Below are 57,219 nucleotides of genomic sequence, written 5' to 3' on the forward strand. Positions count from 1 at the left end.
GAAATCGTTGAACGTGTTGGTGCGCTTGGCCAGTTTGCCATCCAGATACCATTGGTAACCCAAATCGTCGCCGCCGCGGATCTGGGCGACGGCATAGGCCATGCCGCGATCCAGCAGGCTCAGCCGGTTGGCCGAAAAGCCCGGCATGGTCGGGATGCCATAGGCGCCATAGGCATAAAGATGCAGCTTGCCGGTGCCGTCCGGCTTGAAGCCCTTCTTGTAGACAATCGCGACCGGCACCTTCACACCGTCCCGCGCCGTCACGAAGAAGCGCTGGCTTTCATATTGGCTGGCGTCATAACCCGATGGCACTTTCTGCACCTTTCGGGTCACGAGTGCGCCGGCCTTCACGTCATAATCATAGACCGTAGCCGGCGTGACCATCGAGGCATAGTTGACGCGTAGCAGCGGGGCATCAGGCTCCAGATTGCTGCCGATAATGGCCGTGTAGGCGGCTTCGGCGAAGGGCAGCACGGTCTCAATACCATCGTCCTTGCGCAGCACGATGCGGTCCAGCCCGTCGCGGCGGCCCTGCACGGCCAGATAGGACGTGAAGGCGGCGATGCCAGTGATGTAGTCGCGATCCGAACCGGCGATCAGGGTCGTCCAGTCGCCCGGTGCCTTGGGGCTGGCAGTGGCGACGCGGAAATTCACATGATCATCGTTGGTGCGGATGAACAAGCGATCCCCCCGCACGTCCACCTCATAGCTCACCCCGGCCTGCCGGCGCTTGACCAGCAGCGGCGGCGCGGTGGGATTGGCGGCCGGCACCAGCCGCACTTCGCTCGTCACATGATCTGACGTGGTGATGATGATCCACTGGCCGTCCTGGCTCTTGCCGACGGAAACACCGAAGCCCTTGTCCTCGGTTTCCTCATACAGCACGCGGTCTTCACCGCTCTGGCCGAGCACGTGCAGCCGCGCCTTGATGCGCCGCCAATTGTCATTGACCTCGGTCCAAACGATGGCTTTGGAATCCGCGCTCCACTCGATGCCGCCAACGCTGACCTTGGTAACGGTCTCAATGTCGCTTCCACTGGCGATGTCCCGGATGCGGATCGTGAAACGCTCGCTGCCATCGGTATCAGTGGCATAGGCCAGCAGGCGGCCATCCGGGCTGACCGATTGCGCGCCAAGGCGGAAATAGTCCAACCCCTTGGCGAGGTCAGGTTCGGACAGCACCAACTGCTCCACGCCGCCTGAGCGGGGTCGCCGCACCCAGGTGCGATACTGGTCACCGGGCTTGAACTGCCACCAATATTCAAAGGCACCGTTGGGCACCGGCACCGAGGCATCGTCCTGCTGCACCCGGCCTTTCAGTTCTTCGTAGAACTTGTCCTTCAACCCCGCGATGGGCGCCATCTGGGCTTCGAACCAGGCGTTTTCGGCGTTCAGATAGGCCAGCACGTCCGCATCATCGACCGTGGGATAACCGGGATCCTTCAGCCAATTGTACGGGTCTTCCACGGTGATGCCGTGATGGGTGAAGCTGTGGGGGCGCTTGGCGGCAATAGGCGGGTTCATCTGGGCAGAGGCTCCGGCAGGAAAGGCAACGGCAATCAACGCGGCAACAAACAGACGCATCAAGATTTCCTGTGCTTGAGGCGCGGGGGCAGTGCGCCTATCTGGGTCGGCATTGATAGAGGGAAGATTGTCCGTGTCCACCATCGCCTCACGCCTTGCGGCATTGCGCACCGAGCTCGCCGCCCAAAATCTTGCCGGTTTCGTCGTGCCGCTGACCGATGAGCATATGAGCGAATATGTTGGCGAATATGCCCAGCGGCTGGCGTGGATCAGCGGTTTTGGCGGATCGGCCGGCAGTGCGGTTGTGATGCACGACAAGGCGGCGATGTTCACCGATGGCCGCTACACCGTGCAGGTGCGCCAGCAGGTGCCCGCCGATCTGTTCGCCTATGAGGACGTGCCGCAAACCAGCGCCGCGCAGTGGCTGGGTGAGATCGCCAGCGCGGGCCAGCGCATCGGCTATGATCCGTGGCTGCACACCAGCGCCTGGGCCAAGCAGGCCGCTGAGCAGCTCAAACCGCGTGGCGCCGAACTGGTGGCGGTGACAAGGAACCCGATCGATGCGGCGTGGACCGACCGCCCGGCGCCGAGCCTGGCGCCACTGGAAGTGCATGATGACCAGTTCGCCGGCCGTGCCCACAACGAAAAACGACGCGACGTAGCCGCATGGCTGGCCGGCAAGGGCGCCGATGCCGTGGTGATTGCCGCGCTCGATTCGATTGCGTGGCTGCTGAACATCCGCGGCAAGGATGTCTCGCGCACGCCGGTCGCTTTGGCCTTCGTGATCGCCCACAAGGATGGTTCGGTTGATCTGTTCACTGCACCCGAAAAGCTCACCCCGGCCGTGCGTGCGAATCTGGGCGATGCCGTGCGCTGCCAGCCGCGCGACCGTTTTGCCGAGGCGCTGAAGGCGATGACCGGGCAGACGGTGGTGGTCGATCCGCAATCATGCGTCGCCGCCATTTTCAACGCGCTGGAAGCCGGCGGTGCCCGCATCATCGAAGCGCGCGACCCGACCGTGCTGCCACGCGCGGTCAAGAACCCCACCGAAATCGCCGGCACCACCGCCGCGCATGTGCGCGACGGTGCGGCGCTGACACGCTTCCTGGCCTGGTTCGACAGCGAGGCGCCCAAGGGCGGGCTGGATGAACTCAGCGCCGCCGAGCGGCTGCGCCAGTTCCGCGCCGAGACCAACAGCCTGGAAGATCTGTCGTTCGACACCATTTCGGCCGCCGGCCCCAACGCCGCCCTGCCGCATTACCGGGTGAGCAACGAAACCAACCTGCCGATTGCCCACGACAGTATCTATCTCGTCGATTCGGGCGGCCAGTATCGCGATGGCACCACCGATGTGACGCGCACGCTGGTCGTGGGCACCCCCAGCCCGGAGATGCAGGACCGCTTCACCCGCGTGCTGAAGGGCCATATCGCGCTGGCCCGTGCCATCTTCCCGGCCGGCACCAAGGGCGTGCAGCTTGATGCGTTGGCCCGCCAGCATCTGTGGAGCGTGGGCCTGGATTACAACCACGGCACCGGCCACGGTGTGGGCAGCTATCTTTCCGTGCACGAAGGCCCGCAGCGCATCGCCGCGGCCTGGTCAGCCCAGCCGGGCGGCGACGAACCGCTGCAACCGGGCATGATCCTGTCCAACGAGCCGGGCTATTACAAGCAGGGCGCCTATGGCATCCGCATCGAGAATCTGGTGCTGGTCGAACGCCGCAGCGCGGAAGGCGCGGAGCGCGAGATCATGGGCTTCAAGGAGCTGACCTTGGCACCGATCGACAAGCGGCTGGTGGACGTGCGCCTGCTCACCGCCGAGGAGCGCGATTGGTGGAACGCTTATCACGCCCGCGTGGCCGCCGAAATCGGGCCGTTGCTCACTGATCCGGCGGAACAGCGCTGGCTGGAACAGGCCTGCGCACCGCTCTGAGCACCTGCGTCACCCTTCACCTTCGCGGTTTTGCGCAGCCGTGGTATCACCGCGTCAAATCACGTTTGGGAGCCGCCATCATGATCAAGCACATCGCCATCGCTGCCGCCGCGCTGACCGCACTTATTGCCGCCGCGCCCGCGCCGCAGAACCTGCACCAGTTCACGCTGAAGACCATCGACGGCAAGCCGATGCCGATGGCGCAGTACAAGGGCAAGGTGGTGCTGCTGGTCAACACCGCGTCGATGTGCGGCTACACCCCGCAATATGAAGGCCTGCAGGCGCTGCACGACAGCTACAAGGCCAAGGGCTTTACGGTGGTGGGCGTGCCGTCGGGCGATTTCGGCGGCCAGGAATATGGCAGCAATGCCGAAGTGAAGCAGTTCTGCGAGAGCAAGTTCGGCATCAAGTTCCCGATGGCCGAAAAGGCCGTGGTCAAGGGCCCCAAGGCCATCCCGCTGTACAAGTGGGCGGCGAACACGCTGGGTGAAGACAAGACCCCACAGTGGAACTTCCACAAATATCTGATCGGCAAGGATGGCCGCCTGATTGCCGCCTTCGGCACCAAGACCACGCCGACCTCGCCGGAAGTGACCGCGGCCGTGGCCAAGGCGCTGGCAACCGGGAACTAATCCGTCTTTTCAGCCTGGGAGGGGTGCTGGCTGCGTGCCGGGTCACCGGTATCGCCCAGCCCCTTCCTTTTGCGCAGATTCGCCCGCAGCGCCGCCGCCAGCCGTTCGGCGCGCGCCTGTGCCTGCTTTTCGGTTTCCTTGGTCATGGTTCGCCTCATAGCCCAAGTGTGCGGCGGCGTCAGTGCTTGACAGTGAGGGAGGGCTTGGCCATAGGGCCGCTTCCCGCTGCAACGCGGGCAGGTTCGGGTCGTGCTGCCGTAGCTCAGTGGTAGAGCGCATCCTTGGTAAGGCTGAGGTCGGGAGTTCAATCCTCCCCGGCAGCACCACCGCCCGAACCATTGGCGCCCGAACCCTTCCCAAACTTGGCTGACAAGCGCCGCAAGCTCGCCTACAGCCGTCTCCAGACAGGGAGACGGAAATGAAGGCGATCCTCACTGCATTGTTGCTGGCCACCAGCATGGCCGCCACGGCATCCGCCGCACAGGATTATCAGCGGCCGGGCGTGCCAAGTCTGCGCGACCGCGTGGCGGCGCACGACCGGCTGATAAAGGCGCGGCTCGATCAGGTCGTGCCCAAGGTCATGCGCGAAGTGGGCGTGGACATGTGGGTCCTCGTTTCCAGCGAGTATAATGAAGACCCTGTGGTGAAGACGATGCTGCCGGCCACCTGGGCTTCGGCGCGGCGCACCATGGTGCTGATCTTCTTCGATCGCGGACCGGAAAAGGGCGTCGAGCGGCTGGCCGTGTCGCGCTATCCGGTTGGCGATATCTTCCCGGCGGCTTGGGATCCGGAAGCGCAGCCCGAGCAATGGGGCCGGGTGGCGCAGCTGATCGCCGAGCGCAACCCCAGGCGCATCGCCATCAACATCAACCCGACGTTCGCGCTGGCCAACGGGCTTTCGGCGGGCGAGCATCGCCAACTGCTGACCGCCCTGGGCCCGGCGGCCGCCAAGCTGGAAAGCCATGAACGCATGGCGCTGGGCTATCTGGAAACCCGCACACCCGAAGACATGGACGTGTACAACGGCATCATGCGCGTGGCGCATTCGCTGATCCCGGAAGGCCTTTCGGAAAAGGTGATCACGCCGGGTGTGACCACCACGCAAGACGTTGTGTGGTGGTATCGCGAACGGCTGGCCGATCTGCGCCAGGATGCCTGGTGCCAACCTTCGGTAACGGTGCAGCGCGCGGGCGCCCCCGGCATCACGCCGGGCCGGCAGACCCTGCCGGAAAACCCGGTGATCATGCCCGGCGATCTGCTGCATGTCGATTTCTGCGCCGGCATGCTGGGCCTGAAGACCGACACGCAGCAACTGGCCTATGTGCTGCGCCCCGGCGAAACGGACGCACCGGCGGGCTTGAAGGCCGGCATGGCCGCGGCCAACAAGGTGCAGGATGCGCTGGTTGCCAGTTTCAAGACCGGCGCCACCGGCAACGAAGTGCTGATGGCCGCGCGCCAGAAGGCAATTGCCGCTGGCACCAACCCGATCATCTACACGCACAGCATTGGCCTGCACGGCCATGGTGCCGGACCATGGATCGGCAATTGGGAACATCAGAACCCGATCCCCGGCCGCGGCGACTACCGCATCTATGCCGATACGGCCTGGTCGATCGAACTGGCGGCGCTGGCCAAGGTGCCCGAATGGAGCAACGCCGAAATCCGCTTCCCGCTGGAAGTGGATGGCTTTTGGAACGGCAGTTCGTTCCGCTGGATCGATGGGCGGCAGACGCAGCTCCATCTGATTCCACGGGCCGCAAAGTGAACCGGGTCGGCCTTACTGGCCGACCGGAACACCCACCCACTGTTCACGAATGAGGCTGACCGGGATCATGCCGAAGCCGCCCAGCCGGTCATAAAAGCCCTTCACCGTGAAGGTGCCGCCGGGCAGACCGGCGCGTTCCTGCTCGGCGACTTCGGCGAACAACTGCTCGATCTGCGCCTTGCCGGTGATATAGCTGGGGCCGTAGCCCACCTGCCGCAGATAGAGCGACTGTTCAAAGCCGAGCAGCGGCAGATCGGGGCTCATCCAGCCGTTGGGGGTGCGCGCCACCTGCATCGCCATCGCGGCCTTGAGATCGATCTGGTTGGCCTGGGCATAGAGCGAGGCCAGCCCGCGCGCCGCGCGCTGGGCCTGCATGATCCAGACGACTTCGCGCGACCGCGGCTTGTTGTCGAAGAGGCCGGCATCCAGCATCATGGCTTCCATCGCCGTGGCATTGCCTTCGGACCGGCTGATCCAGATGTTGTACAGCAGCGGCCCGCGCCGGATCGGCGAAGGGTGCGGGCGCACCTGCATCTCGGCCAAATCCCACCAGTGATAGAAATGCGCAAACAGGCTGTTGGGCGCGCGGCCTTGCGCGATCTTGAAAAAATCCTGTTGCGCCGCCGGCACCCACTTGCCGGTGCGCTTGGCCAGTTCGGGCTTCATGTAGGGCTGGATGGTGGCCACGCCCGTCTTGTCCATGAAGCTGATGAAATGATCGATGTCGGCCAGGCTCTTCGCGTCCCATTCCGCCTGGCTGGCCGGGCTGGTGAGCGGCGGCAGCACCTTGTGGTGATTTTCCTCCAGCCGCAGGCCAGCGTGTGCTCGGGCCAGTTCGCGGGACAGGATCGCCACCTCCTGCTCCCAGCTGTAGGGCGAAAGCTGGACGTGCTTGAGATACCAGTTGTAGGCCTCCACCCCGACGCCGGACGGGCCTGACTTCTTCGGCGCTTCGGCCTTCACCCAGGCGATGAAATCGCGCGTGGCAGCCAGCGCCTCGGCCACGCGGCGTTCGAGCAGCTTGTGCCCCTTCACCTTGGCAGCAAGGCCCACCAGCCCCTCTTCTTGTTCGGCCAACGTGACCGGGCTGGCGTTCCACAGGTCGGCCGCGTTGCCGGTCAGGTTGCCGCGCGCCTGAGCGAGCAGCGGCGGGATATGCGCCAGTTCGCCGGCCAGCCGGTCGGCATCGGGCTTGGTGAGCGGGAATTTGTACCGCCACACATCGATCGGAGCTGTATGCACCGGCCCTTCATGCGCGGGCGTGTCGCTCTGCGCGTTCCACAGCGAAAGATACCAGGCCGGATCGCGGGCCCATGGCTTTGCAACTTCCAGATCAAACTTCAGGCCGTTCATTTCGGCCTGTACCAGCTGCCAATCCACCTTGTCGGCGGCGTTCCAGCCCTTGGTGTCGATCGCCGCCAGCCTGGCCTGAAAGCCCTTCAACGGCTCGGCACGCGCGGCAACGGCCGGCGGCGTGTAATCCGGAACGCCGCCTGGCCCAGCATGGAAGCGCCGCCAATCAGCAAATAGCGTGTGGAGATCAGCCGGCGTGCCGGCAAACGCCGGGGCAGCGAACAGCAGGAGCAGGGCGAGGAGGAGTTTCTTCATGGGCCACAGCTTGGCCCGGGCGGCTCAACGCTGCAAGCCGGTTTCCGTGGCCAGCCAGCGCGCCGCTTCGGCCGGGCTGCGCTTGCTGGTGGGGCGATCGGCCTGCCAGTTGGCGATGCGCATGGCATCCACCGAGATGCGGCCGTCATAGCGCGCCAGCCGCCGCGCCAGATCATCACGCCCCGGCGCCACCAGCAGCAGCGCATCATAGGCGGGCAGCGCGCCACGATCATCGGTGAGCAGCACGAAATCCGCCCCGGCCAGCGCGCCATCGCTGCTGTAGGCGGTGATCACATCGGCGGCGCCATCCTTAAGCGCCGCCACCATCAGCACCGGGGTGAAAGCGCGCATGCTGGCAAATTCGAGGCCATAGGCACTGCGCATCGCCATCCACTCGGCACGTGACAGGAATTCCAGATCGGTGGCCAGTTTCAGCTTGGCCGAAACCCGCGCCAGATCGGAAATGCTGCGTACGCCCAGCCGTTCGGCATCGGCCCGGCGCATGGCCAGCGCATAGGCATTTTCAAAGCCCAGCCGCGCCGCCACGGTGACACCATAGCGGGATTTCAACTGTTCCGTGAGGATACGCAGCATATCGGCACGCGGCACGACATCGCTGCGGCCCAGCGCCTGCGTCCACAAGGTGCCGGTGTAATCGATGGAAATATCGATGCCGCCGGCCGCCAGGCTTTGAAAGGCGATGCCCGATCCCAGGCCGGAACGCACGCCCGTGGGCTGGCCAGCGGCGCGCAGATCGGCCGCGATCAGTTCGGCCAGGATATATTGCTCGGAGAAGGTCTTGGTGCCGATCAGCACGGGCCGCACCTGGGTGGCCGGGCGGCTGTGCAGCCACCAGCCGGTGACGCCAACAGCCAGCAGGCCGAGCAGGACGAGGCCCTTGGCGGCCGGCGCCCAGCGCCGTTCGGCAATCCCCCGCTGGCACCAACCGAGTGCGCCATCAACGATGAGCGCCAGCGCGGCCGCCGCCACGCAGCCGAGCAGCACCTGTTGCCAGTCCTGCAACTGCAACCCGGCGAAGATCAGATCGCCAAGACTCTCCTGCCCCACCATCGTGGCCAATGTGGCGGCACCGATGGTCCACACTGCGGCCGTGCGCACGCCGCCCATCACCACAGGCGCGGCCAGCGAGAGTTCAACGTGGAAAAGGCGCTGGCTGGCGCTCATGCCAATGGCCCGCGCCGCATCGCGCACGCTGTCTGGCACGGCAGCCAACCCGCCGGCCCCACCGCGCAGCAGCGGCAGCAACGCATAAAGCGCCAGCGCCAGCAGCGACGGCAGCAGGCCCAGCGACGGCACCGGCAGCCCGGTGAGATTGCGCAGCAGCACCAGCAGCGGGAAGAACAGCGCCAGCAGCGCCAGCGCCGGCACCGTCTGCACCACGCTAGCCAGCCCCATCACCGTGCGCCGCAGCCAGGGCCGGCCCGGCATCAGCAGCACCAGGGGCGTCGCCACCAGCAGCGCCAATGCCAATGCTGCAGCGCTGATCGCCAGATGCGCCGCCAGTGCCGAGGGCAGGGTTTCCCAGCCGGCGATCATTTGCCCATCCCGGCCAGCGCCCGCGCTTGTGCCAATGGTGTTGCCACCAGATTCTGCACAGCCGGGTGCTGGTCCGCGGCCACTTCGGCAGGCGGCCCGCAGGCGACCACCCGCCCGCCATCCAGCACCACCATCAGGTCAGCCCGCAGCAGCGCATCGGCCAGATCATGAGTGACCATGATGGTCGTCAACCCCTGCGCCCGGTGCAGCGCCAGCAGGCGGTCGCCCAGTTCATCACGGGTCTCGGGATCAAGCGCGCCGAAGGGTTCATCAAGCAGCAGCAGCCGCGGGCTGACGGCCAGCGCCCGCGCCAGACCCACCCGGCTGGCCTGCCCGCCCGAAAGTTCGCCTGGGAAGCGCTGCGCCAGATGCGGCGGCAATTCCAGCATCGCCATCAATTCCGCCGCCCGTTCCATGCGCTTTGGCTTGGGCCATCCCAGCAGCCAGGGCACGGCGGCGATGTTATCGGCCACTGTCCAGTGCGGGAAAAGCCCGCCGCCCTGCACGGCATAGCCGATGCCGCGTCGAAGTTGCATCGCATCAAGGCCGGCCACATCGGCGCCGTGCACCGCGACTGTGCCGGCATCAGGTTCCAGCATGCGGTTGATCAGTCGGAGCAGGCTGGACTTGCCCGCCCCGGACGCGCCGACCAGCGCGACGAACTGGCCCTGGCGCACCACCAGATCGATGCCGGCCAGAACCGGGTGGCCACCCAGCGCCAGCGTAACGCCGGTCAACGCCAGAGCCAGCTCTGGCGGGGGCACGGATGCAGCAGTCGGAGCGGAAGCCATCGCCGCCTCTGTGGCACGGCGCCGCGCGGGCTGCCACTGCCGAATTGCGGCCGGCCTGTCATCAAAAGGCCACTGGCCTCCGGCGTGGCAGCCGGCTACCACCGGCGGCCATGCAGGGACCTCGCAATCTGATCGTCGCAGCTGTTGCCGGCGCCGCCACCGCTCTGGCCTTCGCGCCGCTCAACCTGTGGCCGTTGGGCCTGGTTGGCCTCGCACTGTTAGCCCATCTGGTCGTCACCGCCGACAGCGGCTGGGCGGCAGCAGGGCGTGGCTGGTTGTTCGGGACGGCGATGTTTGCCGTTTCGCTGAACTGGATCGCCACGTCCTTCACCTATCAGGCCAAGATGCCGGCCGCGCTGGGCTGGGTCGCGGTGATCGGCCTCGCCATGTATCTTGCGCTGTTCGTGGCGCTGCCGGCCGGACTGGCGGTGCGACTGGCGAAGAAGCCGGTGGCGCGTGCGCTGTGGTTGGTGGCGCTATGGCCGCTGGCCGAAACCTTGCGCGGCACATTGCTCACCGGCTTTGCTTGGAACCCGGCCGGGGCAATGTGGCTGGAAACGCCGGTGGCGCAGCTGGCATCGGTCGTAGGCAGTACCGGGCTTTCGATGCTGGCGCTGGCCTGTGGCGTGGCGCTGCTGTGGCTCGTCCGCAATCCTGGCCGGTGGCGGGGGGCGGGCATCGCCACGCTGGCGGTTACCTTCCTGCTGGCACTGCTGGGCGGCAGCATGATCACCGAGAATGACTTCATCGGCACGCCGCTGGTGATCGTGCAGCCCGGCATTGGCCAGGATGAACGCTATGACGCCGCCTCTGCCGAACGCCATCTTGCCACCTATATCAGGCTCACCCGGCAAGGGCTGAACCAGGCTGCGCAAGCCGGCCGACCGGTGCTGCAGAATGCCGAAGTGGCGCGTCGCGCGCTCACCGAAACCGAAGGCGTGGTCTCACCGGTGCCGCCCAGCGCCGACAAGGTAACGGGCGAGATGAAGAACAAGCTGGCGCCCGGCCTTGCCGCGCCCACGCCGGAACAGGCCGGCGGCGGCACTGCGCTGCTGGCGCGCAAGCCCACGCTGATCCTGTGGCCGGAAGGCGCCATCGACGCGCTGGTGGAGATCGATCCGTCGGCGCTGGCCCGCATTGCCGGCAGCATCGGCCGCGGCGATCTGCTGCTGGCCGGTGGCACCGGGGTGAGCCGCAACCGCGATGGCGCAGGCAATATGGGGGCGCGCTATGCCAACAGCTTGTTTGCCATCGCCGGGGATGGCCGCATCGTCGCCCGGTTCGACAAGGCGCATCTGGTGCCGCTGGGCGAATATGTGCCGTTGCGCGATTGGCTGGAGCCGCTGGGCATCGCCCGGCTCGTCCCCGGCGATTTCGATTTCGCTGCCGGCCCTGGCCCGCGCACGCTGATGCTGCCGGGCTTCACCAGCGTGTCGCCGATGATCTGTTACGAAATCGCCTTCCCGCAGGCCGTGGCCGATCGGGGCAACCGGCCAGGCTGGATCGCCAATGTTTCCAACGATGCCTGGTTCAGCGCCTGGGGGCCGCCGCAGCACCTGGCGCAATCGCGGCTGCGCGCCATCGAGGAACGGCTGCCGGTGGCCCGCGCCACCCCCACCGGCATCAGCGCGGTGGTCGATGGCTTTGGCCGGGTGCGCTCATCGCTGGCTCAGGGCGAGATCGGCACCATCGTGACCAGCCTGCCACCGCCGCAGCCCGAATCCCTGTTCGCTCGGTTGGGCCTGTATCCGGTGGCAGTGCTGGCGCTGCTGCTGGCACTGGCCGGGTGGCTGGTGGAACGGCACCGGCCACCGCCGCCGCCCCGGCCGATGCGCACCATCACGGCGTGATGCGAGACGATTAATGATATAAAGATGTCGTTATGCGACTTGCATGAGAGAGCTGCCGTGCGTATGACGACGCATCCCCTCATCGTGAGAAGTGTGTCATGACCCGCAGCAGCTTCATCTTCACCTCCGAATCCGTATCCGAAGGCCATCCCGACAAGGTGGCGGACCAGATTTCCGACGCCGTCGTCGATCTGTTCCTGGCCAAGGACCCGGAAGCGCGCGTTGCCTGCGAAACGCTGACCACCACCAACCGCGTCGTGCTGGCCGGTGAAGTGCGTGGCCGCGGCATGATCGATGTGGCCGGTAATTGGGAACCGGGCGCGCAGGAAGAAATCCAGCGCGCCGTGCGCGAGACGGTCAAGCGAATCGGTTATGAACAGTCGGGCTTCCACTGGCAGAATTTGACCTTTGAAAACCACCTGCACCCGCAGTCGTCGGACATCGCCCAGGGCGTCGATGCCAGCGGCAACAAGGACGAAGGCGCCGGCGACCAGGGCATCATGTTCGGTTACGCCACTGATGAAACCCCGGATCTGATGCCGGCGACGCTGTATTATTCGCACCGCATCCTCAAGCAGATGGCGGATGACCGTCACAGCGGCGTGGCGCCGTTCCTGGAGCCGGATGCCAAAAGCCAGGTGACCCTGCGCTACGAAAACGAAGTGCCGGTGGCCGCCATGGCCATCGTGGTTTCGACCCAGCACGCGCCGGATTATTGCAAGCCGTGGGAAAGGGATGGCGAAAAGGGCGGTGATGCCGCCAAGTTCGCCGAACTGGAAACCTATGTGAAGGGCGTGCTGGCCAACGTGCTGCCGGCCAGCTTCCTCAGCGCCGATACGGTCTTGCACCTCAACCCCACCGGCAAGTTCGAAATCGGCGGCCCCGATGGCGATGCCGGCGTGACTGGCCGCAAGATCATTGTGGACACCTATGGCGGTGCCGCACCGCACGGCGGCGGCGCCTTCAGCGGCAAGGACCCGACCAAGGTTGACCGTTCGGCCGCCTATGTGTGCCGCTACCTCGCCAAGAACATCGTCGCCGCTGGCCTCGCCAAGCGCTGCACCATCCAGCTCAGCTATGCCATCGGCGTCGCGGCGCCGCTGTCGATCCACGTCGATCTGCACGGCACCGGCACCGTATCGGAAACCGCCGTCGAAGCCGTGCTGGCTGATCCGGCCAAGCTGGGCTTTGCCCTCACCCCGCGCGGCATCCGCACGCAGTTGGGCCTTAACCGCCCGATCTACCAGCGTTCGGCCGCCTATGGCCACTTCGGCCGCACGCCGGACGCCGATGGCGGCTTCAGCTGGGAAAAGACCGACCTCGTCGCCGCGCTGAAGGCGGCGCTTTAAGACCGGTCAGGGGTGGCTCAGGCCACCCCATCCAGATATTCCCGAAGGGGTGGCCTCAAGCCACCCCGTCCAGATATTCAACCTCGGGCTTGCCAGCGAGGCAGGCACCGAGCCCTGGGCCGGCAGCCTTGAAATGGTCACTGGCGCCGTGGGCCTTCAGGGCATCGGCATCAGCATAGACTTCCAGCACCTTGTAGGTGGTCGGATCTGTCTTCGAGCGGGTGAGCTGATAGCAGAGATTGCCCGGTTCATTGGCGCGCACGGCCGCCGACAGGGTGCGGAACACCGCTTCGAAATCCTCTGCCTTGCCGTCCTGGATCTTCAGGGTTGCGATCACACCGATCATGCTTGGTCTCCGCTGGGGTTGTTGCCCGCAGGCTGGCCCAGCGCCGCGCCTGCGCCTAGCTGGCGAAAAGATGGACGCCGCGCCTGCCAAGGATTAGAATTGTCCGCGGTCATCGGGGGAGGAACCAGCATGGCGACACGGGCCACACCCACACAGGACTGGCTGGGCACGCAGGCGCGCATCACCGGCGTGATGGCGCTGATCTTTGCGGCGGCCTTTTCCATGCACCTGGCGATGGGTCGCTCCACCTTCGCCATGCCGGCCATCTGGCATATCCACGGCATCATCTTCTTTGGCTGGGTTGCCCTGTCGTTGCTGCAGGCCGGGCTGGCCGCCAGCGGCCGGCTGGAATGGCATCGCCGCCTGGGCTGGCTGGGGCTGATGTGGATCATCGCCATGGTCTTTGCCGGTGTGGCGATCACCATCGCGGTGGCGCAGGCCGGGCGCACCCCGTTCTTCTTCCGGCCGCAATATTTCATGATGCAGAACCCGCTCACGCTGGCGGCCTTTGCCGGGCTGGCGCTGAGCGCCATTGCCAAGCGCCGCGATACCGGCTGGCACCGCCGTCTGCACCTGTGTGCGCTGGCCACCATCATGGGCCCGGCATTCGGCCGGCTGATGCCGTCACCCTTCCTGATCCCGTGGGCGATGGAGATCACCTCCATCCCCGGCATGTTGTTCCCGATCTATCTGGCCCTGCGCGAATGGCGGGCCGGCGAAGGCTGGCATCCGGCCTGGACCATCGGGCTGGCGGCCGGGCCAATCGCGCTGGCGCTGGGCTTTGCCATCGCGGCGACGCCGCTGGGCGCTGATCTTTACACCAGCGTGGTGGCCGGAACGCCGGGCGCCGCGATCGACGGCAACGCCTTTGGCAGCCCACCGCCGGGCATGTGAAGGGAAGCATATGCGCCTGTTTTTCATGACGTTGGCGTTTGCCGGCGCCGCTGCCGCTCAGCCGGCGGAATTCCGCATTGTTCAGGCCAAAGCCGTGCAGTGGCAGCCGATACCGAACGGCCAGGGTGCGCAGAGCGCCCTGATCGCCGGCAACCCGTCGCAGCCCGGCACCTATGTGATCCGGGTGAAATTCCCGCCGCACGTGATGGACCGGCCGCACCATCACAGCCGTGATCGCCATGTGACGGTGCTGCAGGGCCGCTGGGTTGCTGGTACCGGGCCGGATTTCGCGCCCGACAAGGCGCAGGTGCTCACCGCCGGCAGTTACATGTTCCACCCGGCCGGCGGCGTGCACTGGGATGGCTCCAACAGCGACGAAACGGTGATCGTGCAGATCATCGGGGAAGGGCCGGTCACCTCGGCCGATGTCGATCCGGCATTGGCCAGTTGGGTGAAGCTGCCCGGTTAAAGCTTGTCCACCGGCAGAGGCAGCGGCAAGCTGGCGGCTTCATCTTCGATCTTCTTCAGGCCGCGCGCGAACAGCAGGCGATCGGCGCCCTTGAAGCCGAAGCGCCAGATGATCAGGCCATAGCTGCCCAAAATCGCGAAAAACCCGATCGACAGCTGAATGGGTTCCGGCGTGCGCAGCACCAGCAGGCCAACGCCAAAGGCCGGGATGCCCGCCAGCAGCAACGACGGCCGCCAGCCAGACACGGCATGACCCAGCCGCGCCTGCAACAGCCGGGATTTGGCCACCGATTGCAGCAACGCGGCAATGGCAAGCGCCAGCGCCGCCCCCACGCCGCCACCCAGTGGGCCCGCCATCGGCACCAGCAGCAGCGACAGCCCGGCCTGCACCGCCAGCCCGATGACAGACCACATCAGATTGGCATTACGCGCCACATAGATCAAAGCGCCTTCCGCCACCGCCGCCTGCGCCGCGAACAATTCCACCGTCAACAGCACGGCCAGCACCGTCACGCCGGCGGCAAAGGCCGGGCCAAACAGGCCCATAGCAGCCTGTCCGGGAATACCCAGCGCCAGCACCGCAGCGAGCTGCACCGCTGCCACCCAGAAACTGATCTGGCGCACATGGCCCGCTGCCTTGGCGAGATTGCCCGCCGCCAGATTGCGGGTGAGCACGGGGCCGAGGATCGGATCGAAGCTGGACTTCAACCGCTGCGGCAGCGAGGCGATCTGCTGCGCCACAAAATAGATGCCCACAATCTCCGCCGAGGCAAAACGGCCCAGGATGAAGATATCGAGCCGGCGCGCGCCCCATTCGGCGATATCGGCGCCGGCCAGTGGCACATTGGTTTTCACCAGTCGCCAGATGCGCCCGACATCCAGCCGCCAACCGCCCGGCCAGCCAAAGCGGCGCAGCGCCGGCGACAGTGCCGCGAAAAACGCCGCCACCATCGACAGCAGATAGGCGATCAGCATGCCGTCGCTTTTCAAGGCGGTGAAGGCCAGCGCCAGCGCGGCGATGGACAACACCCAGGGCTCGATGATCGAACGGGCCCGCACCTGCGCGCCAACATCATGGTGGAAGGCCAGCCCGGCCAACGCCAGATCGGCCAGCGCAATGAACGGGATAATCAATGCGAACCACCGATCAAGCGGCGCCAGCCGTGTGGCCGGAAACACGAGTTCGGGCAGCAGCACCAGCACCGCCGCCCCGGCCAGCGACGCGACCAGCGCCGCCAGCAACGCATCGATCAGTGCGGCGGCTTCTTCGTGTGGGCGCCGCGCCATGTCTTCGGCAAGGCCGCGTTTCAGGCCCAGCGTGGCAAGCATCGCCACCAGTTCAACCACCATGGTGGCATAGGCAAAGCGGCCCAGCGCTTCGGCGCCATACAAGCGCCCGGCAATGAACAGGAAGGGAAAGCGCGCCGCCAGCCGCAGCACATAACCGAAGAAACTGGTGCGCCCGCCCTTGGCCAAGGCAGCCGTTTCGGCTGCGTCCCGGTTTGGGTTCGAGGCCGACGGATCAGCCAACATGCACCCGGCGATAGCGGCCGTGCAGATAGAGGAGCGGCTCGCGGCCCTGATCCAGCGCCAGCCGCGTTACCCGGCCGACGATGATGCGGTGATCGCCGCCATCATGATCGGCATGCAGCGTGCAGGCAAAGGCAGCCTTGGCGCTGGCCAGCACCGGCACGCCATCCCAATCCTGCCAGTCATGTTCGGCAAAGCGGTCGATGCCCTTCTTGGTGAAGCGATCGGCAACGGCCTGGCCATCCAGATCAAGGATATTGATGGCAAAACGACCCGATTCGCGCAGCACCGGCAGTGCCGAAGCGCCATTGGCCGGGCAGAACAGCAACAGCGGCGGATCAAGGCTGAGCGAGGTGAAGCTGTTGGCGGTGAGCCCCACCCGTTCGCCCGACAATGATTGGCTGGTGATCACGGTGACGCCGGTGGCGAAGCAGCCAAAGGCATCGCGCAGCAGGCGGGGATCGAACGGGGCATCAGCGTTGGTCATCCGCCGTCCCCTATCGCGAATCCGCCGCCCGTCAATGTTGCGGATGCCACAGGCGGCGCTATCGTGGCGTAACTGTCACATAGGAAAGACATTGCATGATCGCTGCCGCCCTTGTCCTGCTGGCCGCAAGCGCCGCTTTGCCCACCAGCCTGCCAGTGGACGCTGCGACGCTGGCCAAGCTGCCGGCAGCGAGCGCGACCCTGACAGCGCACGGGCAGACCCACGCCTGCACCGGCGTCTGGTTGACCGATCTGGCCGTCGCTGCCGGCCTGCCCGCGGGCGAAGCGCTGCGCGGCCCGGCGTTGACGACGATAATCGTCGCCGAAGCTGCCGATGGCTATCGCGTTGCCTTCAGCTTGGCCGAACTTGATCCCAAGTTGGGCAACCACAAGGTGCTGGTGGCAAACGCCTGCGATGGCAAGGCGCTGAGCGCAGCCGACGGCCCGCTGCGGCTGGTGGTGCCCGGCGAAGTGCGTGCCGCCCGCTCCGTGCGGCAGTTGCGGGCGCTGCGGGTGGTAGCCCTGCCCTGATCGTTCAGAACTTCTGGCTGCGCAGCCATTCGCGCACGGCCGGGCCAACATCGTCGCGCTCAAGCGCCAGTGCGATGTTGGCCGTCACATGCCCGGCCTTGTCGCCGCAATCAAAGCGGGTGCCTGTGAAGGTGAGGGCGTGAAACGGCTGCTGGCCAATCATTTCGGCCATCGCATCGGTCAACTGGATCTCGTTGCCGGCCCCGCGCTTGCCGGCAGCAAGCACGTCGATCACCTCGGGCTGCAGGATATAGCGGCCGATGGCGGCCAGCCGTGACGGGGCGGTGCCCTGCTGGGGCTTTTCCACCAGGCCCTTCACCTCGGTGATCAGTCCATCGACTGCGCCGGGCGAGACGATGCCGTAGCGATGTGTATGTTCGTCCGGCACTTCCAGAACGGAAATGATATTGCCGCCCAACTGCAGATAAGCCTCGTGCATTTCCTTCAGCGCCGGGTTGGCGGGGTTCCACAGCAGTTCATCGGGCAGCAGCACGGCGAAGGCCTCTCGGCCTACCACGTGCCGGGCGCACCACACGGCATGACCAAGGCCTGCAGGTTCCTGCTGGCGCACGAAGACCATGCGGCCTGGCTCGATCTGGGTGGCTTCCAGCACGGCGAGTTCCGCGGTCTTGCCCTTGGCCTTCAGGCTGTCGACCAGCTCGCGGGCGACATCGAAATAATCCTCCAGCGCACCCTTGCCGCGGGCCGTCACGAACACCAGCCGCTCGATGCCGGCGGCCAGCGCTTCGTCCACCGCATATTGCAGCAGTGGCTTGTCGACGACGGGGAGCATTTCCTTGGGCATGGCCTTGGTGGCCGGCAGAAAGCGCGTGCCTTGGCCGCCCACCGGGAAAACGGCGGTCTTAACGGATTTGATCGACATATTGACCTCTATGTGTGGTAATCATCCATTGCCAACAGAGACGGCCGGTCAAGCGAAACTTCGATGAATGGCGTGTTGGATGCGCCGAGTCGCGGCCTTTTCAGCCACTTGTGCCGCCGCGCAGCAGCCGGCCGGGCAGCGCGCCGGTGGCTTCGCCATCGCGGTAGGTGATCTGGCCGGCGACCAGCGTTGCCCGGATCCCGCGGGCACGCTGCACCAGGCGGCGCCCCCCGGCGGGCAGATCATGCGCCACATCCGGCGGCAGCAGGGCGAGCCGATCAAGATCGATGAGGTTCACATCTGCCCGCAGGCCGGGGCGCAGCTGGCCGCGATCGGTCAGGCCCAGCGCCCGTGCCGTGTCGTGCGCCTGGCGCTTGATCAAGAATTCCAGCGGCAGCCGGCCATGGCTGCGATCGCGCGTCCAGTGGGTGATCAGGGTGGTGGGAAAACTGCCGTCGCATATCATGCCGACATGCGCGCCACCATCGGACAGGCCGGGGATGGTGTCCTTGTGAGCAAGCATGGCGCCAACGGCATCGAGATCGCCATCAGCGAAATTGAGGAACGGCACATAGATCATGCCCGCGCACAGCCATTCCGCCGCCACCACTTCATAGGCCACGCCGCGCCGCATCGCTTCGGCGGCCAGGCTGGTTTCGGGCAGCGGTTCATAATTGGGCGGATCACCAAGCTGATACATGTCGCCCCAGCGGTGCAGCAGCGCCGTGCCGAGCGCATTGCCGGCCAGCGGCGGGTTGGCGATCAGGCGGGCAACGAAGGCGGGATCGGCAAGCAGACGGCGCTGCTCGTCAAGGGTGGCGCTCTTGGGCCAATCCGGATGCAGGCTGAACGGATTGAGGGTGAGATCAAGGCCGAGCAGCACACCGACAGGCCGCGCCGCCACCTGCGCCTTCATCGGCAGCCCCGCGGCTGTGGCCTGTTCGAGCATGTCGAGCAATTTGCGCCAGCCCATAGGCGCGACCGGCGATTGGGCAAGGCTGAAGCTGAGCGGCCGGCCCGAGGCCTCGCACAGCCGGCGCATCATGGCGAATTCCGCCACCGGATCGGCGAAATCGGAGACGAACTGCAGCACACCCTTGCCGGCCCGGCCCAGCGCCAGCGCGATGCCCATCAATTCGTCCTCAGCCGCCGTCAGCGTTGGGGTCGGCTGGCCATCGGACGTGCGGTGATTGAGGGTGCGCGAAGTGGAAAAGCCCATCGCGCCGGCGTGCATCGCCGTTTCGGCCAGCGCCGCCATCTGCGCGATATCGTCCACGCTCGCCTGTTCGCGATTGGCGCCGCGTTCGCCCATCACGAACACACGCAGCGCGGCGTGTGGCAGTTGCAGGCCGATATCCATGTCGAACTGGCGGCTGGACAAGCTGTCGAGATACTCCGGGAAGCTCTGCCAATTCCACGGCAGGCCGTCCTTCAGCACCGGGAAGGGCAGATCCTCCACGCCTTCCATCAGCCGGATGAGCCGATCCTGATCTTCCACCCGACACGGCGCGAAGCCCACCCCGCAATTGCCGGCAATCACCGTGGTGACACCGTGCCACGACGACGGCTGCAGCCGCTGATCCCAGGTCGCCTGACCGTCATAATGGGTGTGCACATCGACGAAACCGGGGGTGACAAGCAGGCCCTTGGCGTCGATTTCCTCCGCCCCACGCCCGCTCACCTGGCCAACGGCGGCAATGCGGCCATCCTTGACCGCGACATCACCTTCGAATCCGGGGCGGCCGCTCCCATCGACGATGTGGCCATTGCGGATGACGAGATCGAAATCGCTGCTCATCAGGGGAGCGTCTCGCGAAGGTGGGACAACGTCAACCTACCGGAAAGCGCAACAGCCGTTCCCCGTCGACCACAAGCGCCGTTACCGGCCCAGCCAGCGCCGCCTGCAGCGCGGGATCGGCAATATCCAGACCGCCGGTGAAGGCACCATAGGCTGGCAGGATCAACTTTGTGGGGCTGTGAGCGAAGCAGCGCCGGGCTATGTGGCGGCCGCGGTGGCGGATCACCAGCTTGGGGTGAAAATGGCCGGACAGCTCGGGCGTCGGATCAGCCGGATCGGCTTCGTGGCGCAGCACCAGCGGGCCGATGCGGCCTTCCACCATGACGCGGCCGCCCAGCACGGCGGCGGCATCCTCATCGTGATTGCCGGTGATCCACCACCAATCGAGACTGCGCGTCATCGTCATCAGCGCGCGGCGGGCTTCATCTGACAGCCGTTCAGGCCCCGCTTCATCGTGGAATGAATCGCCCAGGCACACCAACCGCTGGGCTCCGGTGGATTCAACCGCAGCGATGAGATTGGCCACGGTATCGGCCGTGGCATGCGGCGGCAGCAGCCAGCCCTTCGCGGCGTAATGGCTGGCCTTTTCGAAGTGTAGATCGGCAACGAACAGCGTGCTCTCGCCCGGCCACCACAAGGCCCCGCAGGCCAGTGGCTGCAGCGATTCCCCTGCGAACGAAAAGGAAACAGACATGGTGCTGCGTTAGGCCCGCGCGGCCCTGCAGGTCAATCCACCCGCATCGCTTCGGCGATCAGCGCTTCGGCTTCGAGCAGCAGCGCCGAATCAGCACTGTCGCCCACCCGTTCGCGCCCGATGGTGAGCAGCGACGGCACTGCCAGCGGCGTCACATGCGCGGCCCTCACGTGGCTCAGCCCCGCATGCGCTTGCTCCAACAGCGCTGCCAGCCGGGCAATGTCCGTCAGCTTGCCGCGCGCATCTGTCCAGGCCGCGGTGAGCAGCAGGTGATCCGGTTCGTGGCGGCGCAGCACGTCGTAGATGAGGTCAGACGACACGCTCATTGCCTTACCGCTCTTGTGCACGCCGGGCTGCACCCGCTCGATCAGGCCGCCGATGATGGCGACCTCGCGAAAGGCGCGGCGCAGGAACGGCGAGGCGGCGAGCCATTGCGCCAGTTCATCCTCCAGCACGGTCGGGTCGAACAGCGGCCTGGGATCATCCACCGGCTCAAGGCTCCAGCAGGCCATGGCATAATCAGATGCGACAAAGCCCAGCGGATTGAGGCCCGCCCGCTCCATGCGCTGCGTGATCAACATGCCCAGAGTCTGGTGCGCCGGGTGGCCGGCAAAGCCATAGACGACCATGTACCAGCGATCATCGCGCTGAAAGGTTTCGACCAGCACATCATCTTCGCCCGGCAGCCGCGAAACGCGATCCTGGATCGCCAGCCATTCGCGCACATCCTCGGGCATTGCCGGCCAGCGTGCCCGATCGTTCATCAGGCCGCGCACCCGCGCCGCCAGCCGCGTCGTCATCGGCATGCGCCCGCCGGCATAAACCGGCACTTTCGGGCTGCCGCGGCCCATGCGGACATGGATATCGGCGCCGTCGAAACCGGTGACCTCAAGCGTCTGCCCGGCGAACATGAAACTGTCCCCCACGCGCAACTGGCCGGCGAAATACTCCTCGACCTGGCCCAGTTTGCGGCCGTGGCGGCTGGATTTGCCGCTGCCAAAGACAACGTTCATCGCAACGGCTTCGACGATGGTGCCGCTGTTCATCCGCCACTGCCGGGCCAGTGCCGCCGAGCGCAGCCGCAGCCGGCCACCGGGCTGGGTCACCAACCGCTGGTAGCGTTCGTAGGCTTTCAGCGCGTAACCGCCGGTCGCGGCATAGCCGAGCACAGCATCAAAGCTTTCACGTGTGACGCCGGCATAGGGCGCAGCGCTTTTCACTTCGTCGTACAGTTCATCGGGGAAGAACGGGCCGGCAGCGGCGCAACCGACGACATGCTGGGCCAGCACATCGAGCGCGCCAGGTCGAAAACCGTCCGGGTCCAGCTCGCCGGCCTGAACGGCATCGCGCGCGGCCAGCGCCTCCAGATATTCAAAGCGGTTGCCGGGCACGATCAGGCAGCGGCTGGCTTCATCCATGCGGTGATTGGCGCGCCCCGTGCGTTGCAGCAGGCGCGAGGCGCCCTTGGGCGCCCCCATCTGGATGACGAGATCCACGTCACCCCAATCCAGCCCGAGATCGAGGCTGGCGGTCGCCACGATGGCGCGCAATTTTCCGGCCGCCATCGCCGCCTCCACCTTGCGGCGGGCTTCGGGCGCCAGGCTGCCGTGGTGGATGCCGATCGGCAGCGATTGGTCATTTTCCGCCCACAGATCGCGGAACACCAGTTCGGCCACCGCGCGGGTGTTGACGAACACGATGGCCAGCCGTGCGCTTTCGATGCGGCGCATGACAGCGCGCGCCGCCCAGCGGCCATTGTGGCCACCCCAGGGGATGCGATCATCGATAACAAGGATATCAATGGCGGGATCGGCACCGCCTTGCGCCACCACGATCTCCACCTGCGTGGAGTCGGCATCGGGCGCCAGCCAGCCGGCCCAGCTTTCCGGATCGGCGATGGTGGCCGAAAGGCCGACACGCTGCAGGCTTGGCGCGAGTCGTTGCAGGCGGGCGAGACACAGCATCAGATGGTCGCCGCGCTTGGTGGTACCAAAGGCGTGAACTTCATCGATGATGACGCGCTTCACCCCGACCATCATCGCAGCGGCTTCAGGGTTGGAGAGGAGATTGGCGAGGCTTTCCGGCGTCGTCAGCAGGATGTGCGGGGGCACCTCCTTCTGCCGCGCCTTGCGCGCTGCCGGCGTGTCGCCAGTGCGGGTCTCCACTCTGATATTCAGGCCCATCTCGGCAATCGGCGTGATGAGGTTGCGCTGAACATCCACCGCCAGCGCCTTCAACGGCGAAATGTAGAGCGTGTGCAGGCCCTCGGCGGGATTGGTGGCCAGATCAGCCAGTGTCGGCAGAAACCCCGCCAGCGTCTTGCCCGCCCCGGTCGGCGCAGTGAGCAGCGCGTGGCGGCCCTTTGCTGCGGCATCAAGCATCGCCAGCTGGTGGGCGCGCACCTGCCAGCCGCGCGCAGCAAACCAGCTGCTGATGATGTTCGGCAGTTCCACAGCTGCGACCCATGGCAAGGGTGACAGGACAAACGCAAGCCGGCATCGTGGCCCGCATGGCACCTGACTGGATCACGCCCCGGCCTGAAGGGCTCTACCTGCCCGGCATCGACGCATGGGTGGACCCATCGCGCCCGCAAGCCCGCGCCATCATCACCCACGGCCACGCCGATCACGCCCGCGCCGGGCACGCCCATGTGCTGGCGACGGCGGAAACGCTGGCAATCATGCACCAGCGCTTTGGACCGCAGCCGGGTGGGCAGGCTTTGGCCTATGGCGAGCGGCTGGCGCTGGGGGATGGGTTGACGTGCATGCTGCTGCCGGCCGGCCATGTGCTGGGTTCGGCGCAGGTGGTGCTGGAAAAGGCCGGCAACCGAATCATCGTATCGGGCGATTACAAGCGCCGCGCCGATCCGACTTGCGTCGCGTTCGAACCGCTGGCCTGCGATATCTTCATCACCGAAGCCACCTTCGGCCTGCCGGTGTTCCGCCATCCCGACACGGCCGGCGAAGTGGCCAAGCTGCTGGCCGCGCTCGCCGCCAATCCGGATCGCTGCGTGGCGGTGGGCGCCTATGCGTTGGGCAAGGCGCAGCGGGTGATCGCCGAACTGCGCCGCGCCGGCCATGACGCGCCCATCTATCTGCACGGCGCGATGACGGCGCTGTGCGCGCTTTACGAAGCGCACGGCGTGGCGCTCGGTGATCTGCGCCCCGTGGGCACATTGAAAGGCGAGGCGCTGAAAGGCGCCATCATCGTCGCGCCGCCATCGGCCCTGCGCGACGTGTGGAGCCGCCGCCTGCCCGATCCGATCACCGCCATGGCATCCGGCTGGATGCGTGTGCGCCAGCGCGCGGTGCAGAGCGGCATCGAGCTGCCGTTGGTGATTTCCGATCACGCCGATTGGGACGAGCTGACCGCCACCATCACCGAGCTGAACCCGGCCGAAGTGTGGGTCACCCATGGCCGCGAGGAGGCATTGCTGCAATGGTGCGAGCTGCATCAGCGCCGGGCCCGGGCGCTGGACATGGTTGGGCGGGACGATGAGGGGGATTGAACCCCATCCGCCGCCCTGCCATGGCGATGACAAATGTTTGCCGCTCTCAAACCCCTGCTGTTCGCGCTTGATCCGGAAGCCGCGCACAATCTGACCCTGGCCGCGCTGAAGACGGGCCTGGTGCCGGCCGCGCCGGCCGATGATCCCATTCTTGCGACCACGATGGCCGGCCTGGCCCTGCCCAATCCGATTGGCCTTGCCGCCGGCTTCGACAAGGATGCCGAAGTGCCCGATGCGATGCTCAAGCTGGGCTTTGGCTTTGTCGAATGCGGCAGCGTCTGCCCGCGGCCACAGCCGGGCAATGCCAAGCCGCGGCTGTTCCGGCTGATGGAAGATGAGGCGGTGATCAACCGCTTCGGTTTCAATTCAAAGGGCGTGGAGTTCGCCCATGCCCGGCTGACGGCGCGCGCCGGCCGGCCCGGCATCGTTGGCATCAACCTCGGCGCCAACAAGGACAGCGAAGACCGTACCGATGATTATGTCGTCGCCCTGCGCGCGCTGGCACCGCTGGCGTCGTACGTGACGGTCAACATCTCTTCGCCGAACACGCCGGGCCTGAGGGCGTTGCAGGATGGCGCGGCGCTGGCCGATCTGATTGCGCGGGTGATGGCAGCACGCGGGGCCTTGGATATGCCCGTATTCGTGAAGGTCGCGCCTGATCAGGGTGAAGATGATTGGGCCACGATCGTGCGCGCCTGCATCGATGGCGGGGTGGACGGCCTGATCGTCTCCAACACCACCATCACGCGCCCGGCGCTGGCCAGCCGCCATGCCGGCGAAACGGGCGGCCTGTCGGGCAAGCCGCTGAAGCCGCTGGCGCTGACGGCCCTCAAGCGTTTCCGCGCCGAAACCGGCGGCGCGCTGCCGCTGATCGCGGTGGGCGGCATCGCCAGCGGGCAGGACGCCTATGACCGCATCCGTGCCGGGGCAAGCGCCGTGCAGCTTTATTCGGCGCTGGTCTACCACGGGCCGGGGCTGGTGGGCCGCATCAAAGCTGAACTGGCCGCGTTGCTGCGCCGCGACGGCTTTGCCAGCGTGGGCGCCGCAGTGGGCGCCCCACAAGTTTAGCCACTTTTCAGACGCGCAAATCAGCCTAAGGTGCCCGTCCCATGAAAACCACACTCTTTATCGCCGCTTCCTTCCTCGCCACTGCGGCCGTGGCCCAGCCCATCCCGAAGGATGCAGACAGCGGGCCCATACAGGCCGCCAGCAGTGCTGGCGCCGGCCCGTTCAAGGCTGTGGTGTCGGCCGCGCACCCGCTGGCCAGCGAAGCCGGGCTGAGCATCCTGAAGCGCGGTGGCAGCGCTGCCGATGCGGCCATTGCCACCATGCTGGCGCTTACCGTTGTGGAGCCGCAAAGCTCCGGCATCGGCGGCGGCGGCTTCATCGTCTATCAGCCGGCGAACGGCCCGGTGGGCAGCATCGATGGCCGCGAGAAGGCGCCCGGCGTGGCCAGCCCGGGCCAGTTCCTGGGGCCCGATGGCAAGCCGATGCCGTTCATGCAGGCCGCCACCGGCGGGCGCAGCGTGGGCGTGCCGGGCAACGTCGCGCTCGCTGCCGAAGCCCACAAGAAATGGGGCAAGCTGCCCTGGGCCACGCTCTTTGAACCCGCAATCAAGCTGGCCGAAGGCTTCACCATCTCGCCGACAATGGCGCGCTTCATCGCCTTTGGGCAGGACAGCCTGAAACAGGCCGGGCCGGAAGGCCGCGCGCTTTATTACGACAAGGACGGCGCCCCGCTGAAAGCCGGCACCACCTTCCGCAACGACAAGCTCGCCGCCACGCTCCGGCTGATCGCAGCCAAAGGCGCGGACGCGTTCTACAAGGGCCCGATTGCCGCCAGCATCATGAAGACGGTGAGTACCGCCGACGCCAATCCGACCGCGATGACCCTGGCGGATCTCGCTGCCTATAAGGCCGAAGTGCGCGATCCGGTGTGCGGAACCTACCGCCAATACAAGATCTGCGGCATGGGCCCGCCATCCTCCGGCGGCACCGGCGTGCTAGCCATGCTCAAGCAGCTGGAACGCTTCGACATGAAGGGGCTGGGCAAGGATAACCCGGTTTCCTGGCACCTGTTCGGCGAGAGCCAGCGCCTCGCCTATGCCGACCGCGAAAAATGGATTGGCGATCCGGGCTTCGTGGCGGTGCCGACCAAGGGCCTGGCCGATCCGGCTTATCTTGGCGCGCGTTCCGCCCTGATCAATGCGGGTGACCGCATGGCCAAGGCCGAAGCCGGGATGCCGGCCGGCGCGCCGACCGCGCGGGTGAACGCGGCCGACAATGAGGTGGCCGGTACCACCAATTTCGCCGTGGCCGACAGCGCCGGCAACATCACCACTTGGACGTCCACTGTGGAAAAGACGTTCGGTTCCGGCCTGGTGGCCGAAGGCTTCGTGCTCAACAACGAGCTGACCGATTTCAATTTCGCCCCGGAAGACCAGGGCAAGCTCACCGCCAACCATGTGCAGCCCGGCAAGCGGCCGCGCTCGGCGATGTCGCCCACCATCGTTTACGATGCGAGCGGGAAACCGATCCTGGCCATCGGTGCGGCCGGCGGCGTGACCATCATTGCGCAGGTGACCAAGGCCATCATCGGCGTGCTGGATTGGGGGCTGCCGGTAGAAGAGGCCATCGCGCTGCCACAGCTGATCGCCATCGGTGACCGCTTTGCGGTGGAGAAGGGCACCATGCTCGAAACCATGATTCCGGCCTTCACTGCCATGGGCCACAAGCCGGTGGCGACCGCGCTTCCGTTGAAGTTGAACGGGGTGCAACGCGTGGCGGGTGGCTGGCGCGGCGGTGCCGATGCCCGTGGCGAAGGCCGGCCGGCCGGTTATTGACGACAAGAACAGCGGGCGGCCAACGCCCCACAGACAAGTCTTTGGGAGAGGACGATGTTACCGAAATTGCCGCCGTTGCGGCCTGCCGCCATTGCCGCGCGCATCGATGCCGCGCCCAATCTGGTCACGCTGTTTCTTGATCGGGCCGATGAACAACCGGCCGCGCCCTTCCTGGTCGCCAAGGTTGGCGGCGAGTGGCGCACGATCAGTTGGGGCGAAGCCCGCGATATCGTCGCAAGCCTGTCGGCTGCACTGATCGCTGCCGGCATCAGCCGGGGTGACCGGGTGGTGCTGGTTTCGGAAAACCGCCCGGAATGGTGCCTGGCCGATCTCGCCGTGATGGCCGCTGGCGCCATCACCGTGCCGGCCTACATCACCAACACTGAAGCCGATCACACCCATATCCTGACCAACAGCGGCGCAAAAGCGGCGCTGGTATCGGGCCCGAAGCTGGCCAAGGCGCTGCTGCCTGCTGCCATGGCCACCGACAATTGCCGCACCATCATTGCGCTGGAACCGGTGCAGGACGTGCAGGGCTTGGCCATCCACGACTGGAGCAAACTGATCGCGGGCCGCGCGCCCATGCTGGACGAAGACCGCGCTGCCCTCAAGGCGCGCGCCACCATGAAGCGCGAGGATCTGGCCTGCATCATCTACACCAGCGGCACCGGCGGTCTGCCGCGCGGCGTGCGCCAGCATCATGGCGCGATCATGCGCAATATTGCCGGCGCCATCACGGTGGTCGAACAGGATTTCTTCCCCGGCGACGTGCCCGGCGAGTTGTTCCTGTCGTTCCTGCCGCTCAGCCACAGTTACGAACACACCGCCGGGCAGTATATGCCGATCGGGATGGGCGGCCAGATCGCCTATGCCGAAGGGCTGGAGAAGCTGGCGAGCAACATCGAGGAAGTGCGACCCACCTTCATGGTGGTGGTGCCGCGCCTGTTTGAAGTGCTGCGCATGCGCATCGCCAAGCAGATCGAGAAGCAGGGCGGGCTGGCGATCACCCTGCTCAATCAGGCGCTGGCGATCGCCCGAAAGGAAGCCCGTGGCGAAAGCCTGAACCTCGCCGAAAAGCTGATCGATCAAGCATTGGAACGCACCATCCGCAAATCCATCCGCGCCAAATTCGGTGGCCGGCTGCGGGCGATGGTGGCCGGCGGTGCCCCGCTGAATCCGGAAGTCGGCATCTTTTTCACCGCCATCGGCATCCCGATCCTGCAAGGCTATGGCCAGACCGAATCCGGCCCGGTCGTCAGCTGCAATCGCCCGCGCGCCAAGCTGAAGATGCACACGGTCGGCCCGCCGCTCGACCAGGTCGAGGTGAAGATCGCCAGCGATGGCGAGATCCTCGTGCGCGGCGAACTGGTGATGGACGGTTACTGGATGAACGACGCCGAGAGCCACAAGGCGCTGAAAGACGGCTGGCTCTACACTGGCGACATCGGCCATCTCGACAAGGATGGCCATCTGGTGATCACCGATCGCAAGAAGGATATCCTCGTCAACGACAAGGGCGACAACGTCGCTCCGCAGCGCGTCGAAGGCATGCTCACCCTGCAGGACGAGATCGCCCAGGCCATGGTCTATGGCGACCGCCGGCCCTATCTGGTGGGCGTGGTGGTGCCGGAAGCCGAATGGGCGCTGGCCTTTGCCCGCGACAAGGGGTTGCCGGCCGATCTGCACAAATTGAAGGACGAGCCGGAATATGTCCGCACCCTGCAGGCCGCGGTGGACCGGGTGAACCAGAAGTTGAGCGTGATCGAGAAGGTGCGCCGCGTGATCATCGCCGATGAGGCGTTCAGCACCGACAATCAGCAGCTGACCCCGTCACTCAAGATCCGCCGCCATGTGCTGAAACAGGTTTATGGCGAACGCCTGGACAAACTTTACAAGGATTGAGGCGCGCCCTGCGGCGGTTCCGGCGCGGTCACGCTCTCGTCAGGAATGTCGATGATCGCTGGCGGGTTGTTGGGTTCCCCGTTCAGATCGACGGTCATGCCTGCCATGTCGGCGGCCAGCGCCTCCATATCGACTTCCACCGGGGCGACTTCCGCCTCCACCTCGAGCCGGCCTTCGGCTTGCAGTGCGCGTTGCATAAAGCCTTTCCACATCCGCGCCGGCAGCCCGCCACCCACGATGCTGGCCGCCATCGGTGAATTGTCGTCATTGCCCACCCAGATGCCCACGACCAGATCGCCGGCAAAGCCGATGAACAGCGCATCGCGGTGATTTTGCGTGGTGCCGGTCTTGCCCCAGGCCGGCATCGGCAGGCGCGCCGCATTGCCGGTGCCGTTGCGCACCACCGATGAGAGCAGCTGCATCATGTCGGCGCGCACCGGCCAGCTGGCCTTGGTCTCTTCCGGCGGCGTCACTTTTTCCGGCCAGGGGTCAGCGCGCCACAGGCCGGTGGCCTTCACCGGCGTCTTGCCCAGCGCCACGGCGGCAAAGGCGCGCGTCATGTCGATCAGCGGAATCGGGGTCGTGCCCAGCGCCATCGCCGGATAGATGCTCACGCCGCCTTCGATGCCCAGTTTCTTCACCTGCTTGGCCACGGCAGAAACGCCCACCTCCTGCGCCAGCTTTACCGCGGCAATGTTGGAACTGGCGGCAAAGGCGGTGGCAAGGCTGATGGTGCCACGGAAGCGCAGATCATCGTTCTTGGGCGCATAGCATTCGCCCGGCTGCTGGCCGGGTTCGCACAGTTCGATGGGTTCATCGACAATGGTGTCGCCCGGCTTCTTGCCGGCTTCCAGCGCCGCCAGATAGACAAACAGCTTGAACGAGGAACCCGGCTGGCGCTGCGCCTGGGTTGCGCGGTTGAAGCTGCTGGCTTTGTAATCGGTGCCGCCGACCATGGCGACCACGCGGCCATCCAGCCGCATGGCGACCAGCGCCGCCTGGCTCACATTCAGACCGCCGGCCCGCGCCAGCCCGTCTTTGATGATATCGTCGGCGAACTTCTGCAACTTGGGATCGAGCGTCGTCTTGACGACAATTTCGCCATAATCGGCCTCGGTCGCTTCGCGCGCCTGCGGCAGCACCCAATCGGCAAAATAGCTGCCGGTGGGCAGGTTCTTGCGGCCGGGGCGGTAGGTGGCCGCGCGCGCCGCCTTGGCCTGCGCCGCGGTTATCGCACCGGTATCCACCATCGCCGCCAGCACCTGCGCGGCGCGTTCGTTGGCCTGTTTGAGGTGGCGCGATGGCGCCAGCCGCGACGGCGCTTGCACCAGGCCCGCCAGCAAGGCCGCTTCACCCAGCGTCAGCTGTTCGGGTGCCTTGTCGAAATAGGTGCGTGCCGCCGCGCGGATGCCGTACGCGCCGTCACCGAAATAGACCGAGCTGAGATAATTCTGCAGGATCTCGTCCTTGCTCAGCCGCGCCTCCAGATAGAGCGCGATGATGATCTCCTGCAGCTTGCGCTTGATCGACCGTTCCGACGACAGGAAGCTGGTTTTCGCCAATTGCTGGGTGAGTGTCGATCCGCCCTGGCGCACGCCGCCGGCCTGTGCGTTGGTGACCAGCGCCCGGAAGATGCCGATGGGATCAATGCCCATATGGTCCTTGAAACGGCGATCCTCGATGGCGATGAAGGCCGCCGGCACGTGCGCGGGCAGCAGCGCGATCTTCACCGGCTCTTCCTTGTAATCGCCGCGCCGCGCGATCGGTTTGCCGTTCATGTCCGTGATGATCAGGCTGGGCTGCTTGGCCGGCTCCAGCGCCCGGCCCAGCGGCGCGGTGGCGACCAGCCAGGTAAACAGCAACGCGAACAGGCCAACGATGCCGCCCGCGATCCACCAGCGATACGGGCGCACCTGCCCCCACAGCGTACCAAGACGGACGGCAATGCCGGCCATCAGGCGCGTTCCCGCGTGGCGGAGAATTTGATGTCCGGAAAGCGGCCGGTCACGAAGTTCAATTCCCAATTGTCCCGCGCCAGGAACACCGGGGCGCCGTCGCGATCTTCGGCCATGGCGCTGCGATGTTCATCCACGAATGCCTTCATGGCCGCAGGCGTGCCAGAAATCCAGCGCGCGGTTTCGTATGGGCTGGGCTCGAAACTGGCCGCCACCCGATACTCGGCGTCGAGGCGCGAAATCAGCACTTCCAGCTGCAGTTGGCCAACCACGCCGACAATCCACTGGCTGCCGATCGCTGGCTTGAACAATTGCGTCACGCCCTCTTCAGCCATATCGGTGAGCGCGGTTTTCAGCTGTTTCGATTTGGTCGGATCATCCAGCCGCACGCGGCGCAGGATTTCCGGGGCGAAATTGGGAATGCCGGTGAAGGTGACATCATCCTTCTCCACCAGGCTGTCGCCCACCCGCAGCACGCCGTGGTTGGGGATGCCGATGATGTCGCCGGGGTAAGCCTCATCGGCAATCTCGCGGTCCTGCGCGAAAAAGAAGATCGGCGAGTTGATGGCGATCATCTTGCCGGTGGCCATCTGCTTCAGCTTCATGCCGCGCCGGAAGCGGCCGCTGGCCAGCCGCAGGAAGGCGATGCGATCGCGGTGCTGCGGGTTCATGTTGGCCTGCACCTTGAACACGAAACCGGAAACCTGGGTGCCATCCGGGTCCACCGCCGCCGGCAGCGCCGGTTGCGGGCGCGGGCTTGGTGCCATGGCGGCAATCGCGTCGATCAGATCAACCACGCCGAAATCCTTCAGCGCCGAACCGAAGATCACCGGGGTAAGCGCGCCGGCGCGATATTTCTCGATATCGAGATCAGAATAGCCGCCCTCAGCCAGCTCGGCCTGTTCGCGCAGGCGGCCGGCCATCGGCCCAGCCAGTTCGTCGATGCGCGGGTCATCCAGGCCATCCACCTGCACCACGTCGCCGGCAAGCCCGGTGGCGGTGCCGTCTGGTTTGTGGAAGCGGCGGCGCTTCAGATCGTAAATGCCCTCGAACTCACCGCCCATGCCGGCCGGCCAGTTCATCGGCGCCACGTCCAGCGCCAGCATGTCAGCCACTTCATCCAGCAGATCGAACGGGTCGCGGCCTTCGCGGTCCACCTTGTTGATGAAGGTGATGATCGGCACGTCGCGCAGGCGGCAGACCTCGAACAACTTGCGCGTCTGCGCCTCGATGCCCTTGGCCGCATCGATCACCATCACCGCGCTGTCGACAGCGGTGAGTGTGCGATACGTGTCTTCGGAAAAATCCTCGTGGCCCGGCGTGTCGAGCAGGTTGAAGGTGACGCCACCCCGCTCGAACGTCATCACGCTGGAGGTGACAGAAATGCCGCGCGCCTGCTCGATCTTCATCCAGTCCGACCGCGCCCGGCGGTTCTGGCCGCGGGCGCGCACTTCGCCGGCGGCATGGATGGCGCCGCCGAACAGCAGCAATTTCTCGGTCAGCGTGGTCTTGCCGGCATCTGGGTGCGAAATGATCGCAAAGGTGCGGCGGTTCCTGACCGGGTTCTTCGACAGGGAAAATGGTGCGTTCATCAACTGTGTCGCCGGCAATGTTTGGGCGCGCGGCGCATCGCACGGGCAGCACCAAAGGGCAAGGGCAGCGCCCATCTGTTGCAATCGGGAGACAGGCCGGGGCTGCGTCGCTGCGCCACCGTCATTCGCCCCTTCCCTTGCCTGTGCCAATCAGGTTAATCTTGATTTCTGGGCAGGAGAGGAAACTTCGCTTTGCTGATCAAGGCTCTGGCACGAACACTTCTGACTCTTTTGGCGCTTGCGGCGCCATCTGCCTTTGCAGCCAGCCTTTATTCCGCGCCCCGCTATGCCGCCATCCTGATCGACAACAGCACCGGCGAAGTTCTGTATGCCCGCCGTGCCGACGAAATCCGCTATCCGGCCTCCATCACCAAGGTGATGACGCTCTATGTTGCGTTCGAGGAAGTGGCCGCCGGCCGGCTGAAGCTGGACGACGAACTCCGCATCTCGCGCCGCGCCTGGGGCCAGGCGCCATCGAAACTGGGCCTGCGCGTTGGCGCTACGATCAGCGTGCGCGATGCCTTCGGCGTGATCGCCACAAAAAGCGCCAATGATATTTCGGTCGCGCTGGCCGAACATATCAGCGGCAGCGAAGCCGCTTTTGCCGAGCGGATGACGGCGACGGCCCGCCGGCTCGGCATGATGAATACGCGTTTCTACAACGCATCGGGCCTGCCCCACGCCGATCACACCACGACAGCGCGCGATATCGCCGTGCTGTCGCGCGCCATGCTGCGCGATTTTCCCACCCAGTATCCGCTGTTTTCCAAGGCACATTACCAATATCGCGGCATGGCGGTGGCCAATCACAACCATCTGCTGCGCACCATGCCCGGCGTTGACGGCATCAAGACCGGTTTCACCAACGCCGCCGGCTTCACCCTGGCGGCTTCGGCCGTGCGCGGGGAACGCCGCCTGATCGCCGTGGTGCTGGGCGGCCCCAGCCGGCTGGGGCGTGACAACAACATGCAGGAACTGCTCAACATCGGTTTCGATGTGCTGGAATCGCGCCAGCGCGGGCTCCCTTTCACCGTGGCCAGCCGCTTTGCCGAGCCCGATGATCTGCCCGATGCCGTGATGGACAGCCTTGCCGGCGACGTCGCCGCCATGGACGGTGCTGTAGAGCAGCCCACCCGCGCCGTTCAGGCCGTGGACGTGACCAGCGCCATTACCGCGCTGGGCGACACCGGCGTCAACAGCGCCACGCTGGCCAGCGTGCGCAGCGGCGGCGGCGGTCGTTCCCGCAACTGACATGACCATCACCCGGATTGCCAGTGGCGCGCCGTGGGAGGCGCTGGTCGGTTACTGCCGCGCCGTGGTCGCGCCGCCCTTCGTGTTCGTTTCCGGCACCGTCGGCCGCAATCCGGACACGGGGGAATTGCCGGTCGACGTCGAAAGCCAATGCGCCAACGCCCTCACCATCATCGGCCGCGCGCTGGCAACGGCGGGCACGGATTTCGCCCACGTCGTGCGCGTGACCTATTATCTGGCCGACCGCGCTGATTTCGAACCCTGCTGGCCGCAACTGCGTGCCGCCTTCGGCGCTCACCCGCCGGCGAGCACGGTGATCTTCGCCGATCTGCTCGATCCGGTGATGAAGATCGAGATCGAGGTAACGGCGGCGCTGCCGGCGTCCTGAAGGGAAAAGAGGCCTCCGGCGGGCAGGGGCTGAGCCCTTGCACCCGCTTTCGTTGTTGGCCGCGCTAGAACGGCAAAGGTGCACGATCAGGCGGCACCCAGTCGCGCCGAGCCGCTGCGCTGAACAGCGTTTCGCGCTGCCAATGCGCCAGCAACCAGTCTGATCGGCCCTGCGGTGATGACATCAGCGCTGCCAGCACTTCGTGCAGCGGCTCATCGGGCGCATGGTGACGCAGTTGATGCGCCGCTGCCCGCAACGAAGCGACGGTGATGCTGTGGTGATAGCCGCTGGTATCGGTGTTGGGCGTGTTGGTGGCATCGTTGTAGCGCAAGATCAGCCCGCGCATTGCATGGGGCGTCGCCAAATGCGCCCGGTGCCGCAGCAGCCACAACGCGGCGGCGAAATGGCCTTCATGGGTCCATTCCGCCTTGGGCAAGGTACAGGCGATCATCGCCAGCGCCAGGCGTTCGATATCGCTGTCACTGCTCAGAGCCATGGGCTCAAGGCCGTCCGGTCAGGGTTTCACGAAGCGATAGTAGAAGCGGTTGGTCTTGCCGCGCAGGCTGGGATCAAACACCAGCTTGGCGGGATCATCGCCCGCCATTTCCAGGATCGGCACACTGCCGGCAAAGCGGAAGCCCGCGCGGGCCATGTCGGCCTTCACCACGTCGGCGTCGATGCGGTGAGTCTTGTCGGCCTGGGCGCGGCTGTCCATGCCGGGCACACCATAATGATCGATGATCAGCACCACGCCGCCGGGCTTCAGCGCCTGGAACAGTCGGGCGTTGTAGGCATCGACATCGGTGCGCGGATATTTGAACTTCTCGCTCTGCCAATAAAGATCATGATAGGTCAGGTGATAAAAGGCGGCGTCGAGCTTGTCCGGCATGGCGGCTTCGCCCGGCGCGCCCACAACCAGCTCCACGTTCCTGTTGCGCTTCTGCAATGCGGCCCAGGCCTCCGCTGTCTTGGGATCCTCCATGTAGTTCACCGGCTCGATGGCGATCACCCGGCCTTTGGGGCCGACATGACGCGCCAAGAGTTCGGTGTAATAGCCCTGGCCGGCCATCACATCCATGACGCGGGCGCCCGGCTTGATCAGACTCTGCGCAAGCACCTCGGCCGGTTTGCGGCCTGCATCCAGCGCTACCATGGCGTCGGGCCGGCCCGGCGCGTTCAGCAGGTCCGCCGGCGCGGCGGCCACCAGCAGCACGGCCATCCCGGCCAATCCCATCAGGCGCTTCATTGTCAGTCCTCCCCAGTTTTGTCAGATGCTGCCACAGCGCCGCTCGCTTGACCATCACCGCGCCCGCCACCATTGTGCGCCGCGATGACGCCCGAAAGCCTGTTCAGTCTTGCCAGCGCCGCCGTGTTGCCCGGCTGGCTCGCGCTTGCCTGCGCGCCGCTGGCCAGGGCAAAGCTGGTGCTGCTGGCGCGGGTGATCGCTGTGCTGCTGTCGGGCCTGTATGTCACGCTGCTGGCGACGGGCCTCGCGGGTGAAGGCCCGCCGCCCGGCGCTGGCTTCGACACGCTGGAAGGGGTGCGGCTGCTGCTGTCTTCCCCGCAGGCTTTGTTGGCCGGCTGGGTGCATTATCTGGTCTTCGATCTGTGGGTGGGAAGCTGGGAGGCCGAAGATGATGCGCTGCCACACTGGCTGCTGCTCCCCTGCTTGGCACTCACCTTCCTCGCCGGGCCCACCGGCCTGCTGCTGTATCACCTGCTGAAAGCCGCACGAAAGCTGCGGTCATGAGCGAGCTGCGCAGTGTCGCGTCGCCTTGCACCAACGTCTGCCAGATCAATCGGCGGACAGGCTGGTGCGAAGGCTGCCGCCGCACCATGGACGAGATCAGCCGCTGGCCGCACGCCAACGACGATGAACGCCGCGCCATCCTGGCCCGGTTGCCGGAGCGCACGAAATGATCCCGCTCTCCGTTCTTGACCAGACGCCGATTCCGGAAGGCGTGACCCCGGCGCAGGCGCTGGCCAACAGCATCGATCTCGCCCGCCACTGCGAAGCCCTTGGCTATCAGCGCTTCTGGCTGGCTGAACATCACGCCAGCCAGGCGCTGGCCGGCAGCGCGCCCGAAATATTGATCGGCGCCGTCGCCAACGCCACGTCGCGCATCCGTGTCGGTTCCGGCGGGGTGATGCTACCGCACTATTCGGCGCTGAAAGTCGCGGAGCAGTTCAGCCTGCTTTCCGGCCTGCATCCCGGCCGCATCGATCTGGGCCTGGGCCGCGCACCGGGCAGTGACCAGCGCACGGCGGTGGCGCTGCAGCAGGATCGCCGCCAATATGCGCCTAACCAATTCCCGCAGCAGCTGGCCGAGCTGATCGGCTATTTCGAAGACTCGCTGCCCGATGATCACCCCTTCCACGCCTATGCCGCCACCCTGCCTGGCCGGCCGCATGTGCCGGAACCCTGGGTGCTCGGCTCCTCGCCCGACAGTGTCGCTTTTGCCGCCGATCTGGGCCTGCCCTATTGCCTCGCTGATTTCATCGCGCCGCGGCTGGGTGAACTGGCGGCACAATATCGCGACCGCTTCATCCCTCGTCATCCCGGCGACAAATCGCGCCTTATGGTGGCGGTGTGGACCGTGTGTGCAGAGACGGACGAAGCCGCCCTGCGCCTCGCCGCGCCGGCGCGCATGATGTTCGCGCATCTGCTGATGGGCAAATCGATCTCCGTGCCGCCGCCCGAGGTCGCGCTGGCCTGGCTGGCGGACCGGCCCGATGTCGCCAAGGCCTTCGCCAACCGGCGCGTGGTGGCCGGTAGCCCCGCCACCGTCCGCGCCGGACTTGAGCAAGTGATCAAGGAATATGCGCCGGACGAGCTGATGCTGGTCAACATCCTGCACGGCCATGAAGATCGCAAGCGCAGCTACACGCTGGCGATGGACGCGATGATGCCGGTGGCGGCCTGACCCCATGGCCAAACGGGTGTTGGCGATTGCGTCGGGAGGCGGGCATTTCATCCAGCTGATGCGCCTGTCGCCCGCGTGGGAAGGCCACGCGGTGAGCATCGCCACGGTTGGCTCCACGTCGCGCGCGCTGGTGGGTGATGTGCCCTTCTTCACCTTTCGCGATGTCTCCCGCGCCGATTGGTGGCGCATTCCGGCGGCGACGCTGGATATCGCCGCCATCCTGCTGAAGGTCCGCCCGCAGGTGATCATCACCACCGGCGCGCTGCCCGGCCTGATCGCAGCCACGCTGGCCCGCCCGTTTGGCTGCAAGAGCCTGTGGGTGGACAGCATCGCCAATAGCGAAGTGTTGTCGGGCAGCGGCGGGCAGGCAGGCCGCGTGTGCAGCCAGGTTGTCACCCAGTGGCCCCACCTCGCCGCCGACAAGGTCGAACACTGGGGCAGCGTGCTGTGAGCGGCGTGTTCGTTTCGGTGGGTTCGATGATGCCCTTCGACCGGCTGACCCGCGCCATGGACGAATGGGCCGCCGCCAACCCGGGCATCCCGGTCGAAATCCAGATCGGCAAGGGCGAATATGAGCCACGCCACGCCAAGTGGGTGCGCAAGCTGGCGCTGCCCGATTACCAGGCCCGCGTTGCTGGCTGCGCGCTGTTCGTCGCCCATTGCGGCATGGGATCGATCATCAGCGCCATCGAAGCCGGCAAACCGATCCTGATGCTGGCGCGCCTGCAGGCGATGGGCGAACACAACACCGATCACCAATTGGCCACCGCCAAGCATGTCGGCATCCGCCCCGGCCTGCATGTCGCCGCCGATGCAGACGATCTGAAAGCCCGCGCCAGTGCGCTGCTCGCCGACACCGGTACCGCCCCCGCCCCGATTTCCCGTTTCGCCGATCCGGAATTCACCGCCCGCATCCGCGCCTTCATCGAGAGTTGAGCCTTGCACCCCTTCATCCCTGTCGAACCCACTGACCGCCCCGGCCACTACCGCTTCACCGTGCCGAAGAATCTGTGCGTCGGCCCGCCCGACCGGTTGTTCATGTTCGGCGGGGTGGGCCTTGCCAGTGCCTTGTCGGCCGTGGAGCATTTCACCGGTCGCCCGACCGTGTGGGCCGCCGCGCAATATCTCAGCTACGCAAGGCCGGGGACGGCGCTTGACCTGGAAGTGATCGTGCCGGTGGCCGGCAAATATAACAGCCAGGCCCGTGTCATCACCCGGGCGGGCGATCAGGAGATCATCACAGTCAACGCCGCGCTCGGCAGCCGGCCCGACAGCCCGCACCACCAATGGGCAGAGATGCCGGCCGTTCCGCCGCCGGAAGACTGCCCCGAAATGACCATCCGCTGGCAGCGCGATCCCGACGACATGAACAGCCAGTGGGAACGACGCGTCGCCGCCGGCAGTTTCGGTCGCGAGCGGGGCAAGGCACCGCCGGCAACCGATGACATTGGTCGGCTATGGGTACGGCCGGTCAATCGCGATCTCTCGATTGATCGGCTGGTGCTGGCGGTGATGGCGGATTTCCTGCCTTCGGGCGTCGGCAACGCGATGGGAGCGAACGCCGGCGGCAACAGCCTCGACAACACCATCCGCTACATGAATTTCGTGCCCACCGAATGGGTGCTGGCCGATATCCGCATCCACGCCGTCCACGCCGGCTTTGCCCATGGCCGCGTGCACCTGTTTGCCCAGGATGGCACCTTGCTGGCCACCGCCAGCCAGAGCCTGATTGTGCGAATTCACAGTTGAGGCTGCCGTGTCACGGGCCTAGCCTGAAGCCATGACACCGCACCTCATCGCCCTTCTTCTCGCCTCCGCCGCCGCGCAGGCACCGCCAACCGCCAGCCCACAGGCGCAGGCCGATAATGCCGCGCTGGCAGCATCGCTCAATTGGGCCGACGAACAGGATTTCGATTTCGCCAGCCGCGGCTTTCTCGGCTCCATCCCCGACGGCAAGATCCGCAATGCCAAGGGCGACGTGCTGCGCGATCTGGCCGATGAGGCCCAGTTCACAGGGCCGGCCCCGGCCACGGTGAACCCCAGCCTGTGGCGCAATGCGACGCTGGTGGCGAAACACGGCCTGTTCCAGGTGGCCGATGGCATCTGGCAAGTGCGCGGGCTTGATCTGGCCAACATGACCGTGATCCGCGGTACCACCGGCTGGATCATCGTTGATCCGCTCACCGGTGCCGAATCCGCCAAGGCCGCAATGGCGCTGGTCACTGACAAACTGGGCAAGCGGCCGGTGGTCGCGGTCATCTACACCCACAGCCATGTCGATCATTTCGGCGGCGTGCTGGGTGTGGTGAACCCGGCCGATGTGGCGGCCGGCAAGGTGCAGATCATCGCGCCAGAGGGTTTCCTCGAACACGCCGTGTCGGAAAATGTCATCGCCGGCCCCGCCATGCTGCGCCGCGCTGTCTATATGTTTGGCACCAGCCTGCCGCACAATACCACCGGCCATGTCTCCTCCGGCCTATCGTCGTTCAACACGCCCGGCACCTACGGCCTGATCCCGCCGACAGACAGCATTACGCCGGCCAGCAGCAACCGCATCGTCGATGGGGTGGAAATCCAGTTCCAGCTCACCCCCAACACCGAAGCGCCAGCAGAAATGAACCTCTATCTGCCGGCCTGGAAAGCGCTGTGCCTCGCGGAAAATGCCAATGCATCGATGCACAATCTGCTCACGCCGCGCGGCGCGCTGGTGCGCGATGCCAAGGGCTGGGCGGATTATCTGGTGGAAGCGCGGCGGCGCTGGGGCGGCGAGGCGGACGTGCTGTTCACCAGCCATTTCTGGCCGCGCTGGGGCAAGGACCATATCGGCGACTATCTGCTGCGCCATGCCCAGGCCTATGCCTTCGTCCACAATGAAAGCGTGCGACTAATGAACACTGGGCTCAACGCGGTGGAGATCGGCGAGGCCATCAAGCTGCCCGAACCGCTGGCCAAGGCGTGGTTCAACCGGCCCAATTACGGCAGCCTGAAGTTCAACGCCCGCGCCGTCTATCAGCGTTATCTGGGTGCGTTCGACGGCGATCCGGCCACGCTCGATCCGCTGCCGCGCGCTGACCTTGCGCCGCGCCTGATCAAGCAGATGGGCGGGCCCAAGAAGGCGCTGGCTGCCGGCAAGGCCGCCGCCGCCCAGGGCGATGACCGCTGGGCCGCCACCCTGCTCTCCACACTGGTGCGCGCGGCGCCCGACACGCCGGGTGCCAAGGCGGCGCTGGCCGGCGTCTATCGCCAGCTGGCGTGGCGCGCCGAGGCGGCGCCGTGGCGCAATTTCTATCTGACCGGTGCGCAGGAACTGGAACAGGGCATCAAGCCCAGCGAGCCGGCCAGCGCGGCCGGCATCGCTGCCAATCTGACCGTATCGATGCTGCTGGACAGCATGAGCGTTCGGCTGGTGCCCGAGCGGGCCATCGCCCCCATGACCATCGCGTTCGAAATTGCCGATGCCAAGGAGCGCCATCTCGTCAGCATCGGCAATGGCGTGATGCTGCACGAAAAGGGCGTCACCGATCCAGCACAGGCCACACTGGTGGTGCCGCGACGGGCGCTGATCGGGTTGATCGGCGGCGCGGTGAAAGCGCCCGATCTGATCGCGGCGGGGCAGCTCAGCATCAAGGGTGATCTGGCCGTGCTGCAACGCTTCATGGGCTTGTTCCAGCCGCCGAAACCGGATTTCCCGCTGGTCGCGCCGTAAGCCCACACCGTCATGCTGGCGCAGGCCAGCATGACTTGTGCATTACGGTCGGGTCACCGCATTACTTGCGCAGCGGTGACCAGGCCCCCATGTCCACCCGGTCGTTCACCCGATAGGGCTGGCCATTCTCACCGATGAAGAAATGCTCCGTTTCCTTCCGGTTGAACGGGCGTGAGCCGAGGCGGCCGAGGATAGCGATCTGGCTGCCGGTCTCGTCCACCGCGCGATCACGGTCCAGCCCCTTGGCCACCGACAGCGCCGGGCTGGCAGTGCGGGCGAAGCTGATCAGTTCCGGCATCGGCTTGGGTGAGAAGCCATAGAAGTTGGGCTGGCTGATTGGGCTGGTCAATTGCAGCACCTTCACGCCGTTCTTCCCGTCGGCAACATAGGCGAACAGGGTCGCGTTGGTGGTGGCAACCACCACATCCTCCGCATCGTTCAACGTGCCGCCCGCCGTGAAGCGCTGGTAAAGCTTTGGTGCCAGCGGTTTCTTGATGTCGACGATCACCAAGCCTTCGCCCTTGGCGGCGACATAGGCATAGGTGCGGGCCAGATAGAATTTGCGCGCATCGGCAATCGGCAGCGTTGCCTCGGGGTGATGCACCGGCCGCGACAGATCGGCGATGTCGAACACTTCCAGGCCTGCCGCCGTCGTCACCCAGAGGTAACGGAACTGCACTGCGCTGGCCCGCGCGTCGTTCAACGGTAGGGCAGCCGCAAGCTTGGGTGCCTTGGGATTGTCGAGGTTCACCACCACCACGCCGCGCGGCGTGGTGATATAGGCCATGTAGCCAGCCAACGTGACGTGGCGGGCGCCATTCAGCACGCCGTCCGGATTCCACGCCGTCTTGCCGCCCACGAGCACCGTGCGCTTCAGGAAGTTGTTGCGTGGTTCGCCGTCGGTGAGCGTGTCGACATTCACCATCACCAGGCCTTCAACCGCATCGGTCACCACCGCATAGCGGTAGATCTCGTGCATCTTCTGCTCCTGGTTGTAGCCGGCGAGCGGATCGGCCAGCGGCTTGCCGGCGGCGCGAGCGTCCTGCTCACCCACGATCTTGTCGTTGCGCGGCACGGCGATCGGCTGGTTGGTGGCGATCGCCATGCAGGTGGCGTTGGCCGTCTTCACCTGCGCATCGTGGCCCAGCGCCGAGAACGGCGATTTGACGATGCGTTCGGAAACACCCTTGTTCGACAGATTGGCGATATCATAGGCGACAAAGCCGCCCTTGCCTTCGGCAACATAGAGATATTCGCCGCGGTTCTGGATACAGCGCACTTCGCCGCTGGCGCCTTGCGTGATGTTGCGGATTTCCTCGGTCGGGTTGGTCTCGCCGGAAAGCTTCTTGTCGAAGATGCGGCCGCGGGTCCAGTTGATCAGCTCGCGCTTGTTCTGTTCGACATGCAGCTTCCAGAAATCGGGATAGGCATAGCGGTGCAGATAGGAACCGAACACCGCCTGCGGTTCGCCAAACTCGGTCACCCGCACCGCTTCGACAGCGCGATCCAGGCCGAAAAAGGCGTGCATGCCGACGAAGTTGATGAAGTTGGTGCCCTGCAGGGTCAGCTGCGCCAGGATGGCGTTGTTGTCGTCCTCGTCGCTCACATGGCAATCGGTGCAGGTCTTGGTTTCCTGGGTGCGCACCGTGTGTGGGTAGTGCGGCGCAAAGGCCTGGGACGAGAAGCCCGACGCAGAAATCGGCGGTTGCTGCACATAGATGCGCTCGCGGTTGATGTTGGTGCTGGTCAGGATCAGCGCCGAACTTGAACGGATCGGCGTGATGATGCCGCCCTTCGTGGTCTGGTGACGGCCGAGCTGGAAGATCTCATCGCGTGCGACCTGTGGATTGTAGGTCGCGAAGTTGCGGGTTTCCTGCTCCTCGTATTTGTGGGTCTTGGTCTTCCAGTTCGCCTCGATCGGCAAGTGGCAGCCGCCGCAGCTGGTGGTCCAGCTGGTATGGCAGGCAAAGCAGGCCATGTTGTCGTCCTTGTGCGCGCGTTCACCCACACCAGGACCGAAATTCATCTTGCCACCCGTGCTGGCCAGCGTGCCCACCAGCTTGGCGCGCGCTGCCTTGGCGTTGAAATCGGGGTGATCGCGGTTGACGCTGTCCTTCACCAGCTTCACCCGCCAGACCAGCTTGGGATCGCTGGACGACCGTTGCAGCAGCACGCGGCGGCCGGCGGCATCCTGGCTCCATTCAAAGCGCAGCCGGCCATCGGGGTTGCGCACCGCGATCAGATTGCTGCCTGGCGGCGGTGCGGCCAAGTTGGAGGTTCGCACCGTCGGATAGGCATCGGCGGTGCCATGACAATCCTTGCAGCCGATCTCCACGCTGTTGGCAACTTCGCCATGGATCATGCCGTTGCCGTGGCCATCCTGGGTAAAGTGGCAATCGGCGCACTGCATGCCCACTTCGGTGTGGATATCCATCAGGTGCACTGCCTTGCCGGGCTGGCCGGGGCCAGGGGTGGCGGCAGGTTGCACGAATTGCGGCTGGCCGGCCTTCCGGAACTTTTCCGGATCATTCGGATCGACGATGTGCGCGGTATCGGTGCCATAGCTCGCCATGTTGCCGCCGGCATCGAGCAGATTGCCTTCGCGATCGCGCTTGTACACGGCGCGGAAATTCCAGCCGTGGCCGTGATAATCGGCGAATTGGGTATCCTTCATCTGGTCATTGCGGTCGTTCACCGTCCGCAGGAAATCCAGATCAGACCAGGCGCCGCGCGCCGCTGCGGCTTCGGGGTTGCGCTCGTTGGTGGTGCGCACTTCTGCGGCCGTGGGGTAACGCTGCTGCTTGAACAGGCGTTGATACTCGGCTTCGCTCATGCCTGGCGGCTTGGGATACGGATTTTCCTTGCCCGGCCACATGCGCGGCGCGTCGCTTTCATAATCCCACATCGTGTAGCCATAGTAGGTGTTCACGAACATGTTGGGCTGGTGCATGTGGCAATTCATGCACAGGCTGGACGGCATGGCGCGGGTAAAGGCGTGCTTGATCGGGTGACCGCTTTCCGTTTTCGAGATCGTTGGATCGGCGGTTTGGGTCTGCCCGTCACGGCCGGCCGCAGCATACACCGATGAATGCCGCACTTCGCGATCATTGGCATAAACAATGTGGCAAGAACCGCAGCCCGAGGTGCGATAATCGCCGGGCTGATCATTGGTGCCCATGAACCAGGTGAAGGGATCGTTCAGGCGGGTCTTGTGGATATTGATCACTGGCACCGAGATGCGCAGGCCGGTGCCGGGGCCACGGTTGGACTGGCGGATATCGGGGCGGCCAGGCTCTTCCAGACGCTGGATGGAGCCCAGTGAGTTGGGCAGGCCGATTTCCGGGAAGATGGGATTGATGTTGCGGCCGCCGCGTTCGAACACGCGGAAGATATCGCCGGGCGGCATCACCTGCCACGCCGGCAGCGGGGCGAGGAACGGCAGCGCGCCGCGCGCCCTTTCCGCGTCAGACAATTCGCCCACCTTGCGCCCGCCCGTACCGGGGCTGAACATAAAGCCCGGCAGGCTGTTATCGTGATGAGCGCCGCCGCCATGGCCTGCCTTCTCGCCGTGACCCGTCGCAGCGCCATGGCCTTCCTCGTGCTTCAGCCCGACTTCACCGTGGCCCGACGCATCGCCGTTCCACGCACCCAGCATGGCTTTGGCCTGGCCGGGGCGGGTGTACACTTCGCCCAGCACAGTATTCTTGTAGGGCAGGATGCCGTTGTTATAGGCCGCGCCGCCGAACAGCATGGCACCGGTGGCCATCAGGCTGCTCTCGGCCCGCTCGATGATTTCAAGGTGGCAGGAACCGCAGGCATCACGCGCGGCGCGATAGTCCGACGGGTTGACGAAACGTACAAACTCCGGGGATTCGCGGTTCAGCAGGGTATAGCTGCGCTTGGGGTTGGCCGACGACGGGAAGTGCCAGCTTTCCGGGAACATCGGCAGCACGTGGGCATCATCGCGCAGTTTAATGTAATTGGCGTCGGTCGCTGCCAACCCGCCCGGCGCGACGATCTTCGCATCGCCGCCATGGCAATCGGTGCAGCCCAGCACGACCGATTTGGGCGCGTGCATCGTCGCTTCATCGCTGGCGGTGTGGCAGCTGATGCAGCCGGCGGATTTGGCAGCGGCCAGTTCCGCCGTCTGCCATTTCGGCGCCGGCCCGGCATGGACACGGGTGTAATCCCGCGCCACCGGCTTTTCGCCTTCGGACGCGAAGGCCATGCCGACCAGCGGCACCATCAAAAGGAGGAGCAGGCGCTTCAGCATGTCAATAAGCCAGAACAGCGTTGAACAGCACCGAATAATAAGACCCGGTGCGGGGTGCGTTGGTGAAGAGATCGCGGAAACCATCGCCGGGCTTCAGCAGCGCGCCCGACAGGCGGAACACGAGATTCTGGTTGAAATGCGGGCGGTAGGTGGCCGCTGCCGACAGATCCCAGCCGATATCCTTGGGAATGGTGCCTTCCACGCGCAGCGCCTGCAGCGTGGCGGTGGTGGCAAACCACAGATGGTTGAGATTGCCGCTCACCCGCAGCTCGGGCAGCACATCGAAATCCGCACCGGCGCCCAGCAACATGGTGCCGGGGTTGGTGAAATTGGCCTGGCCCTGTTCCTTGGACGATCGCAGATCGTTCAGGATGCCGTTGCGGCTGTTGACCGAGATGACACGGCCGCCGCCGGCAAAGGGAATGGTCTGGCGGATCCAGTAACTGGTGTCGGAACCAGCAAACTGCGGGTTTTCAAAGATCGCCGAATAGCCGCTGTCGGTATCGTCGAACGGATTGGAATCGCCGCTGGCGAACAGGGCCGAACCGCGCACCCGCACCCAACCACGGTCATAGCTGGGCTCGAACGCGGCAAACCAGCTGCTGATCTTGGCGCGCCGATCGGTGAAGATGTTGTTGCGGTTGGTGCCTGCGGCATAGGTGCCGCTGAAGGTCATGTTCAACCGGCCGATATGGCCATCGGCGTTGTAGCTGAGATACACGACATCATAGCTGCGGCCGCGCAAGGTGCCGAGCAACGAAGGCCGCACCGGGAAGCCGTTGGTATCGACCTGCACATCATTGCGTTCGCGGTTGGCATTCCACATCACACTGACCTGGGTGGTCATGCCGGGCACCGGCAGATCCTGGCGGTAGAGATTGGCGACGACCACGAAATCGTTGCGCGGGCTGCGCAGGACGGCGTTGAGGCCGGAGTTCGAATCCTTCTCGAGCCGCCAGAAGGCCGCGAGGTTGTACTGGAAGCGGTTGTTGTCGCGGTTGCCGAACAGACGAAGGCCGAGCTGGTTGTCCTGGAACAGGAAGCCGCGGAAATCGCTGGAGAACGGCTGAATGCCGATGCGCAGCGAGTCGAAATCATACCGATCCGACGTGTTACGCAGGTGATAATCGAGGAACAATTCCTGCACGCCCACGAACGCATCGGTGCGCAGACTGCGCTTCGACGGCAGCACGGAAAGCACCCGGCGTTCCGTCACGTCGACATGGTTCATGTTGAAGGCGATGGCGGCGCGCAGCTCATATTCCGGCGGCTTGAAGGCGGTGCTGCCCTTGGTCAGCGCCGCGCCCAAGATGAAGGTCTGCGCAAACACTTCGCTGTATTGGCGGCCAAAGGTATCGTTGCTGCCCGGCCGCTCGGTGGTCTGCACGCCGACCGGGGTGGGAAAGCTGCGCGGCTCGGCCAGCGTGTCGGAAATCGCTGTCAGCTGCACGAACAGATCATGGGTGCCGCAGACCGGCCGGTCGCCCTTGAGCGTGTTCTGGTTGTACGGGTCTTTCCAGTTGGATTTCACCAATCCCAGCGTTTCGACCAGGCGCCAGCGATCGGGCACCGGCAGGTGATCGGTGGGGAAGTCCCCCTGTTTGGGCCAGGCGACCGCGCCCTGGTTGGCCTGCACCACCGGGTCCCACGTCTGCGGCCCGCCCATGCCGGGCACGCGCCGGCCATCCAGCGGGACGGCGTTCGGATCAACCGCGCCGGCTTCCGCTTCGGCGGGGAGACGCTCGGCCGGCGGGGCGACCTTGGCATAACAGTCAAACCATTTGCCGAACGGCTTGGCGATAACCGGCGAGGCGGTGGCCAGAAGGGGGATGAGGATCAGTGCCCGCATCTCAACGCGCCTGACAGACATTGTTTTCCGCCGTGTCGACAAACGGCGCAAACGGGCAACCCACAAAGCGCAGGCGGACAGGCGTGCCCGCAACCGTCACCTGCACCTGATCGGAACGGATGCTGGCCGGCGGCAGGCTGATGCTGCCATTGAGCCTTGTGCTGGCGTTGCTCAGCCCAAGGAAACTGATCATGTCGTCCTGATCGATGCCGTCGCCGGAAATGCCGATGGCGCCCACCAGATTGTTGCCGCGATAGATCGGCACGGCGCCAGGGAAGATCTGGATGCCGTTGGCCAGCCGGTTCTGCCCGCTGCCGGTATTGGGCAGGAAGGTGCATTGGCGCGGATCGCCGCCACCCAGCACCTGCACCAGATTCTGCACGATCAGCGCCGATTGCAGCCCGGTCGAGAAGGGCGACCAGCCGGCGATGTCGCGCGACAGCGGACCCGGCGGTCGGCCGGCTTCGCCATCGGGGAAATAGGGCCGGCTGATGTTGCCAATGGCGCGGTTGGACACGCCGAACGCACCGGTGAGGAAACCGGTGCCGCTGAAGAAGCTATTGGTGCGGGACACGAAATCGCGGACGTTCGCATCGGCAGCGCCGGCGGCCGTCGTCACCGCACCCAGATCGCTGGCAGCGCGGGCGTTGGAGAAAAAGGCCGCCGTGCGCGCCTTTTGCAAGCTCACATCAATGCCGAACACCGGCGCATCGGGTGACCGCACCAACCCCAGCACTTGTCCCCGCGTATCCACCACCGACAGCGAGACCTGGGCCCGGCTGTCGAGTGGCTGGCGGATCTGGGCGCGGGCGCGCGACATGATGGTGAACGCTTCTTCCAGCACAGCGCGCACTTCGGCGGCGCTGAGCGGCTGCGCCACGTCGCCGGCGTCGGTGCCGGCGCGGATCGGGTAGCGATTGGCCCCGGCGCCGTCGGACAGGATGAATGCATCGGGATGGTTGAATTCGGCTGCTGCGGCATTGCGCACGCCGCTGGCCTCGCTGCCATAAGGCGTGCCGGCAATGATGCTGGCGGCATTGAAGCCCGCCACTGCCACCAGGCTGCCGGCGAGGCCAGCAAAGGCCGGCGGGCTTACCGGATTGCTCTTCAGGCCGGCGGCAACGGCGTCGGAATAGCGCAGCAGTGTGCCGTCCACCGAAATCCGTTCGGCGCGGATGGTTTCGGGCGCAGCGTGGCCGGCGGTGGCGGCGAGCGCGATATGCTCTTCGGCATCATCGTCCACATCCACCACTTCGGCATCAAAGCCATAATCGCCATCGGCCATGATGCCGACGCCGCCAACCATCACGCCATTCTTGTAGAGCGGAAAGCCGCCCGGATCGGCAGCGAGGCCCAATGGCGAGCGCTTCGGGCCGATGAAGGGACTGCCGACACCGAACCGTGCTGACAGATCGGAACAGGGCAGCTGGCTGAACTGCACGCCATAGAGCGGGCCGGATTCAAGCCCCACCGTGCGCGTCGACGGCGGGAAATTCGGCTGCACGATCATCGAGGCAGTGCGGGTGGAAAAGGCGTTGCCGCCCGACGACAGATAGGCGCCGGTGATGGCCTTGGCGATCGCGGCCAGTTCCGCCGGCACCGTCACGCCCTGCGCGTCGATATTGGCGCCGTTGGCGTTGGGCCGCGTGGTGGCGGTCGCGCGGGCGCCGGCCATGCGATAGACGGCAAGCACATTGCCGACCCGATCAACCACGGCGATCACTGCCGGCAGATTGCGGGCCGAAGCTTCGGCGGCGGCGCGGGCAATGACCGACTGCACGTCGGCGACGCTCAGCGCCTCCTGCGCCGGCTTGGTGAAAACACTGGCCGGCGTTGGGGTTGGCGACGGGCTTGGAGCGGGATTGACGGCCTGGCTCGGCGGCGCACCGCTGCCGCCACAGCCAGCCAGCAGCAGCGCCAGCGCCGCCGCCCCTGCCGTGATCCGGGCGCGGCTGGGCGTCACTTCAGGCCCCGCAACCGGCCGGCAATCTGCGCCAGCGTGCCCCGGAACGCGGCCGGATCCCAGCGGTTGGCATCGCGAGCCAGCGCGTAGGCGCGGTCAAGATCAGGCCTCAGTGCCTGTGCCGCGCCGCGATCGACCTGCCCAGCCGTTACCAACGCCGAAAGCAGGGTATCGGCCGCCATCACCGCCTGCGCGCCGCCCTGATAATCCGTGTAAGCTGCAGCATTGCCCACCAGCACGGCATCGATCAGCGCAAAAGTCTGCGCCCGATCAAAGCTGGTGCCGGCAAAGCGCCGGGCCAGCGTGGCAGCGGTCGCCTTCAGCGTGGCCGCCGCCTTCATCGCCCCGGCGCGATCGCCGCCCAGCGCAGCGTGGAAGGCGCGGCTCTGGATGTCGAAACTGCGCGCCACATCCGGCGCGACCACACGCGCGGCAGCCGCCAGCATGATCATCTGTTCATCGTTCCACACCGGCTGGCCCGGCGGAATCGGCCGCCAGCCGTTGGTGCGCGCCACGATCTGCGCCGCCGGATCATCACTGAAGGTGCGGTGGCAAGAACGGCAATCATAGAAATAATAATCCGGACCGTTGAGGCGGCCCGATGCGGCGGGCAACAGCGACAACGCGCGCTCCACTGCCAGCGCCTGGCCCACGGCCCAGGTCTTCACCCCTCCGGTGACACCCTTGCGCGCGGCATAATCGGCATCCTCGTCATGGTGGCGCTGCAGAGATGTGAACAGATCAAGTTCGAAAGCCACGCGGGGGTGGCCGGCGGCCATGATGCGGTGGAACACAAACTGGCCCGGCTTGTCGGAACCGAAATGGCAATCGAGGCACACGCTGGCCTTTACTGCCGGGTCATTCACCGCCCACATGCCCTTGGCGACATTGTCAGCATGGCTGGCGTTCACGCTGGCATGGCTGCCAGCCAGCGTTCCGATCCGCCGTGGCAGGCTTCACAGCCCACGCCATCGGATTGCTGCCATTTCGGCCCGCGCACGGGTGCAGGATCACCGTGGCAGCTGATGCATTCCTTGGAGGCCGCGACATTGGTGATGCCCAGACGCTTGCCGATAGCCTGGGCACGCGGCTCGTTCAGCACTTTCCAGGCGCGACTGTGCGCGCCGGTCAGGCTGGCGGGATCAGACCAGCTGATCACTTCGTTCTGGCGCACACGTGGCCCCGTGGCTTCCTGGCGGCCATGGCAGGTGGAACTGCCACAGCTGGCGACGCCCTGGTGCACGGCGGGATCAATCGGCGCGGCCGCCAACGGCGATTCGACAGCGGCACCCGCCAGCACGCTCACTGCAATGGCGACTCGCAACCAATGGCTGGCTGCCGCCATGCATTCTGCCAACACGCGAATGTTCCTCGTTGCTTGCGCAAGCACTGTCCGTTCCCCCTCGGTGAGGCACTACCTAGCAAAGTGCTGACAACATGCAAGCATGGGCCGCCGATTTCGCCGAATCGGCCCACTGTTTTGGCCTGTTCGGTCAAAGCCCATTGCAGGGCGTGTCCGGCTGTGATTACTTCGCGTCCTACGATAAGCGTGAGGGAGTACGGGGTTCGCCCCAAGGGTCCAATAGAGACCAACCCCTCGCACCATGTTCTGGGGAGTGACCGATGGACCTGCACGCCAGCCTTGCCGCCGTTTCCGTTCGATCGATGGGTGATGCCCGCAAAGCCGCCGAAGCCATGCGCGACATTGTGCTGGAGTGCACTGGCCTGCATGTCATCGCGGTCGACAATATCGCGTCCAAGGCGCCGATGGAGGATATCGACGGCAATATCCTCGCCGCCGACGTGTTCGGCTGGACCGGGGAGAACGAGCATTGGTGGAAGGATTCAAAGCTCGCCCTGTCGTCGCCGCTGCCGCGCGCCTGCCGGTATGAATCCGAGGTGTTCTGGGCCAATGCCACCGGCTTTTTCACCCGCCAGCCCAATCCCTATCTCGACGAGATGAGCCTCGACAATTTCGAGAAACGGGCACTCACCAAGGCTTCAATCGTGGTGCCGGTGCATCTGCCTTTTGGCCAGATCGGCGCCGTCTGCTTCGTGTCACGCGATGCCAGCCGCACCGATCTTTCAGCCGAATATGAACAATGGGCCGATATCCTGGCACTGATGTCGCATCGGTTCCTGGCGGGTTACGTCAAGGCGCATCGCACCCGCCGCTGGCTGCCGGGCGACTGCCAGCTCACCAAGCGCGAAGTGGAATGCCTGCGCTGGGCCAGTATCGGCAAGACCGACAAGGAAATCAGCCTGATCCTGTCGCGCAGCCACGCCACCGTGCGCTTCCACATCCAGAACGCCGGCGAGAAGCTGAATGCCGTCAACCGCAGCCAGACCATCTTCAAGGCAGCGCAGCTGGGCTATCTCGGCGCCGCTGCATAAGCTGCATTCCGTTCATGGCGTGTGAAGCCGCTGCCGGCTAAGGCAGAGGGATGAAACAGCTGTTCCTGCTCCCTCTGCTTGCCCTTGCCGCCCCGGCCAGCGCAACATCGCTGGCCGATATCGCCGTCTCGCTGAAAGGCACCGCCAGCCTTTCGGCCGATTTCACCCAGGCCGGCGCCGATGGCCGCGTGCTGGCTGGCAAATTGTGGCTGGCCCGCCCCGGCAAGGTGCGATTCCAGTACAACACAGCGAAAATGCTGCTGGTCGGCGATGGCCGCACGCTGTCGTTCATCGATTATGAGGTGAAACAGGTCAGCCAGTGGCCGGTGCGCCGCACACCGCTGCAGATCCTGCTGGCGGCCGAGCCTGATCTTGCCCCCATCGCCCGCATCACCGCCGACACGCCCGACGGGGTGGAAGTCGCCGCCCGCGATCCCAAGCGGCCGGAATTCGGCACGCTTTCGATCCGCTTCGTGCGCGCCGCCGGTGCGCCCGGCGGGCTGGCACTGGCCGGGTGGACCGCTCTGGACGCGCAAGGCGGCCGCAGCGAGGTGCGGCTGGCCAATGTGCGCTATGGCGCCAGCTTGGCCGGTGTCTCGTTTGGCTTCACCGATCCGCGCAAGGATGGGCCCCGATAACGCGGTTGCCCAACCTGAACACAGACCCTGAATCCCGTTCATGATGGGGCAAGGTCGAATCAGGCATAAGCAGTTCATCAGGCGGTTGGTGCTGACGGGTTTGCCCCCTGTTGACCGGACAGCACCGCGTAAAATTTCCGCCTGTGTGCGTGACGAGCGCAGACAAGACCCCTGGCACCACGCCCCCGGTGCCAGGGGTCAACTCGTTTCTGAACAGGTGACGAGCGACAAAGCTTCGCCTAAATGCGTCCCATGTCTCTTCGCATCGCCACCTGGAATATCAACAGCGTCCGCGCCCGCGCCGATATCGTGGAGCAGTTCCTGCGCGGTCATCAGCCCGATGTGCTGTGCCTGCAGGAAACCAAGGTCGCCAACGACATTTTCCCACACGGCCTGTTCGAGCAATTGGGCTACACCCACCGCATCCTGAACGGCCAGCGCATGCACCATGGCGTTGCCACCATCAGCCGCGTGCCGCTGGAAGGTGCCTGGCGCTATGACTGGCAGGACAATGGCGAAGCGCGCCACATCGGCGTGCGTTTGCCAAACGGCGTCTTGCTGGAAAACGTCTATGTGCCAGCCGGCGGCGACGTGCCTGACCGCGAGGTGAACCCGAAATTCGGCCAGAAAATGGACTTCATCGAACGCATGACCCGCTGGTCGGAAGGGCTGAAGGAGCCCGCCGTGATCGTCGGCGATTTCAACGTCGCGCCGCAGGACTGCGATGTGTGGAACCACAAGGCCCTGCTCGATGTCGTCAGCCACACACCGATGGAAGTCGACGCGCTCAACCGCTTGCAGCAGAGCCACGACTGGGTGGATCTGGGCCGCCATTTCAACCCGGCGCCGGAGAAGTTTTTCACCTGGTGGAGCTATCGCAATATCGATTGGCGCCTGTCGGATCGCGGCCGCCGCCTCGATCACATCTGGGCCTCGCCCAGCGTCGCCAAACAAGCCACTGGTTTCGAAGCCGTCCGGGACGCCCGCGACTGGGGAAAACCTTCCGATCACATCCCACAGATCGTGACGCTCGACCTGTGAGCATCGCGGCCAATTATCTGGCCGAAGCCGCCAGCGATGCCCTGCGCCGGGGTCGTGCCGTGGGCGTGGGCAGCCTGGCCATCCTCTCCGCCGAACTCGCCGATGCCGACACGCTGGCCGCGCTGGAAACCCGCAGCCGCGCCGGCCTGATCATCACCGCGCGCCGCGCTGCCGTGCTCAACCTCGCCAACCAGATTGCGGCGGCCGCGCCCGATCCCGAACCGGTGTGGGTAGACCGGCCAGACTGGCTCGATCTCACCGGCAGCCGCGCTGTCGCCGATCCGGTGCTCGATCTCGCCACCCCGTTCAAGGGCCCGTTTCGTACCCGCGCACTGGACGGCGATGCCGCCTCCGCCCGCGCCGCGATTGCACTGGTCAAGCACGCCGGCCTGATCCCTGCCGTTTATGCCGTGCCGCTGGCCGGGGCAGAAATTGCCGTTAACTGCCCTTCCGAAGCCGCGCTTGCCCTGCCGGCGTCTGTGGCCCGCGTCCACATTTCCAGCCGCGCCCGGCTGCCGCTGGCCAACGCCGAAGATACGCAGGTCGTTGCCTTCCGCCCCGATGATGGCGGCCCGGAGCATCTGGCACTGGTGATCGGCAATCCGGACGTGAGCCAGCCCGTGCTCACCCGGCTGCACAGCTCCTGCCTCACCGGCGATGTGCTCGGCAGCCTGAAATGCGATTGCGGGCCCCAACTGCACGCCGCCCTCGCCGCCATCGCGCAGAATCCCGGCGGCGGCATCCTGCTCTATCTGCAACAGGAAGGCCGCGGCATCGGCCTGCTCAACAAGTTGCGCGCCTATGCCCTGCAGGATCAGGGCTGGGACACGGTCGACGCCAACACCCGCCTCGGCTTTGAGCCCGACGAACGCGATTTCTCCCTGGCCGCCGCGATATTCAAGGCATTGGGCGTCTCCAACGTCGCCCTGATGACCAACAACCCGCTGAAAGTCGCCGGCCTCGCCACCCACGGCTTCACCGTCAGCCGCGTCGCCCACGACATGCCCCCCAACCCGCACAACGCCGCCTACCTCGCCACCAAGCGCGACCGGCAGGGGCACATGCTGTGACGATCTTCCGCGCCAACCCTGCCACCGGCACGGTCAGCGCGTTCGGCGAAACCCACGCCGCCAGCTTCGGCAAAGGCGGCTGGTGCCCCGCCGCCAGCAAACGCGAAGGCGACGGCAAGACGCCCCTCGGCCTCTGGTCCATCCGCGCCGCGCTCGTGCGTCCCGATCGCCTGCCCGCCCCGCAAACGACGCTGCCCTGGCGCTTCCTCCGCCCATGGGACGGCTGGAGCGACGGCGCCACCGACCCGGCCTACAACCGCCCCGTCACAATCCCGCACCCCCACAGCCATGAATCCCTGTGGCGCGACGATCACGCCTACGACCTCATCCTGGTGTTGGCCCACAACGACAGCCCACCCGTCCCCGGCCTCGGCAGCGCCATCTTCTGGCACGTCCGCCAACCGGATGGCCGGTCGACAGAAGGCTGCGTGGCGATGGAGCGGGATGTGCTGGCGCGCTGGCTCGACGCGATGGCGCCGGGGGATGCGGTGCTTATTTCCGCAGAGTGATAAAGTGGCCTCCGGCGGGCAGGGCCTGAGGCCCTGCACCCACTTTCGATTTTGGATAGCGCTTCGATTGAGAAGCACGCGCGCAATCTGTTGCGACACCATGCCGGCCTGAGATGCGGTTTGCGACGAAACGATTGCCGTTATATGACATAACGATGACAGTATTCGCCGAATCCATCCGCCCACCTTCCAAACTGCTGTGGGCCGCCGAACTGCCGCGTGCCGCCTGGACCGTGATGAACCTGCCGCGCCACAAAACCCTGCTGCGCGGCGAACAGACCGGTGACGGCCGGCCGGTGATGCTGCTGCCCGGCCTGATGCAAGGGGAGCGGGCGTTTTTCCCGCTGCAACGCTTCCTGCGGAAACGGGGCTACCAGGCGCACAGCTGGGGTTTGGGCCGCAACTTTGGCGCGCGAACGACCGGCGCCCAGGCCGAACAGCTGATTAGGCGCCTCGAAGCAATCGCGGCCACAGACGGCCCGGCGACCCTGATCGGCGTCAGCCTCGGCGGCATGATCGCGCGGCTGGTCGCCCATCGCCGCCCCGATCTGGTGCGCGAAGTCATCACGATCAGCTCGCCGTTCGCCGGCAGCGGCAAGGCCACCAATGTCTGGCGGTTCTTCGAATGGTTCACCGGAGAACGGCTCGATGATCCCGCCGTCGCAGCCCGCAGCGCCGAAATCGCCGCCCCCCTCCCCGTCCCCAGCACCGCCATCTGGAGCCAATCCGACGGGCTCGTTGCCGGCGAAATCTGTCGCGACAGCCACGGCCGTTCGATCGAGATCAGCAGCAGCCACCTGGGCGTGCAGATCCGTGCCGACGTTTTTCTGGCTGTCGCGGGCGTCCTGGAAGGCCGCTGAGCAAAGGCGCTGGCATGCCTCCGGCGGGCAGGGCCTGAGGCCCTGCACCCACTTTCGTTTTTGGGCCGCACTTGTGTTTTGACGAGAGCACCGCAGGCTGTTGTCCGTTGCCTGCGGCGCTGGTTTGCGCTCGAGAAACAGGGGCTATCCAAAATCAAACGGGTGCAGGGGCTCAGCCCCTGCCCGCCGGAGGAGGCTCTCCTTACTTCAGCGCCTCATCATACCAGGCCGCCACGTCGTCGCGCATCTTTGCCAGTTCGGATTCCGCCAGATAGATCATGTGGCCTGACTGGTAATAGGTGAACTTGATGTTCCGGTTCAGATCGGCCGGCAGCAGCATATGGCTGGCATCGAATTCGGCGCCGTAGAAAGGCGTTGCAATGTCGTAATAGCCGTTGAGAAACAGTATTTTCAGTTTCGGATTGGCGCGCATGGTGAAGGCGAGATCGACGGCGGTGTTGGGCGTGGTCTGCACGCCGCCGCGCGGTGGGCGGTGGGACCAGTCCCAGCTGTAGCCCGGCTCGCGCGCCGTCAGCTTGTAGGGCAGTTCGGTTTTCACGCCGAGTGTCTTCACCGCATAATCGTGGAAGGCGGAGATGTAGGCGCCGGTGATGGCGGTGCCGGCCGGATCCTCATCCGGACTGTCGGCATTCAGATCGGTGGGCGGCAGCGTGTAGCGGGTGTCGAGCCGGCCGATGGACAGCCCGCGCGTGCGCAGCAGTTCGGTCTGGAAATGCTGCAGGTCCACGCGCAGGTTGGCGCGCTTGATGAAATCGATGGGCAGCCCGGTGTAAGCGTTCATCTGACGGGCGACGGCATCCTTTTCGGCATCCGAAATGCTGCTGCCCTTGGCCAGGGCAGCGGCATAGGGCCCGGCCACGAAGCCGCGCACGTCGTTCACGAAGGCGTCGAGATCGGCCGACTTCTGGCCCGGCAACGTGCCGTGATACCAGGCGGTGGCGGCATAGCCGGGGAACAGCACCATGTGGTTCTGATCATAGCCGGCCTGGCGCACGCCATAGTTCATGATGGTGGACAGCAGGGCGACGCCGTGCAGCGAAAGCCCACGTTCCTCCAGCATCCGCGCCACCACGCCGGAGCGCAGCGTGCCATAGGATTCGCCAAGGATGAATTTCGGCGATTTCCAGCGGTTGTTCTTGCTCACGTAACGCATGATCGCGCGGGCAAAGGCATCGGCATCCTGATCGACGCCATTGAAATCCTTGCCCGTCTTGTCCCCCAGCGGGCGGGACCAGCCGGCGCCCATGGCATCGATGAAGACGATGTCGGTCTTGTCGAGCAGGCTCCACGGGTTCTGGGTCACGCTGTACTGATCGGGGGTGACGTACACCGGCTTGTCGCTCGTCACGCGCACCGGGCCAAAGCTGCCCATGTGCAGCCAGATCGTCGCTGAACCGGGCCCGCCGTTGTAGAAGAAGGTGACGGGGCGATTTGCTTCGCCGGTGGTGTAGGCGGTGTAGAACAGGCTGCCGGTGGGCCGGGCGTTGTCATCCCGAATGGTGAGCGTGCCGGCGGTGGCGGTGTAGGCCACGGCCTTGCCCTTGATGGAAACGCTGCCCTTGGACACGAACGCCTGTTCCTCCACCGGCGCACGGGCGGTGGCGGCATCGGCTTCGGCCACCATGGCGTCACGCGGCGTCTGGCGCTTTTCCTGGGCGAGGCTGGGCGCGGCCAGAGCCGTCAGCAGCAGTGCAGTCACAAATTTCATCGACAACCCCTCTTTGCAATCCATGATGTTCAGCAGCAGAAAAATGGCCGCATCGTCAAGCGGGCCCGAAAACGAAAGTGGGTGCAGGGGCTCAGCCCCTGCCCGCCGGAGGCCCTATTTGCGGCCCCGCCGCACCCCCGGTGGCACCCGCGATTTGCCCGGCCGGGGCTGGAACCCGCGTGGTCGCG

Annotated in this window: 50 protein-coding genes and 1 tRNA gene (2 of these 51 only partly in view); 28 read left to right on the top strand and 23 right to left on the bottom strand. The window is 65.6% G+C overall.

Annotation, left to right across the window (positions count from 1 at the left end; translation table 11 throughout):
- Nucleotides 1–1,524: the 5' portion of a S9 family peptidase gene (locus G566_RS0104475; RefSeq protein ID WP_029131256.1), read on the bottom strand. It extends 534 nt beyond the left edge of the window; only the first 1,524 of its 2,058 coding nucleotides appear in the window; its start codon is at nt 1,522–1,524; the stop codon falls past the left edge of the window.
- Nucleotides 1,525–1,657: 133 nt separating this feature from the next.
- Between G566_RS0104475 and G566_RS0104480 the strand changes: the two genes are divergently transcribed.
- Together G566_RS0104480 and G566_RS0104485 are read left to right on the top strand one after the other, a co-directional pair.
- Entirely contained in the window at nt 1,658–3,454 is a 1,797-nt protein-coding gene (locus tag G566_RS0104480) for an aminopeptidase P family protein (protein ID WP_022679478.1), read from the top strand.
- 80 nt (nt 3,455–3,534) lie between these two features.
- Nucleotides 3,535–4,086, top strand: coding sequence for a glutathione peroxidase (locus tag G566_RS0104485; RefSeq protein ID WP_040605420.1), 552 nt, complete (start codon nt 3,535–3,537; stop codon nt 4,084–4,086).
- Here G566_RS0104485 and G566_RS15320 read toward each other — a convergent pair.
- Nucleotides 4,083–4,232 (bottom strand): hypothetical protein, encoded by a 150-nt coding sequence (locus tag G566_RS15320; RefSeq protein ID WP_022679480.1) that lies wholly within the window; start codon nt 4,230–4,232, stop codon nt 4,083–4,085. The two genes, G566_RS0104485 and G566_RS15320, sit on opposite strands and share 4 nt — an antisense overlap.
- Before the next feature lie 105 nt (nt 4,233–4,337).
- On the opposite strand from G566_RS15320, the gene G566_RS0104495 reads away from it, so the two are divergent.
- Together G566_RS0104495 and G566_RS0104500 are read left to right on the top strand one after the other, a co-directional pair.
- Nucleotides 4,338–4,412 (top strand) — tRNA-Thr (locus G566_RS0104495).
- Between the two features lie 92 nt (nt 4,413–4,504).
- The gene (locus G566_RS0104500; protein WP_022679481.1) at nt 4,505–5,851 is read left to right on the top strand and encodes a M24 family metallopeptidase; all 1,347 of its coding nucleotides are present in this window, start codon (nt 4,505–4,507) and stop codon (nt 5,849–5,851) included.
- Nucleotides 5,852–5,863: 12 nt separating this feature from the next.
- Here G566_RS0104500 and G566_RS13475 read toward each other — a convergent pair whose 3' ends face one another.
- From G566_RS13475 to G566_RS0104515, 3 genes are read right to left on the bottom strand one after another with little or no spacing between them, the layout of a single operon-like run.
- Nucleotides 5,864–7,459, bottom strand: coding sequence for a DUF885 family protein (locus G566_RS13475; RefSeq protein ID WP_022679482.1), 1,596 nt, complete (start codon nt 7,457–7,459; stop codon nt 5,864–5,866).
- A 24-nt stretch (nt 7,460–7,483) separates the two neighbouring features.
- On the bottom strand, nt 7,484–9,016 hold the full coding sequence (locus G566_RS0104510; protein WP_022679483.1) for an ABC transporter permease/substrate-binding protein: 1,533 nt from the start codon (nt 9,014–9,016) through the stop codon (nt 7,484–7,486).
- Entirely contained in the window at nt 9,013–9,807 is a 795-nt protein-coding gene (locus G566_RS0104515) for an ATP-binding cassette domain-containing protein (RefSeq protein WP_051135931.1), read from the bottom strand. Before G566_RS0104515 ends, G566_RS0104510 begins: the two co-directional genes overlap by 4 nt.
- 110 nt (nt 9,808–9,917) lie before the next feature.
- On the opposite strand from G566_RS0104515, the gene lnt reads away from it, so the two are divergent.
- Both lnt and metK read left to right on the top strand, forming a co-directional pair.
- Nucleotides 9,918–11,657 carry an apolipoprotein N-acyltransferase gene (lnt, locus tag G566_RS13480; protein WP_022679485.1) on the top strand — a complete coding sequence of 580 codons (1,740 nt, stop codon included), beginning with the start codon at nt 9,918–9,920 and terminating at the stop codon, nt 11,655–11,657.
- Nucleotides 11,658–11,755: 98 nt separating this feature from the next.
- The gene (gene metK, locus G566_RS0104525) at nt 11,756–13,006 is read left to right on the top strand and encodes a methionine adenosyltransferase (RefSeq protein ID WP_022679486.1); all 1,251 of its coding nucleotides are present in this window, start codon (nt 11,756–11,758) and stop codon (nt 13,004–13,006) included.
- A gap of 55 nt (nt 13,007–13,061) precedes the next feature.
- Here metK and G566_RS0104530 read toward each other — a convergent pair whose 3' ends face one another.
- Entirely contained in the window at nt 13,062–13,352 is a 291-nt protein-coding gene (locus G566_RS0104530) for a putative quinol monooxygenase (RefSeq protein WP_022679487.1), read from the bottom strand.
- Between the two features lie 129 nt (nt 13,353–13,481).
- Between G566_RS0104530 and G566_RS13485 the strand changes: the two genes are divergently transcribed.
- Nucleotides 13,482–14,246 (top strand): hypothetical protein, encoded by a 765-nt coding sequence (locus G566_RS13485; protein WP_022679488.1) that lies wholly within the window; start codon nt 13,482–13,484, stop codon nt 14,244–14,246.
- Between the two features lie 10 nt (nt 14,247–14,256).
- Nucleotides 14,257–14,715, top strand: coding sequence for a cupin domain-containing protein (locus tag G566_RS13490; RefSeq protein WP_022679489.1), 459 nt, complete (start codon nt 14,257–14,259; stop codon nt 14,713–14,715).
- On the opposite strand, the gene G566_RS0104545 is transcribed toward G566_RS13490, so the two are convergent.
- Together G566_RS0104545 and G566_RS0104550 are read right to left on the bottom strand one after the other, a co-directional pair.
- Nucleotides 14,712–16,247 carry a lipopolysaccharide biosynthesis protein gene (locus tag G566_RS0104545; RefSeq protein WP_022679490.1) on the bottom strand — a complete coding sequence of 512 codons (1,536 nt, stop codon included), beginning with the start codon at nt 16,245–16,247 and terminating at the stop codon, nt 14,712–14,714. The genes G566_RS13490 and G566_RS0104545 overlap by 4 nt on opposite strands.
- Nucleotides 16,237–16,731 carry a flavin reductase family protein gene (locus tag G566_RS0104550; RefSeq protein ID WP_022679491.1) on the bottom strand — a complete coding sequence of 165 codons (495 nt, stop codon included), beginning with the start codon at nt 16,729–16,731 and terminating at the stop codon, nt 16,237–16,239. Before G566_RS0104550 ends, G566_RS0104545 begins: the two co-directional genes overlap by 11 nt.
- A gap of 95 nt (nt 16,732–16,826) precedes the next feature.
- Here G566_RS0104550 and G566_RS13495 point away from each other — a divergent pair, with 95 nt between their 5' ends.
- The gene (locus G566_RS13495; protein WP_022679492.1) at nt 16,827–17,261 is read left to right on the top strand and encodes a molybdopterin-dependent oxidoreductase; all 435 of its coding nucleotides are present in this window, start codon (nt 16,827–16,829) and stop codon (nt 17,259–17,261) included.
- Between the two features lie 4 nt (nt 17,262–17,265).
- On the opposite strand, the gene G566_RS0104560 is transcribed toward G566_RS13495, so the two are convergent.
- The 4 genes from G566_RS0104560 to G566_RS0104575 all read right to left on the bottom strand — a co-directional run bounded on the left by G566_RS0104560 (nt 17,266) and on the right by G566_RS0104575 (nt 23,089).
- Nucleotides 17,266–18,144 (bottom strand): UTP--glucose-1-phosphate uridylyltransferase, encoded by an 879-nt coding sequence (locus G566_RS0104560; protein ID WP_022679493.1) that lies wholly within the window; start codon nt 18,142–18,144, stop codon nt 17,266–17,268.
- A gap of 100 nt (nt 18,145–18,244) precedes the next feature.
- Nucleotides 18,245–19,942, bottom strand: coding sequence for an N-acyl-D-amino-acid deacylase family protein (locus G566_RS0104565; RefSeq protein WP_022679494.1), 1,698 nt, complete (start codon nt 19,940–19,942; stop codon nt 18,245–18,247).
- A 31-nt stretch (nt 19,943–19,973) separates the two neighbouring features.
- On the bottom strand, nt 19,974–20,636 hold the full coding sequence (gene pdeM / locus G566_RS0104570) for a ligase-associated DNA damage response endonuclease PdeM (protein WP_022679495.1): 663 nt from the start codon (nt 20,634–20,636) through the stop codon (nt 19,974–19,976).
- A gap of 32 nt (nt 20,637–20,668) precedes the next feature.
- Entirely contained in the window at nt 20,669–23,089 is a 2,421-nt protein-coding gene (locus G566_RS0104575) for a ligase-associated DNA damage response DEXH box helicase (RefSeq protein WP_022679496.1), read from the bottom strand.
- 56 nt (nt 23,090–23,145) lie between these two features.
- Here G566_RS0104575 and G566_RS0104580 point away from each other — a divergent pair, with 56 nt between their 5' ends.
- The 4 genes from G566_RS0104580 to G566_RS0104595 are packed head-to-tail and all read left to right on the top strand — an operon-like array spanning nt 23,146 to nt 28,889.
- Nucleotides 23,146–24,144 (top strand): ligase-associated DNA damage response exonuclease, encoded by a 999-nt coding sequence (locus G566_RS0104580; RefSeq protein ID WP_040605426.1) that lies wholly within the window; start codon nt 23,146–23,148, stop codon nt 24,142–24,144.
- Nucleotides 24,145–24,177: 33 nt separating this feature from the next.
- Nucleotides 24,178–25,212 (top strand): quinone-dependent dihydroorotate dehydrogenase, encoded by a 1,035-nt coding sequence (locus G566_RS0104585; protein ID WP_022679498.1) that lies wholly within the window; start codon nt 24,178–24,180, stop codon nt 25,210–25,212.
- A gap of 41 nt (nt 25,213–25,253) precedes the next feature.
- The gene (ggt, locus tag G566_RS0104590; RefSeq protein ID WP_022679499.1) at nt 25,254–26,987 is read left to right on the top strand and encodes a gamma-glutamyltransferase; all 1,734 of its coding nucleotides are present in this window, start codon (nt 25,254–25,256) and stop codon (nt 26,985–26,987) included.
- 54 nt (nt 26,988–27,041) lie between these two features.
- Nucleotides 27,042–28,889, top strand: coding sequence for an AMP-dependent synthetase/ligase (locus tag G566_RS0104595; protein ID WP_051135932.1), 1,848 nt, complete (start codon nt 27,042–27,044; stop codon nt 28,887–28,889).
- Here G566_RS0104595 and G566_RS13500 read toward each other — a convergent pair.
- Entirely contained in the window at nt 28,877–30,844 is a 1,968-nt protein-coding gene (locus tag G566_RS13500; RefSeq protein ID WP_022679501.1) for a transglycosylase domain-containing protein, read from the bottom strand. The genes G566_RS0104595 and G566_RS13500 overlap by 13 nt on opposite strands.
- A complete protein-coding gene (locus tag G566_RS0104605; protein ID WP_022679502.1) occupies nt 30,844–32,436 on the bottom strand; it encodes a peptide chain release factor 3 in 1,593 nt (530 codons plus the stop codon). The genes G566_RS13500 and G566_RS0104605 overlap by 1 nt, the downstream gene beginning before the upstream one ends.
- A gap of 192 nt (nt 32,437–32,628) precedes the next feature.
- Here G566_RS0104605 and G566_RS13505 point away from each other — a divergent pair, with 192 nt between their 5' ends.
- Entirely contained in the window at nt 32,629–33,687 is a 1,059-nt protein-coding gene (locus tag G566_RS13505) for a D-alanyl-D-alanine carboxypeptidase family protein (RefSeq protein WP_022679503.1), read from the top strand.
- A 1-nt stretch (nt 33,688) separates the two neighbouring features.
- Nucleotides 33,689–34,075: a RidA family protein gene (locus G566_RS0104615; protein WP_022679504.1), complete on the top strand. Its 387-nt coding sequence runs from the start codon at nt 33,689–33,691 to the stop codon at nt 34,073–34,075.
- A 64-nt stretch (nt 34,076–34,139) separates the two neighbouring features.
- Here the strand turns inward: G566_RS0104615 and G566_RS0104620 are convergent, their stop codons facing one another.
- Nucleotides 34,140–34,571 carry a hypothetical protein gene (locus G566_RS0104620; RefSeq protein ID WP_022679505.1) on the bottom strand — a complete coding sequence of 144 codons (432 nt, stop codon included), beginning with the start codon at nt 34,569–34,571 and terminating at the stop codon, nt 34,140–34,142.
- Between the two features lie 18 nt (nt 34,572–34,589).
- On the bottom strand, nt 34,590–35,321 hold the full coding sequence (locus tag G566_RS0104625; RefSeq protein ID WP_022679506.1) for a class I SAM-dependent methyltransferase: 732 nt from the start codon (nt 35,319–35,321) through the stop codon (nt 34,590–34,592).
- A gap of 84 nt (nt 35,322–35,405) precedes the next feature.
- Between G566_RS0104625 and G566_RS0104630 the strand changes: the two genes are divergently transcribed.
- From G566_RS0104630 to G566_RS0104660, 7 genes are read left to right on the top strand one after another with little or no spacing between them, the layout of a single operon-like run.
- Nucleotides 35,406–35,825 carry an ABA4-like family protein gene (locus tag G566_RS0104630; protein ID WP_022679507.1) on the top strand — a complete coding sequence of 140 codons (420 nt, stop codon included), beginning with the start codon at nt 35,406–35,408 and terminating at the stop codon, nt 35,823–35,825.
- The gene (locus G566_RS15005) at nt 35,822–35,995 is read left to right on the top strand and encodes a DUF1289 domain-containing protein (RefSeq protein ID WP_022679508.1); all 174 of its coding nucleotides are present in this window, start codon (nt 35,822–35,824) and stop codon (nt 35,993–35,995) included. Before G566_RS0104630 ends, G566_RS15005 begins: the two co-directional genes overlap by 4 nt.
- Nucleotides 35,992–36,999 carry an LLM class flavin-dependent oxidoreductase gene (locus G566_RS0104640; protein ID WP_022679509.1) on the top strand — a complete coding sequence of 336 codons (1,008 nt, stop codon included), beginning with the start codon at nt 35,992–35,994 and terminating at the stop codon, nt 36,997–36,999. The genes G566_RS15005 and G566_RS0104640 overlap by 4 nt, the downstream gene beginning before the upstream one ends.
- Nucleotides 37,000–37,003: 4 nt before the next feature.
- The gene (locus G566_RS0104645; RefSeq protein WP_022679510.1) at nt 37,004–37,450 is read left to right on the top strand and encodes an oligosaccharide biosynthesis protein Alg14; all 447 of its coding nucleotides are present in this window, start codon (nt 37,004–37,006) and stop codon (nt 37,448–37,450) included.
- The gene (locus G566_RS13510) at nt 37,447–37,935 is read left to right on the top strand and encodes a glycosyltransferase (protein ID WP_022679511.1); all 489 of its coding nucleotides are present in this window, start codon (nt 37,447–37,449) and stop codon (nt 37,933–37,935) included. The genes G566_RS0104645 and G566_RS13510 overlap by 4 nt, the downstream gene beginning before the upstream one ends.
- A 3-nt stretch (nt 37,936–37,938) precedes the next feature.
- On the top strand, nt 37,939–38,748 hold the full coding sequence (locus G566_RS13515; protein ID WP_022679512.1) for an acyl-CoA thioesterase: 810 nt from the start codon (nt 37,939–37,941) through the stop codon (nt 38,746–38,748).
- 31 nt (nt 38,749–38,779) lie between these two features.
- Nucleotides 38,780–40,705 (top strand): alkyl/aryl-sulfatase, encoded by a 1,926-nt coding sequence (locus G566_RS0104660; RefSeq protein ID WP_022679513.1) that lies wholly within the window; start codon nt 38,780–38,782, stop codon nt 40,703–40,705.
- Nucleotides 40,706–40,766: 61 nt separating this feature from the next.
- Here G566_RS0104660 and G566_RS0104665 read toward each other — a convergent pair whose 3' ends face one another.
- Genes G566_RS0104665 through G566_RS15325 form a run of 5 tightly spaced genes read right to left on the bottom strand, consistent with a single transcriptional unit; the run spans nt 40,767 to nt 50,150 of the window.
- Nucleotides 40,767–44,978, bottom strand: coding sequence for a multiheme c-type cytochrome (locus G566_RS0104665; protein WP_022679514.1), 4,212 nt, complete (start codon nt 44,976–44,978; stop codon nt 40,767–40,769).
- Nucleotide 44,979: 1 nt separating this feature from the next.
- Complete coding sequence (locus tag G566_RS0104670) at nt 44,980–46,827, bottom strand: hypothetical protein (protein ID WP_040605386.1); 1,848 nt, start codon at nt 46,825–46,827, stop codon at nt 44,980–44,982.
- Between the two features lies 1 nt (nt 46,828).
- On the bottom strand, nt 46,829–48,790 hold the full coding sequence (locus G566_RS0104675; protein ID WP_022679516.1) for a heme-binding protein: 1,962 nt from the start codon (nt 48,788–48,790) through the stop codon (nt 46,829–46,831).
- Entirely contained in the window at nt 48,787–49,701 is a 915-nt protein-coding gene (locus tag G566_RS13520; RefSeq protein ID WP_156874423.1) for a hypothetical protein, read from the bottom strand. Before G566_RS13520 ends, G566_RS0104675 begins: the two co-directional genes overlap by 4 nt.
- Nucleotides 49,698–50,150 (bottom strand): multiheme c-type cytochrome, encoded by a 453-nt coding sequence (locus G566_RS15325; RefSeq protein ID WP_156874424.1) that lies wholly within the window; start codon nt 50,148–50,150, stop codon nt 49,698–49,700. The genes G566_RS13520 and G566_RS15325 overlap by 4 nt, the downstream gene beginning before the upstream one ends.
- A gap of 263 nt (nt 50,151–50,413) precedes the next feature.
- On the opposite strand from G566_RS15325, the gene G566_RS0104685 reads away from it, so the two are divergent.
- From G566_RS0104685 to G566_RS0104710, 6 genes are all read left to right on the top strand, one after another.
- Nucleotides 50,414–51,184, top strand: a complete 771-nt coding sequence (locus G566_RS0104685; RefSeq protein WP_022679517.1) for a helix-turn-helix transcriptional regulator — start codon at nt 50,414–50,416, stop codon at nt 51,182–51,184.
- Nucleotides 51,185–51,234: 50 nt separating this feature from the next.
- Complete coding sequence (locus tag G566_RS0104690) at nt 51,235–51,822, top strand: outer-membrane lipoprotein carrier protein LolA (RefSeq protein WP_022679518.1); 588 nt, start codon at nt 51,235–51,237, stop codon at nt 51,820–51,822.
- Between the two features lie 252 nt (nt 51,823–52,074).
- Complete coding sequence (locus tag G566_RS13525; RefSeq protein ID WP_022679519.1) at nt 52,075–52,863, top strand: exodeoxyribonuclease III; 789 nt, start codon at nt 52,075–52,077, stop codon at nt 52,861–52,863.
- Nucleotides 52,860–53,933: a GTP cyclohydrolase II gene (ribA, locus tag G566_RS0104700; RefSeq protein WP_022679520.1), complete on the top strand. Its 1,074-nt coding sequence runs from the start codon at nt 52,860–52,862 to the stop codon at nt 53,931–53,933. Before G566_RS13525 ends, ribA begins: the two co-directional genes overlap by 4 nt.
- Entirely contained in the window at nt 53,930–54,442 is a 513-nt protein-coding gene (locus tag G566_RS0104705) for a L,D-transpeptidase family protein (RefSeq protein ID WP_022679521.1), read from the top strand. The genes ribA and G566_RS0104705 overlap by 4 nt, the downstream gene beginning before the upstream one ends.
- A 155-nt stretch (nt 54,443–54,597) precedes the next feature.
- Nucleotides 54,598–55,302, top strand: a complete 705-nt coding sequence (locus G566_RS0104710) for an esterase/lipase family protein (RefSeq protein WP_022679522.1) — start codon at nt 54,598–54,600, stop codon at nt 55,300–55,302.
- Between the two features lie 202 nt (nt 55,303–55,504).
- Here the strand turns inward: G566_RS0104710 and G566_RS0104715 are convergent, their stop codons facing one another.
- Both G566_RS0104715 and G566_RS0104720 read right to left on the bottom strand, forming a co-directional pair.
- Nucleotides 55,505–57,031: a S10 family peptidase gene (locus G566_RS0104715; RefSeq protein WP_022679523.1), complete on the bottom strand. Its 1,527-nt coding sequence runs from the start codon at nt 57,029–57,031 to the stop codon at nt 55,505–55,507.
- A gap of 114 nt (nt 57,032–57,145) precedes the next feature.
- On the bottom strand, nt 57,146–57,219 hold the end of the coding sequence (locus G566_RS0104720) for a ribonuclease R family protein (RefSeq protein WP_029131263.1). The gene runs 2,146 nt beyond the window's last position; only the last 74 of its 2,220 coding nucleotides appear in the window; its start codon lies off the right edge, out of view — the gene reads right to left on this strand; the stop codon is at nt 57,146–57,148.

It is taken from the genome of Sandarakinorhabdus limnophila DSM 17366, assembly GCF_000420765.1.
Taxonomy (GTDB): domain Bacteria; phylum Pseudomonadota; class Alphaproteobacteria; order Sphingomonadales; family Sphingomonadaceae; genus Sandarakinorhabdus; species Sandarakinorhabdus limnophila.

What these genes read in the sequence shown, in the direction of transcription:
- G566_RS0104620 (WP_022679505.1), bottom strand. Translation starts at nt 34,571, where the DNA reads ATGGCTCTGAGCAGTGACAGCGATATCGAACGCCTGGCGCTGGCGATG.
- G566_RS13495 (WP_022679492.1), top strand. Translation starts at nt 16,827, where the DNA reads ATGATCGCTGCCGCCCTTGTCCTGCTGGCCGCAAGCGCCGCTTTGCCC.
- G566_RS0104500 (WP_022679481.1), top strand. Translation starts at nt 4,505, where the DNA reads ATGAAGGCGATCCTCACTGCATTGTTGCTGGCCACCAGCATGGCCGCC.
- G566_RS0104710 (WP_022679522.1), top strand. Translation starts at nt 54,598, where the DNA reads ATGACAGTATTCGCCGAATCCATCCGCCCACCTTCCAAACTGCTGTGG.
- G566_RS15320 (WP_022679480.1), bottom strand. Translation starts at nt 4,232, where the DNA reads ATGACCAAGGAAACCGAAAAGCAGGCACAGGCGCGCGCCGAACGGCTG.
- lnt (WP_022679485.1), top strand. Translation starts at nt 9,918, where the DNA reads ATGCAGGGACCTCGCAATCTGATCGTCGCAGCTGTTGCCGGCGCCGCC.
- G566_RS0104715 (WP_022679523.1), bottom strand. Translation starts at nt 57,031, where the DNA reads ATGAAATTTGTGACTGCACTGCTGCTGACGGCTCTGGCCGCGCCCAGC.
- G566_RS13525 (WP_022679519.1), top strand. Translation starts at nt 52,075, where the DNA reads ATGTCTCTTCGCATCGCCACCTGGAATATCAACAGCGTCCGCGCCCGC.
- G566_RS0104630 (WP_022679507.1), top strand. Translation starts at nt 35,406, where the DNA reads ATGACGCCCGAAAGCCTGTTCAGTCTTGCCAGCGCCGCCGTGTTGCCC.
- G566_RS13485 (WP_022679488.1), top strand. Translation starts at nt 13,482, where the DNA reads ATGGCGACACGGGCCACACCCACACAGGACTGGCTGGGCACGCAGGCG.
- G566_RS0104690 (WP_022679518.1), top strand. Translation starts at nt 51,235, where the DNA reads ATGAAACAGCTGTTCCTGCTCCCTCTGCTTGCCCTTGCCGCCCCGGCC.
- metK (WP_022679486.1), top strand. Translation starts at nt 11,756, where the DNA reads ATGACCCGCAGCAGCTTCATCTTCACCTCCGAATCCGTATCCGAAGGC.
- pdeM (WP_022679495.1), bottom strand. Translation starts at nt 20,636, where the DNA reads ATGTCTGTTTCCTTTTCGTTCGCAGGGGAATCGCTGCAGCCACTGGCC.
- G566_RS0104565 (WP_022679494.1), bottom strand. Translation starts at nt 19,942, where the DNA reads ATGAGCAGCGATTTCGATCTCGTCATCCGCAATGGCCACATCGTCGAT.
- G566_RS0104640 (WP_022679509.1), top strand. Translation starts at nt 35,992, where the DNA reads ATGATCCCGCTCTCCGTTCTTGACCAGACGCCGATTCCGGAAGGCGTG.
- G566_RS15005 (WP_022679508.1), top strand. Translation starts at nt 35,822, where the DNA reads ATGAGCGAGCTGCGCAGTGTCGCGTCGCCTTGCACCAACGTCTGCCAG.
- G566_RS0104545 (WP_022679490.1), bottom strand. Translation starts at nt 16,247, where the DNA reads ATGTTGGCTGATCCGTCGGCCTCGAACCCAAACCGGGACGCAGCCGAA.
- G566_RS0104645 (WP_022679510.1), top strand. Translation starts at nt 37,004, where the DNA reads ATGGCCAAACGGGTGTTGGCGATTGCGTCGGGAGGCGGGCATTTCATC.
- G566_RS0104550 (WP_022679491.1), bottom strand. Translation starts at nt 16,731, where the DNA reads ATGACCAACGCTGATGCCCCGTTCGATCCCCGCCTGCTGCGCGATGCC.
- G566_RS0104530 (WP_022679487.1), bottom strand. Translation starts at nt 13,352, where the DNA reads ATGATCGGTGTGATCGCAACCCTGAAGATCCAGGACGGCAAGGCAGAG.
- G566_RS13500 (WP_022679501.1), bottom strand. Translation starts at nt 30,844, where the DNA reads ATGGCCGGCATTGCCGTCCGTCTTGGTACGCTGTGGGGGCAGGTGCGC.
- G566_RS0104665 (WP_022679514.1), bottom strand. Translation starts at nt 44,978, where the DNA reads ATGCTGAAGCGCCTGCTCCTCCTTTTGATGGTGCCGCTGGTCGGCATG.
- G566_RS13475 (WP_022679482.1), bottom strand. Translation starts at nt 7,459, where the DNA reads ATGAAGAAACTCCTCCTCGCCCTGCTCCTGCTGTTCGCTGCCCCGGCG.
- G566_RS0104585 (WP_022679498.1), top strand. Translation starts at nt 24,178, where the DNA reads ATGTTTGCCGCTCTCAAACCCCTGCTGTTCGCGCTTGATCCGGAAGCC.
- G566_RS0104510 (WP_022679483.1), bottom strand. Translation starts at nt 9,016, where the DNA reads ATGATCGCCGGCTGGGAAACCCTGCCCTCGGCACTGGCGGCGCATCTG.
- G566_RS0104685 (WP_022679517.1), top strand. Translation starts at nt 50,414, where the DNA reads ATGGACCTGCACGCCAGCCTTGCCGCCGTTTCCGTTCGATCGATGGGT.
- G566_RS0104660 (WP_022679513.1), top strand. Translation starts at nt 38,780, where the DNA reads ATGACACCGCACCTCATCGCCCTTCTTCTCGCCTCCGCCGCCGCGCAG.
- G566_RS0104615 (WP_022679504.1), top strand. Translation starts at nt 33,689, where the DNA reads ATGACCATCACCCGGATTGCCAGTGGCGCGCCGTGGGAGGCGCTGGTC.
- G566_RS0104515 (WP_051135931.1), bottom strand. Translation starts at nt 9,807, where the DNA reads ATGGCTTCCGCTCCGACTGCTGCATCCGTGCCCCCGCCAGAGCTGGCT.
- G566_RS0104560 (WP_022679493.1), bottom strand. Translation starts at nt 18,144, where the DNA reads ATGTCGATCAAATCCGTTAAGACCGCCGTTTTCCCGGTGGGCGGCCAA.
- G566_RS0104670 (WP_040605386.1), bottom strand. Translation starts at nt 46,827, where the DNA reads ATGCGGGCACTGATCCTCATCCCCCTTCTGGCCACCGCCTCGCCGGTT.
- G566_RS0104485 (WP_040605420.1), top strand. Translation starts at nt 3,535, where the DNA reads ATGATCAAGCACATCGCCATCGCTGCCGCCGCGCTGACCGCACTTATT.
- G566_RS0104595 (WP_051135932.1), top strand. Translation starts at nt 27,042, where the DNA reads ATGTTACCGAAATTGCCGCCGTTGCGGCCTGCCGCCATTGCCGCGCGC.
- G566_RS0104605 (WP_022679502.1), bottom strand. Translation starts at nt 32,436, where the DNA reads ATGAACGCACCATTTTCCCTGTCGAAGAACCCGGTCAGGAACCGCCGC.
- G566_RS0104580 (WP_040605426.1), top strand. Translation starts at nt 23,146, where the DNA reads ATGGCACCTGACTGGATCACGCCCCGGCCTGAAGGGCTCTACCTGCCC.
- G566_RS0104625 (WP_022679506.1), bottom strand. Translation starts at nt 35,321, where the DNA reads ATGAAGCGCCTGATGGGATTGGCCGGGATGGCCGTGCTGCTGGTGGCC.
- ggt (WP_022679499.1), top strand. Translation starts at nt 25,254, where the DNA reads ATGAAAACCACACTCTTTATCGCCGCTTCCTTCCTCGCCACTGCGGCC.
- G566_RS13490 (WP_022679489.1), top strand. Translation starts at nt 14,257, where the DNA reads ATGCGCCTGTTTTTCATGACGTTGGCGTTTGCCGGCGCCGCTGCCGCT.